At 39.6% G+C, this 57,671-nt stretch carries 48 protein-coding genes (2 of these 48 cut by a window edge); 19 read left to right on the top strand and 29 right to left on the bottom strand.

Annotation, left to right across the window (positions count from 1 at the left end; translation table 11 throughout):
- On the top strand, nt 1–376 hold the end of the coding sequence (locus EMK97_RS18155; RefSeq protein ID WP_130604183.1) for a TonB-dependent hemoglobin/transferrin/lactoferrin family receptor. Its footprint begins 1,805 nt before the window's first position; only the last 376 of its 2,181 coding nucleotides appear in the window; the start codon falls outside the window, past its left edge; the stop codon is at nt 374–376.
- Nucleotides 377–502: 126 nt separating this feature from the next.
- Nucleotides 503–1,867 carry an IS1182 family transposase gene (locus EMK97_RS18150; RefSeq protein ID WP_130598330.1) on the top strand — a complete coding sequence of 455 codons (1,365 nt, stop codon included), beginning with the start codon at nt 503–505 and terminating at the stop codon, nt 1,865–1,867.
- Nucleotides 1,868–2,104: 237 nt separating this feature from the next.
- Here the strand turns inward: EMK97_RS18150 and EMK97_RS18145 are convergent, their stop codons facing one another.
- Nucleotides 2,105–2,905, bottom strand: a complete 801-nt coding sequence (locus tag EMK97_RS18145) for a hypothetical protein (protein ID WP_130604182.1) — start codon at nt 2,903–2,905, stop codon at nt 2,105–2,107.
- Between the two features lie 289 nt (nt 2,906–3,194).
- Here EMK97_RS18145 and ahpC point away from each other — a divergent pair, with 289 nt between their 5' ends.
- Entirely contained in the window at nt 3,195–3,764 is a 570-nt protein-coding gene (gene ahpC, locus EMK97_RS18140; RefSeq protein ID WP_130604181.1) for an alkyl hydroperoxide reductase subunit C, read from the top strand.
- A 79-nt stretch (nt 3,765–3,843) separates the two neighbouring features.
- On the top strand, nt 3,844–5,427 hold the full coding sequence (gene ahpF, locus EMK97_RS18135) for an alkyl hydroperoxide reductase subunit F (RefSeq protein ID WP_130604180.1): 1,584 nt from the start codon (nt 3,844–3,846) through the stop codon (nt 5,425–5,427).
- Between the two features lie 160 nt (nt 5,428–5,587).
- Here ahpF and EMK97_RS18130 read toward each other — a convergent pair whose 3' ends face one another.
- Nucleotides 5,588–7,609 carry an alkyl/aryl-sulfatase gene (locus EMK97_RS18130; RefSeq protein ID WP_130604179.1) on the bottom strand — a complete coding sequence of 674 codons (2,022 nt, stop codon included), beginning with the start codon at nt 7,607–7,609 and terminating at the stop codon, nt 5,588–5,590.
- A gap of 333 nt (nt 7,610–7,942) precedes the next feature.
- On the opposite strand from EMK97_RS18130, the gene EMK97_RS18125 reads away from it, so the two are divergent.
- A complete protein-coding gene (locus EMK97_RS18125) occupies nt 7,943–8,590 on the top strand; it encodes a porin family protein (protein WP_130604178.1) in 648 nt (215 codons plus the stop codon).
- Between the two features lie 51 nt (nt 8,591–8,641).
- Here the strand turns inward: EMK97_RS18125 and oxyR are convergent, their stop codons facing one another.
- A complete protein-coding gene (oxyR, locus tag EMK97_RS18120; RefSeq protein WP_130604177.1) occupies nt 8,642–9,541 on the bottom strand; it encodes a DNA-binding transcriptional regulator OxyR in 900 nt (299 codons plus the stop codon).
- A gap of 133 nt (nt 9,542–9,674) precedes the next feature.
- Between oxyR and EMK97_RS18115 the strand changes: the two genes are divergently transcribed.
- Both EMK97_RS18115 and EMK97_RS18110 read left to right on the top strand, forming a co-directional pair.
- Nucleotides 9,675–10,079: a CBS domain-containing protein gene (locus EMK97_RS18115; RefSeq protein ID WP_130604176.1), complete on the top strand. Its 405-nt coding sequence runs from the start codon at nt 9,675–9,677 to the stop codon at nt 10,077–10,079.
- A 126-nt stretch (nt 10,080–10,205) separates the two neighbouring features.
- Nucleotides 10,206–11,570, top strand: a complete 1,365-nt coding sequence (locus EMK97_RS18110; RefSeq protein WP_130604175.1) for an IS1182 family transposase — start codon at nt 10,206–10,208, stop codon at nt 11,568–11,570.
- Between the two features lie 244 nt (nt 11,571–11,814).
- On the opposite strand, the gene EMK97_RS18105 is transcribed toward EMK97_RS18110, so the two are convergent.
- The 5 genes from EMK97_RS18105 to rppH all read right to left on the bottom strand — a co-directional run bounded on the left by EMK97_RS18105 (nt 11,815) and on the right by rppH (nt 17,467).
- Nucleotides 11,815–12,666 carry a thymidylate synthase gene (locus EMK97_RS18105; protein WP_130604174.1) on the bottom strand — a complete coding sequence of 284 codons (852 nt, stop codon included), beginning with the start codon at nt 12,664–12,666 and terminating at the stop codon, nt 11,815–11,817.
- Entirely contained in the window at nt 12,666–13,526 is an 861-nt protein-coding gene (gene lgt / locus EMK97_RS18100; protein WP_130604173.1) for a prolipoprotein diacylglyceryl transferase, read from the bottom strand. The genes EMK97_RS18105 and lgt overlap by 1 nt, the downstream gene beginning before the upstream one ends.
- 145 nt (nt 13,527–13,671) lie before the next feature.
- Nucleotides 13,672–14,466, bottom strand: a complete 795-nt coding sequence (locus EMK97_RS18095) for a sulfite exporter TauE/SafE family protein (RefSeq protein ID WP_130604172.1) — start codon at nt 14,464–14,466, stop codon at nt 13,672–13,674.
- A 33-nt stretch (nt 14,467–14,499) separates the two neighbouring features.
- Nucleotides 14,500–16,827 (bottom strand): phosphoenolpyruvate--protein phosphotransferase, encoded by a 2,328-nt coding sequence (gene ptsP, locus EMK97_RS18090; RefSeq protein WP_130604171.1) that lies wholly within the window; start codon nt 16,825–16,827, stop codon nt 14,500–14,502.
- A gap of 124 nt (nt 16,828–16,951) precedes the next feature.
- Nucleotides 16,952–17,467 (bottom strand): RNA pyrophosphohydrolase, encoded by a 516-nt coding sequence (rppH, locus tag EMK97_RS18085; RefSeq protein WP_130604170.1) that lies wholly within the window; start codon nt 17,465–17,467, stop codon nt 16,952–16,954.
- A 147-nt stretch (nt 17,468–17,614) separates the two neighbouring features.
- Between rppH and mutH the strand changes: the two genes are divergently transcribed.
- Entirely contained in the window at nt 17,615–18,283 is a 669-nt protein-coding gene (mutH, locus tag EMK97_RS18080; protein ID WP_130604169.1) for a DNA mismatch repair endonuclease MutH, read from the top strand.
- Between the two features lie 4 nt (nt 18,284–18,287).
- Here mutH and EMK97_RS18075 read toward each other — a convergent pair whose 3' ends face one another.
- The 10 genes from EMK97_RS18075 to EMK97_RS18030 form a co-directional block, all read right to left on the bottom strand.
- The gene (locus tag EMK97_RS18075) at nt 18,288–19,175 is read right to left on the bottom strand and encodes a D-hexose-6-phosphate mutarotase (protein WP_130604168.1); all 888 of its coding nucleotides are present in this window, start codon (nt 19,173–19,175) and stop codon (nt 18,288–18,290) included.
- 102 nt (nt 19,176–19,277) lie between these two features.
- Nucleotides 19,278–21,494, bottom strand: a complete 2,217-nt coding sequence (locus tag EMK97_RS18070) for a patatin-like phospholipase family protein (protein ID WP_130604167.1) — start codon at nt 21,492–21,494, stop codon at nt 19,278–19,280.
- Nucleotides 21,495–21,584: 90 nt separating this feature from the next.
- Nucleotides 21,585–22,880 carry an amidohydrolase family protein gene (locus EMK97_RS18065; RefSeq protein WP_130604166.1) on the bottom strand — a complete coding sequence of 432 codons (1,296 nt, stop codon included), beginning with the start codon at nt 22,878–22,880 and terminating at the stop codon, nt 21,585–21,587.
- A 2-nt stretch (nt 22,881–22,882) separates the two neighbouring features.
- The gene (locus EMK97_RS18060; RefSeq protein ID WP_130604165.1) at nt 22,883–24,298 is read right to left on the bottom strand and encodes an amidohydrolase; all 1,416 of its coding nucleotides are present in this window, start codon (nt 24,296–24,298) and stop codon (nt 22,883–22,885) included.
- 349 nt (nt 24,299–24,647) lie between these two features.
- The gene (locus EMK97_RS18055) at nt 24,648–26,861 is read right to left on the bottom strand and encodes a bacteriohemerythrin (protein ID WP_130604164.1); all 2,214 of its coding nucleotides are present in this window, start codon (nt 26,859–26,861) and stop codon (nt 24,648–24,650) included.
- A 268-nt stretch (nt 26,862–27,129) separates the two neighbouring features.
- Nucleotides 27,130–27,792, bottom strand: coding sequence for a protein-methionine-sulfoxide reductase heme-binding subunit MsrQ (msrQ, locus tag EMK97_RS18050; protein ID WP_130604163.1), 663 nt, complete (start codon nt 27,790–27,792; stop codon nt 27,130–27,132).
- Nucleotides 27,793–27,801: 9 nt separating this feature from the next.
- Nucleotides 27,802–28,809 (bottom strand): protein-methionine-sulfoxide reductase catalytic subunit MsrP, encoded by a 1,008-nt coding sequence (gene msrP / locus EMK97_RS18045; RefSeq protein WP_130604162.1) that lies wholly within the window; start codon nt 28,807–28,809, stop codon nt 27,802–27,804.
- Between the two features lie 78 nt (nt 28,810–28,887).
- Nucleotides 28,888–29,256: a glutaredoxin family protein gene (locus tag EMK97_RS18040; protein ID WP_130604538.1), complete on the bottom strand. Its 369-nt coding sequence runs from the start codon at nt 29,254–29,256 to the stop codon at nt 28,888–28,890.
- 138 nt (nt 29,257–29,394) lie between these two features.
- Complete coding sequence (locus tag EMK97_RS18035; RefSeq protein ID WP_130604161.1) at nt 29,395–29,946, bottom strand: DUF2058 domain-containing protein; 552 nt, start codon at nt 29,944–29,946, stop codon at nt 29,395–29,397.
- Between the two features lie 75 nt (nt 29,947–30,021).
- Complete coding sequence (locus EMK97_RS18030) at nt 30,022–31,026, bottom strand: hydrogen peroxide-inducible genes activator (RefSeq protein ID WP_281274939.1); 1,005 nt, start codon at nt 31,024–31,026, stop codon at nt 30,022–30,024.
- Between the two features lie 106 nt (nt 31,027–31,132).
- Between EMK97_RS18030 and EMK97_RS18025 the strand changes: the two genes are divergently transcribed.
- Entirely contained in the window at nt 31,133–31,411 is a 279-nt protein-coding gene (locus EMK97_RS18025; protein WP_130604160.1) for a peptidylprolyl isomerase, read from the top strand.
- Between the two features lie 88 nt (nt 31,412–31,499).
- On the opposite strand, the gene EMK97_RS18020 is transcribed toward EMK97_RS18025, so the two are convergent.
- The 7 genes from EMK97_RS18020 to EMK97_RS17990 all read right to left on the bottom strand — a co-directional run bounded on the left by EMK97_RS18020 (nt 31,500) and on the right by EMK97_RS17990 (nt 40,756).
- Nucleotides 31,500–32,765: an inorganic phosphate transporter gene (locus EMK97_RS18020; RefSeq protein WP_130604159.1), complete on the bottom strand. Its 1,266-nt coding sequence runs from the start codon at nt 32,763–32,765 to the stop codon at nt 31,500–31,502.
- A 10-nt stretch (nt 32,766–32,775) separates the two neighbouring features.
- Nucleotides 32,776–33,456 (bottom strand): TIGR00153 family protein, encoded by a 681-nt coding sequence (locus tag EMK97_RS18015; protein ID WP_130604158.1) that lies wholly within the window; start codon nt 33,454–33,456, stop codon nt 32,776–32,778.
- Nucleotides 33,457–33,645: 189 nt separating this feature from the next.
- Nucleotides 33,646–34,353 carry a phosphate signaling complex protein PhoU gene (phoU, locus tag EMK97_RS18010; RefSeq protein WP_130604157.1) on the bottom strand — a complete coding sequence of 236 codons (708 nt, stop codon included), beginning with the start codon at nt 34,351–34,353 and terminating at the stop codon, nt 33,646–33,648.
- Nucleotides 34,354–34,369: 16 nt separating this feature from the next.
- On the bottom strand, nt 34,370–35,194 hold the full coding sequence (gene pstB, locus EMK97_RS18005; RefSeq protein WP_130604156.1) for a phosphate ABC transporter ATP-binding protein PstB: 825 nt from the start codon (nt 35,192–35,194) through the stop codon (nt 34,370–34,372).
- 66 nt (nt 35,195–35,260) lie between these two features.
- On the bottom strand, nt 35,261–36,898 hold the full coding sequence (pstA, locus tag EMK97_RS18000; protein ID WP_130604155.1) for a phosphate ABC transporter permease PstA: 1,638 nt from the start codon (nt 36,896–36,898) through the stop codon (nt 35,261–35,263).
- Between the two features lie 60 nt (nt 36,899–36,958).
- Nucleotides 36,959–39,094, bottom strand: a complete 2,136-nt coding sequence (locus EMK97_RS17995) for an ABC transporter permease subunit (protein ID WP_246028958.1) — start codon at nt 39,092–39,094, stop codon at nt 36,959–36,961.
- Between the two features lie 213 nt (nt 39,095–39,307).
- Complete coding sequence (locus tag EMK97_RS17990; RefSeq protein ID WP_130604153.1) at nt 39,308–40,756, bottom strand: coniferyl aldehyde dehydrogenase; 1,449 nt, start codon at nt 40,754–40,756, stop codon at nt 39,308–39,310.
- A 159-nt stretch (nt 40,757–40,915) separates the two neighbouring features.
- Here EMK97_RS17990 and EMK97_RS17985 point away from each other — a divergent pair, with 159 nt between their 5' ends.
- Complete coding sequence (locus tag EMK97_RS17985; protein ID WP_130604152.1) at nt 40,916–41,350, top strand: CBS domain-containing protein; 435 nt, start codon at nt 40,916–40,918, stop codon at nt 41,348–41,350.
- 40 nt (nt 41,351–41,390) lie between these two features.
- Here the strand turns inward: EMK97_RS17985 and EMK97_RS17980 are convergent, their stop codons facing one another.
- Together EMK97_RS17980 and EMK97_RS17975 are read right to left on the bottom strand one after the other, a co-directional pair.
- Entirely contained in the window at nt 41,391–42,524 is a 1,134-nt protein-coding gene (locus tag EMK97_RS17980; RefSeq protein ID WP_130604151.1) for a PilT/PilU family type 4a pilus ATPase, read from the bottom strand.
- 97 nt (nt 42,525–42,621) lie between these two features.
- Nucleotides 42,622–43,665: a type IV pilus twitching motility protein PilT gene (locus EMK97_RS17975; protein WP_130604150.1), complete on the bottom strand. Its 1,044-nt coding sequence runs from the start codon at nt 43,663–43,665 to the stop codon at nt 42,622–42,624.
- Nucleotides 43,666–43,723: 58 nt separating this feature from the next.
- On the opposite strand from EMK97_RS17975, the gene EMK97_RS17970 reads away from it, so the two are divergent.
- The 8 genes from EMK97_RS17970 (at nt 43,724) to EMK97_RS17935 (ending at nt 53,369) form a co-directional block, all read left to right on the top strand.
- On the top strand, nt 43,724–44,407 hold the full coding sequence (locus EMK97_RS17970) for a YggS family pyridoxal phosphate-dependent enzyme (protein WP_130604149.1): 684 nt from the start codon (nt 43,724–43,726) through the stop codon (nt 44,405–44,407).
- 3 nt (nt 44,408–44,410) lie between these two features.
- Nucleotides 44,411–45,277 (top strand): pyrroline-5-carboxylate reductase, encoded by an 867-nt coding sequence (proC, locus tag EMK97_RS17965; protein WP_246028830.1) that lies wholly within the window; start codon nt 44,411–44,413, stop codon nt 45,275–45,277.
- Nucleotides 45,278–45,395: 118 nt separating this feature from the next.
- Complete coding sequence (locus tag EMK97_RS17960) at nt 45,396–45,941, top strand: YggT family protein (RefSeq protein ID WP_130604148.1); 546 nt, start codon at nt 45,396–45,398, stop codon at nt 45,939–45,941.
- Between the two features lie 123 nt (nt 45,942–46,064).
- The gene (locus EMK97_RS17955) at nt 46,065–46,502 is read left to right on the top strand and encodes a DUF4426 domain-containing protein (RefSeq protein WP_130604147.1); all 438 of its coding nucleotides are present in this window, start codon (nt 46,065–46,067) and stop codon (nt 46,500–46,502) included.
- 120 nt (nt 46,503–46,622) lie between these two features.
- Complete coding sequence (gene rdgB / locus EMK97_RS17950; protein ID WP_130604146.1) at nt 46,623–47,240, top strand: RdgB/HAM1 family non-canonical purine NTP pyrophosphatase; 618 nt, start codon at nt 46,623–46,625, stop codon at nt 47,238–47,240.
- A 14-nt stretch (nt 47,241–47,254) separates the two neighbouring features.
- The gene (gene hemW / locus EMK97_RS17945) at nt 47,255–48,403 is read left to right on the top strand and encodes a radical SAM family heme chaperone HemW (RefSeq protein WP_130604145.1); all 1,149 of its coding nucleotides are present in this window, start codon (nt 47,255–47,257) and stop codon (nt 48,401–48,403) included.
- Complete coding sequence (gene tadA / locus EMK97_RS17940; RefSeq protein ID WP_130604144.1) at nt 48,400–48,939, top strand: tRNA adenosine(34) deaminase TadA; 540 nt, start codon at nt 48,400–48,402, stop codon at nt 48,937–48,939. The genes hemW and tadA overlap by 4 nt, the downstream gene beginning before the upstream one ends.
- A gap of 140 nt (nt 48,940–49,079) precedes the next feature.
- Nucleotides 49,080–53,369, top strand: a complete 4,290-nt coding sequence (locus EMK97_RS17935; protein WP_130604143.1) for a response regulator — start codon at nt 49,080–49,082, stop codon at nt 53,367–53,369.
- On the opposite strand, the gene EMK97_RS19095 is transcribed toward EMK97_RS17935, so the two are convergent.
- Both EMK97_RS19095 and mltF read right to left on the bottom strand, forming a co-directional pair.
- A complete protein-coding gene (locus EMK97_RS19095; protein WP_170176808.1) occupies nt 53,366–53,512 on the bottom strand; it encodes a hypothetical protein in 147 nt (48 codons plus the stop codon). The two genes, EMK97_RS17935 and EMK97_RS19095, sit on opposite strands and share 4 nt — an antisense overlap.
- 120 nt (nt 53,513–53,632) lie before the next feature.
- Complete coding sequence (mltF, locus tag EMK97_RS17930; RefSeq protein WP_246028829.1) at nt 53,633–55,033, bottom strand: membrane-bound lytic murein transglycosylase MltF; 1,401 nt, start codon at nt 55,031–55,033, stop codon at nt 53,633–53,635.
- A gap of 231 nt (nt 55,034–55,264) precedes the next feature.
- Here mltF and purL point away from each other — a divergent pair, with 231 nt between their 5' ends.
- On the top strand, nt 55,265–57,671 hold the 5' portion of the coding sequence (gene purL / locus EMK97_RS17925; protein WP_425462176.1) for a phosphoribosylformylglycinamidine synthase. It continues 1,526 nt past the right edge of the window; the window shows 2,407 of its 3,933 coding nt (coding positions 1–2,407); it begins with the start codon at nt 55,265–55,267; its stop codon lies beyond the right edge, outside the window.

The raw sequence follows: 57,671 nt of genomic DNA, 5'->3' as shown, positions 1-57,671 counted from the left end.
ATTTGCCAATGCTGCTTATCAAGATGGCGAAGATGATGAAACAGGTGAATACCTAAGTAGTATTTCACCGTTGTCAGGTGTTACAGGTATTAGCTATGAAAATGATGCGCTATCTGCTGAATTAATTCTAAACTGGGCAGATCGCATGGATAAAGTAAACGAAGGTAATTTAGAAATTGCTGGCTACGGCAGTTTAGATTTCTTAGCAAGTTATGAATTTACTGATAACTTAAAAGTTAACTTGGCGGTAACAAACATTACCGATAAAGAGTACGTTCAGTATATTAATGGTGCTAACCATAAAACAGCAGCAACCTTAAATGATGTGACTGAGCCAGGTCGAGGATTCTCAGCTACTATACGTTACGCATTTTAAAAGCTAGCTCCCCGCAAATAAAAAAGCTGAATAGCAAACTATTCAGCTTCAGACTGATGACAAAGTCCTAGACAGTAGTCTAGGACTTTGATCTAATAAAAACATGGAAAATTACAAAAATTAACCATGTTAAGAGAACCTTCCCCGCAACAACATGAACTCGAAATGGTCACGCTAGACCAGTTAGTTCCAGCCAACCATCTAGTTCGTAAACTCGATAAGTATATTGACTTTGAGTTTATTCGAGATGAAGTCAAAGACTTATATTGCACTGATAATGGTCGTCCTCCGGTGGAGCCAGTCCAGCTATTTAAAATTATGCTACTTGGGTACTTATTTGGTATTAAAAGTGAGCGCCAAATCATCAAAGACATCGAAGTAAATGTCGCGTATCGATGGTTTCTCCGCATGGGGCTTACCGAGAAAGTTATCGATGCCTCAACACTTAGTCAAAATCGTATTCGTCGTTTCAATGGCACAGATGTATTTGAACGTATATTTAATCACATCGTCCAACAAGCCATTAAACATGGTCTAGTTGGGGGCAAAGCCTTATTCACCGACAGCACACACTTAAAAGCAAACGCCAATAAACGAAAGTTCACCAACAAGCTCAAACCCGTCTCAACCAGTGCCTATATTAAGCAAATCAACAAAGCTGTGGAGGCAGACCGTAAAGCGGCTGGAAAAAAGCCACTCAAGGATAAAGGCTATTGTGAGATAAAGCGGAATAAGGTAAGTAAAACCGATAGTGATAGCGGTTATATGCACCGAGATGAAAAGCCAAAAGGTTTTTTCTACCTAGACCACAGAACCGTAGATAACGACTATAACATTATTGTAGATACGCATATTACGCCAGGTAATGTCCACGATTCTCAACCATACATTGCTCGCCTTGATGCCATTGAAAATCGCTTTGCACTATCCCCTGAATTTGTTGGTATTGATGCAGGCTACTTCACAGCGCCCGTCTGTTTTAATCTGGAACAACGTAACATCCAAGGGGTGTTTGGTTACCGTCGTCCTTCACGAACGAAGAATGCCATTAAGAAAAAGCACTTCAAATACGACGAGAAAGCAGATACGTATACCTGCCCGCAAGAGCAAACGTTAATCTACTCGACCACCAGTCGAGAGGGTTACCGAGAATATCATTCTGACCCCAAGGTATGCGTTAATTGCCCTCAATTAAAAGATTGCACTAAGAGTAAAAGTCATAAGAAAGTGATAACACGCCACGTAATGGCTGCGAGTCAAGATCGGGCTAATGAATTTCGCTTAACAAGCCTTGGTAAATACCTTTACAAACGACGATGCGAAACCGTTGAAAGAAGTTTTGCTGATGCAAAGCAACACCATGGTCACAGGTATGCAAGATACCGAGGTAAGCATAATGTTCAAATGCAAGCATATATGGCTGCGGCAGCACAAAATATGAAGAAGATAGCAATGACGCTATCAAATATTCCCCAAATAATGGCAATCTAAAAAGGATAGCCCTTTAAAAGCTCAATTCGAGACATTAACACGCCAAATAGGGAAGATAAGCCCCAAACAAGTCCAGAAAAACCAAATAAAATAGAAAAGACGTGGCTAGAAAAATATCGAGATCGCAGCCTACGGCTGCTCATAAAAGACAAACCCCGAACAGAATGACGGGGTTTGTCAGTAATCTGAAGCTGAATAGCAAACTATTCAGCTTTTTCGTAACTTTAACGGTAAAGCTTAATGCTCAAAGGCTATTTGCTGGGCTTTATCATCACTGATTTGTATTTCAGTATACCCTGATGAGTCACGCTGATCCCAAGTAGACTTTTGTTTGCGCTCAAATTGTTTTCGATAATTCACTAACCTATCGTCAACCACTTGATAGAAAAATGTCATTGACTGATTTATCGATAGTTTAAAGAAAATATAAATACTGCCCTTACCATCAAAGCTAAGCTTAGATTGTACCGGAACCCCCGCCTCATCAATCACTACGCTATAATCGCCTTTAAAGTCATCAACATAAGAGCGTACTTCTTTGTCAGTTATTATCGCTTCTAGTGGCAAATCAAAATGTAGCTCTCGCATTTCTTTGCCTTGATAATCAATCACCTCTTCTCGACTAAATTGCGCTTTGTTTAACGAGCGACGCAAATGGGCTGCTGCCGATAACATATTACTCAACTCGCCGGCATCAATATCATCTATAGCATTAAGGGTTGGCGTATTCGCCTCTTCATTATTTTCTTTTTCATTTTCTTCTCTGGCAATATTAGCCAGTGTTTCACTGGAATAAACAACCTGTAAGCCATTGATATCATCAATCAACTTGACACTAGCATAGCCATTGGTTTTCTTTATTTTCTTTTTACGGCCGCGCTCTTGTTGATAAGCGGTTTCCAAGGTACCAACAATGGTACTTTTGCCATTTAGCTTGTCTAAAGCATTATTCAAATCGGTTAAACCGTCTGCCATAACAGGCAAAGATAGCGCTAGCAGCGATGCTGCCACACAGGTAATTAATCTATTTAAACTCATTTTAAATCCATTCTTTTCATTATTATTAAAATACTAGCACGCTCTAAATATTACGGCTTGTGCTAAACCGTTAGTAAATGTGTATAGCGCTTCATATTTTAATTGTAGACCTATATGCACCACAAACATTCAATAGCCAAAACCTATCAAATGAATAAACACTAACGATTATACCTATAACAATTAACTCGCTAATATGAACTCAACTTAAAGCACAGACCAAAAGAAACCAGGCAAGCTTTAAATTAACTTAATCATTTAACTATTTGATAAATAATCGGAGTTCACTATGACACAATCATTAATCAACACTAAATTATTACCATTTAACGCAACTGCTTTTCATAATGGCGATTTCATTGAAGTAAGCGAAAAAGATGTTGCCGGTAAATGGTCGGTATTCTTCTTCTACCCAGCAGACTTTACTTTTGTTTGCCCTACAGAATTAGGTGATATGGCAGACCATTACGCGCAACTTAAAGACATGGGCGTTGAAGTTTACTCGGTATCAACTGATACCCACTTTACCCATAAAGCATGGCACGACAGCTCAGATACCATAGGCAAAATCCAATACCCTATGATTGGTGACCCAACAGGTAAAATTACCCGTAACTTCGGTGTAATGATTGAAGAAGATGGCTTAGCACTTCGCGGCACTTTTGTAGTAAACCCTGAAGGTGAAATCAAGGTTGCTGAAGTACATGACTTAGGTATTGGCCGCAGCGCAGCAGAATTAGTACGCAAAATTCAAGCAGCGCAATATGTTGCCAATCACGACGGTGAAGTATGCCCTGCAGCATGGCAACCAGGTGCTGAAACACTTGCTCCATCACTTGATTTAGTCGGCAAAATCTAAGCCCAAATCAACGCCCTAAAACGCAAGCCTTACCCTTAAGGCTTGCCTTTACAACGCTTTCTTATAAAGGTAATTCAACATGTTAGATACCAACTTAAAAAATCAATTAAACGCTTATTTACAGAATTTAAACTCTGCGGTTGAATTAGCAGTGTTTCTAGATGAAGGCGTAAAATCAAAAGAACTACAAGCATTAGCGCAAGAAATTGCCACCATGTCACCATTAATCACTATGGTAGAAAAACAAGATATTAATGAACGTACTCCGTCTATGTTAGTGCGCTCAGTTGCAAACAACACTGAAATTCGCTTTGCTGGTGTACCTATGGGTCATGAATTTACTTCGCTTGTTATGGCACTGCTACACAGCGGGGGCCACCCAATTAAATTAGATGAAGAAATCATTGAGCAAGTAAGACAGCTTGAAGGCGAATTTAGCTTTGAAACTTACGTATCACTTAGCTGTCAGAACTGCCCTGATGTGGTACAAGCCTTGAATATGATGGCAGCAATCAACCCAAAAATAACCAATGTAATGATTGATGGTTCGGTCTTTTCCGAGGAAGTCTATCAAAAAGATGTCTTATCTGTGCCAGCCGTTTACTTAAATGGTCAAGAATTTAGCCAAGGGCGCATGACGATTACCGAGATTTTAAAGAAAGTTGATACTAATGCTGATGCCCGTCAAGCGAAGAAAATAAATGAAAAAGAAACCTTTGATTTATTAGTAATTGGCGGCGGCCCTGCTGGTGCTTCTTCAGCCATATACAGTGCTCGCAAAGGCATAAAAACCGGCGTGGTTGCTGATAGGTTTGGCGGTCAAGTACAAGATACTATGGCGATTGAAAACTTTATCTCAGTTAAAGCGACTGAAGGCCCTAAATTAGTGCAAAGTTTAGAAGCACACGTTAATGATTATGATGTTGATGTGATGAATGGTCAGCGCGTAAAAAACATTATTGAAGCTGAGGTTAATGGTGGCTTGATCACAGTAGAGCTAGAAAACGGCGCAAGTTTACAAACCCGTTCAGCCATATTAGCAACAGGCGCAAGATGGCGTGAAATGAATGTGCCAGGCGAGCAAGAATACCGTGGTAAAGGCGTGGCCTACTGTCCGCACTGTGATGGCCCTTTATTTAAAGGCAAATCAGTCGCTGTTATTGGTGGTGGCAATTCAGGCATAGAAGCCGCAATTGATTTAGCGGGTATTGTAGAACATGTCACTGTACTAGAGTTTGATAGCAAGCTAAGAGCTGATGCCGTATTACAAGACAAAGCACGTTCAATGGACAACATCTCTATTATAGTGAACGCACAAACCACTGAAGTTCTAGGGAATGGCAAACACGTTACCGGCTTAAACTACTTATGCCGTGAAAGCCAACAAACAAAACAGCTAGCGCTAGCAGGTATATTTGTACAAATTGGCTTAGTACCGAATACCCAGTTTTTACAAGGTACGGTAGCACTAAACCAGCGTGGTGAAATTATTACCACAAGTTCAGGTGAAACCAATATACCTGGAGTTTACGCTGCTGGTGATGCAACTGACAGCCCATATAAACAAATTATTATTGCTATGGGCAGTGGCGCTAGCGCTGCCTTAGGTGCCTTTGATTATTTAATCAGAACGCCTGAAGTTAGTAATACAAAAGTCGCTTAGTCACTAATAGCTATTCTCTTGCATTCCTTAACAATTTAAATGGGCTTTTCATGGTTATGATTAGCCCAATTTCATTAGCTTGGTACATACTAGCCGTCCGCTAAACTACGACCATAAACACTGCATCTAAGACAAAGTCTCTATAAAATAGCTTTAAACGCTATTTATAATAACCTGCATCTACTTGCTTTTTACTAAATGGCACCACTTCAAACGCAGGGTTGAATTCCACCAAAGAGCTTGCCAACTTCTCTACGGCACTTTGATCACCTTTAAAGTCAATTTTCTTTTGCTCAATAAGTTGAGCTAGTGTGGCTTGACCAAACAGAATTTGCTTAAAGGCGGCGTCATCCAATACTAACTCAGCGTCTGCGGCTTTCGCTTTATCTAATTGAATATTACTTAAATTGCCATTAGACATTTCCACATAGTAATAATCACTGGTTCCCTTTAAATTAATACTCATGGTAAACGGTGTATGTTGTGCTTTTAACGAGTCAACTTGAACTGCAATAAAGTCAAGTAACATACCTATATCCATTTCAGAAACAACATCCGCAGATGCAGATTTTGGTGCTCCAGGCGATACTTTGCCTAAGCGCAACTCTTGAGCCCCCGTTAAGTATATGTTGCGCCAACCAGCGCCTTCTGCTTGGTAGCCAAGTTGCTCATAGGTATCAGCGAGCAATTTCCTTGCCAGCATGTTATCTGGCTCTGCCATTACCACCTTATTGAGTGCTGTTGCAACAAAGCGGTATTCTCCATTATTAAAGTCTCTTGTAGCCTTTGATAATACCGCTTTCCCTCCCCCCATATATTCAACAAACTTTTTCGCTTCTGCTTTTATTGGTAACGGATTAAGATTTGCTGGATTCATATCAAAGTAGCCTAGGTACATATTGTACACAGCTCGGGCATTATGGGAATAAGTACCATGATAGCCATTGGTATGCCATGACTTAAAAATACTCTCTGGCATGACTTTATAGATTGCATCCCCCATATCTTGCAGCACATAACCATTATTTGCCAAACGTAATGTTTGGTTATGGGTAAAGCCATAAGCATCACGTTGCATTTTCAAATATTCTTGAATTTCTTGGTTGCCCCAGATAGGCGAAGAATGTGAACCAAAAAGTGTTTCAACATCATCACCGAAATAATGCAACATTTCATTTATCGCTTTTGACCATTTCAATGAATCACGCACTTTAGCACCACGCAATGTATAAACATTGTGCATTCCATGATAAGTAACTTCACCTGTCCATAACGCTTTCATTGAAGGGATATAAGTCACCATTTCCGATGGTGCTTCTGTACCTGATGCATCTAAAAATACCATTTCGATGCCATCAATAGTCAAAGTTTCTATTTTACCTTGATGATTTAATTCATAGTCGGGTTTCACATAGGTTATTTCACCATAAGCAATCCCTTTAGAAAGTGCGGCATCTACTATGCCCTGTTCGCTACGTTCTAATGTTGCTCCATATTGATAAGCAGCACGACGAGACATGGCATTACCTGCTAAGACGTTTTCATCAACCGCTTCTTTAGTGATATTTTTTGAGCCATATACTTTTACCTCAGGAAACGCTTCTTGGATCGCTCGAGCTCCACCAAAGTGATCAGCATGTGAGTGAGAGTAAAGCATAGCAACAATAGGTAACTCTTTACCTGTTGGTACATTTTTAAAGAAAAACTTAAGGACTTGCTCAGCGGCTTCTTTTACCGTCAGTACATCATAAACAATCCAGCCAGATTCACCTTTAATAAAGGTTAACGAAGCTAAATCAGCACCACGAACTTGATAAACCTTACCAGGCAATACTTCATATAGACCTTTAGCTCCTTGATTTAACACGGCTTGACGCCAAAGTGATGGGTTAACGGTTTCTGGAGCAGCATCAGCACTATCTAAGTCAATAAAGTTAAAGCTATTACGAATAATATCACCAGTTTCTTGGTCAAACTCAGCAACTAACCCTTTATTATCATTTTCAAAGGCTCGCATATCATTAAAGTTAAGCTTAGCGGCAAGGTTTTTGTTTGCCTGTATTGTAGCGCTAGTCGCTGGCTTTCCATTAACATTTTTTAGATTTAACGCGTGCTCATCTGCACTTGCGTACGTTGAAGATAGCGCTATTGATATAGCCATTACTGTAATTTTTCTATTCATTCCTTGTCGCCTTATTGTTGTTACACTTCAATAATACTACTAAATTTTCCAAATCAACTTAAGCTATTTCTATACGATAATCATCTGAGTAATGCAATAGTCGCTATATAAAACTCTTCATATAAAACAATGCCAAGGAAGGCACGTTTTCAACTTACACTTTTTAAACAAACTTTGTTGGAATTTGATCAACTTAAAGCCATCTCATATGTAACAATACTTATCACCGAAAGATAAAATTTCCCTATTAAGTTCAAACTATTATAAGAAATTTTCAATGTCAGCTTCAAAGACCCTAACGCCGACTATTCCACTATGGGCAAGGAGAATTAAATGAAAAAAGCTATTTTTTTACCTGTCATATTATTAGCCTCCAGCTATGTACATGCACAAGATGAAATCCAATGGGACAACGCCTCGGTTTCTTATTTATCCTCTGATGAGGGTGGTAGAAATTTCATCCGCTGGGATAACGCATCAATTTCTTATCTATCCTCTGATGAAGATGGTAGAAGCTTCAGTGGTTACGCAATAGCAGGGACAAAACTCTTCAGTGAAAACTTTTTTGTTACAGGTCAATATTCTACTGTTTCAGATAGTGTCGGCCTGCCAGGTGATAAATATGACTTAGATATTAATAGGTTTTCAATTGGACTAGGTTATCGTTATACATTATTTAGCAAGACTGATATGTTTGCGGTGCTATCATACCAAGATAAAGAAGTTAAAGGCTCTGGTTTAATCACAGGTGCTGATGAAAACTATAATGGTCAAGCATTAATGCTGGGGATTCGCTCTTTGGTCACCGATAATATCGAGTTAAGTAGTTCAATAAACTATTCAACGCTGCCTTACACTTCTAAAGGTGGCTTTAATGTCTCAGCCAAGTATTACTTTACTCATAATTTTGCCATTGGTGCAGGCTATGAACAGCTTGATAATATTGATACCTTAAGCATTTCAGCTTCTTACTTTTTCTAATAAATGAGCATGCTAATAGCTCAATTAAAACTAGGGTTAACTCAACAAGGTTTATAGGTTAACCCTTGCTATTGAACTTTTAATAGATTTCACCACTTCTCGAACACAGGCTAAGCGAGAATAACCTGAACGCACTACAAGTGATATTTGCCTAACCGGTTGTGGCTCAGTAAAGCCTATATAATTTATCATATTTGAGTTGGCTAAGTTTAAGGTAGCCAGTTTAGGCAACAAGGTAATACCTCGGTTACTCGCCACCATATAACGTAAGGTTTCTAAGCTGGTGGCGCGAAAGCTTTGATCTTCTTTCACTCCTGCCATAAAGCAATAACCCATCGCCTGCTCTCTTAAGCAATGACCATCTTCTAGGGTAAGCACTTCAAACGCCTTTAGCTTATCAAAACTTAACTGTTTAGTATTTGCCAGAGGGTGTTTTGGCGAGGTTGCCAACACCAGAGGCTCAGCAAATAAGTCATAACGCTCAAATGATGCCATTTCCTCAAGCCAAGGTAATATCAGGACATCAAGCTTGCCTTCTTTTAACTCTGTTAATAAATTCTGGGTTTTATTCTCATGAAGGAAGAAGTCAATATTTGGCAGGTTTTCATTGAGATCAGCCATAATGTGTGGCAATAAATATGGAGCAAGTGTAGGAATTAAACCAATATGAAGATCGCCTGCCAAAGGATCTAACAACGCCTTAGCAGCTAGTTCAAAGTCATCTGCAGCTTGTAATACTTGCCGAGCTTGCCCTAATAATTGCTCGCCTGCTGGCGTTAACATAACCTTGCGAGTTTCGCGCTCCACTAAAGTCAAACCAAGTTGCTCTTCTAGCTTCATTAATTGCCCGCTTAAGGTTGGCTGACTCACAAAACACACTTTTGCCGCTTTACCAAAGTGCTTATGCTCGGCAATAGCGGTTAAGTATTGCAAATCTCGCAGCTTTATCATAGCCAAATCCTATCAGTTAAATACAAACAATCAATTTTATCTATATTAACAAGCCATTTATGATGAATACATAACTTTTTAGCAGATTTAATCCATAACTTGCCTTCAGCAAGCAGCCTAGAGGAATAAGCACATGACCAAGATGAATTTACTAGCACTCGCCCAGCAGCAAAGTACAACAGTGTCAACCAACACACCACTAAGTGACATAGTAGCCACACTCAGCACTATTGCCATAAACTCACTACCCGTGCTTAATGAGCAGAAGCAGTTAGTTGGCCTAGTAAGCGAGCAAGATTGTCACAAGGCGTTATTGATGAGTAGTTATCACTGTGATAAACCCGTAACGGCTATTGATATTATGCAGCAAAATCCATTGACCATCACAGCGCAACAGAGTATCGCTGATATCGCCATACAAACAGTCGAGTTAGCACAAGATAGCTTTCCACTCATTCACAAGGATCATTTTGTTGGTTCAATTAGCCGAACAAACATTTTATCAGCGCTTAACAATAGCCTTTCACTGTGCAGTTAAAGCTATGAGGTTATTCACCGCACAAAAAAACAGGCCTTATAAAAGGCCTCAGACTGATGACAAAGTCCTAGACAGTAGTCTAGGACTTTGATCTAATAAAAACATGGAAAATTACAAAAATTAACCATGTTAAGAGAACCTTCCCCGCAACAACATGAACTCGAAATGGTCACGCTAGACCAGTTAGTTCCAGCCAACCATCTAGTTCGTAAACTCGATAAGTATATTGACTTTGAGTTTATTCGAGATGAAGTCAAAGACTTATATTGCACTGATAATGGTCGTCCTCCGGTGGAGCCAGTCCAGCTATTTAAAATTATGCTACTTGGGTACTTATTTGGTATTAAAAGTGAGCGCCAAATCATCAAAGACATCGAAGTAAATGTCGCGTATCGATGGTTTCTCCGCATGGGGCTTACCGAGAAAGTTATCGATGCCTCAACACTTAGTCAAAATCGTATTCGTCGTTTCAATGGCACAGATGTATTTGAACGTATATTTAATCACATCGTCCAACAAGCCATTAAACATGGTCTAGTTGGGGGCAAAACCTTATTCACCGACAGCACACACTTAAAAGCAAACGCCAATAAACGAAAGTTCACCAACAAGCTCAAACCCGTCTCAACCAGTGCCTATATTAAGCAAATCAACAAAGCTGTGGAGGCAGACCGTAAAGCGGCTGGAAAAAAGCCACTCAAGGATAAAGGCTATTGTGAGATAAAGCGGAATAAGGTAAGTAAAACCGATAGTGATAGCGGTTATATGCACCGAGATGAAAAGCCAAAAGGTTTTTTCTACCTAGACCACAGAACCGTAGATAACGACTATAACATTATTGTAGATACGCATATTACGCCAGGTAATGTCCACGATTCTCAACCATACATTGCTCGCCTTGATGCCATTGAAAATCGCTTTGCACTATCCCCTGAATTTGTTGGTATTGATGCAGGCTACTTCACAGCGCCCGTCTGTTTTAATCTGGAACAACGTAACATCCAAGGGGTGTTTGGTTACCGTCGTCCTTCACGAACGAAGAATGCCATTAAGAAAAAGCACTTCAAATACGACGAGAAAGCAGATACGTATACCTGCCCGCAAGAGCAAACGTTAATCTACTCGACCACCAGTCGAGAGGGTTACCGAGAATATCATTCTGACCCCAAGGTATGCGTTAATTGCCCTCAATTAAAAGATTGCACTAAGAGTAAAAGTCATAAGAAAGTGATAACACGCCACGTAATGGCTGCGAGTCAAGATCGGGCTAATGAATTTCGCTTAACAAGCCTTGGTAAATACCTTTACAAACGACGATGCGAAACCGTTGAAAGAAGTTTTGCTGATGCAAAGCAACACCATGGTCACAGGTATGCAAGATACCGAGGTAAGCATAATGTTCAAATGCAAGCATATATGGCTGCGGCAGCACAAAATATGAAGAAGATGGCAATGACGCTATCAAATATTCCCCAAATAATGGCAATCTAAAAAGGATAGCCCTTTAAAAGCTCAATTCGAGACATTAACACGCCAAATAGGGAAGATAAGCCCCAAACAAGTCCAGAAAAACCAAATAAAATAGAAAAGACGTGGCTAGAAAAATATCGAGATCGCAGCCTACGGCTGCTCATAAAAGACAAACCCCGAACAGAATGACGGGGTTTGTCAGTAATCTGAGGCCTTATAAAAGGCCTGTTTTACGCTATCACTTACTGGGCTTAACTCGGCTGCCCTAAACCGCAAAGGGGTATTTTATAGCTTCATGACACTGATACCCTTCCACTTCAAAATCATCCATAGTCACCCAAGTTTCTAAATCTTTCAGGGTTTTGATATCTGGATTAATATTTAACTTGGGCAAAGGTAAAGGCTCACGTTTTAGCTGCACATCGCGCATCAACTCAAGTTGATCTTCATAAATATGGGCATTAACAATTTTATGATAAGCCATACCGGCTTTTTTACCGGTAATTTGCGCTATCAAAGCTAAGAAAGTAAACACTTGAATTTGATTAAAGTTAAGCCCTAAAGGCACATCACATGAACGCTGAAAGCTCGTCAAATACAGAGTATCACCTAATAAAGAGAAGTTGTGAGTATGCATACATGGGCGCAAACAGCCCATATGAAATTCTCCCGGATTATAAAAGGTCATGATTTCTGCGCGATCATCAATACCATTTGTCAGGTTATCAACAATTTTTTGTAGCTGGTCTATAGTGCCGCCATCTGGTTTAGCCCAAGCTCTACCTTGAATACCATAAACTCGCCCCATATCATCCTCGCCTTTACGATGAGGATTGTTCAGCCATGACTCATTTAAATTAGCATTAGCATCCCATGTTTTCGTACCTAGTTTGCGAAAATCAGCCGCATTATCATAACCACGAATATAACCTAAAAACTCAGCAATCGCTGATTTAAAATAACTCTTACGCGTGGTGATCATCGGAAATTCATTAGCACCAACATTGTACTCCAGATCGGCATTAATTACCGTTAGGCAACGCTTACCTGTGCGCTCATTTTCAACCCAAGTACCTTCATCGATAATTCGTTGGCATAAATCTAAATAAGCACGCATTATTTCGCTCCTTTTAGTGTTTGTTTTTCTTTTTGATTACTTGAACTACTCGAGGCAATATTAGCTTTCTCTTGGTGTAAATAACCAATATAGATAATGGCAATACCGGCAAGTATCATAGGAATACTTAAAATTTGCCCTTTGGATATAAATGAAAAGTACAAACCTAAATGCGCGTCTGGCTCCCTAAAGAACTCAACAAAACTTCTAAAGACACCATAGCCAATTAAAAACGCACCGGATGCTAAACCTAAGGTTCTTGGCTTACGCATAATAATAAAGAGGATAGCGAATAAGACCACACCTTCTAAAAAGAACTCGTATAACTGCGAAGGGTGACGCGGCACTTGCAGCGGATCCGTTGGAAACACCATAGCCCAAGGAACATCGGTTTGACGCCCCCAAAGCTCAGCGTTAATAAAGTTACCTAAGCGTCCCATACCTAAACCAATGGGCACAAGTGGCGCAACAAAATCGCCCACTTGCAAGAATTTTTTCTTAGTCTTACGGGCAAATAAATAAATAGCGAAAATAACACCAAGTAAGCCACCATGAAATGACATGCCTCCTTGCCATATTTTCAATAAATACAGAGGGTCAGCCAAAAAGTAGTCAAACTGATAAAACAGCACATAACCAAAACGACCGCCTAAAATAACCCCTAAAAAGCCATAAAATAATAAATCGCTGACCTGCTCTCTTGTCCATAAGCCATTACTTTTATCGGCCGCTTTATTGGCAATAAACATGGCGGCAATAAAACCGATTAAGTACATAGTACCGTACCAACGCAGCGCAACAGGGCCTATACTGAAAATAACCGGGTCAATAACGGGAAATTGTAAATACTGATCTGACATGTGATTTCCATAAACATACTAAGTTTGAAAACTTAATAAAATGTGAGTATTAATATCGCAAAAACTGCCACTGATTATACCGATTTAGCGACGAATGTCCTTAGCTTTACCTGCTATTTTTGTAAATGTTTACATCGAGCAGTACTTAAGAAGCAATCATTTCAATGGCAACAAAAATCAAGAACACCGCAAAACATTTTTTCAGGGTTTTAACTGGCAATTTACTGGCAAATTTAACCCCTAAAGGCGCAAGCATTGATGAGCTAATAATAACACCTAGCAGTGCCGGCAAATATATATAACCAAGGCTCCATTGTGGTAGCGCATCTTGACTTAACCCGGTAATGATATAACCAAGTGAGCCAAAAAGTGCCACCAGCACACCGCATGCGGTGGCTATACCTATGCTATGCCTTAATGGCATACCAAAATAACTCAATGCAGGCACCAAAATCGCACCGCCAGCCATGCCCATTAAGCTAGCAATAATTCCCGTTAGCCAACTTATGCCTTGTAACACTAACTTTGACGGTAATTCACGCTCTTTTTGACTAGAGATTGATAGCAACATATAAGTTGCTAGTAAAATAACTACAGAGGCAAAAAAGGTTTTTAGAGCTTGCGTTGATAAAGCATCAGCAATAAATGCCCCCATTAACGCGCCAATTGCCACTAGCATCATTAAAGGCTTAGCCAAATGCCATGGAATATTATTATTCTTATGATGCGCCAACGCTGCGCTAGAAGAAGTAATAACGATTGCCGCTAAAGATGTGCCTAATGCTAACGGCATAACTACAGTTTCATTCACCCCTAATTGAGGTAATAAATACACCAAAGCAGGTACAACAATTAAGCCACCACCTATACCTAATAGGCCGGCAAGAAAACCCACCACTGCGCCTAAAGCAATGCAGGATAAAAAAACAATGAATATCATAGAGGTTGTAATTTATATAAGGATCAGAAAATGCTAAAAACCCGCACGAATAAAGCCACCTAAGCCTAGCTGCTCAAGCTGCTCATTCAAATAATCGTGAACTTGCTTAACGGTACTGAGAGTTAGCACGTGAGCTAATATTGCTTGTGCCTGAGAAAACTGCACATGACGAATAATCCACTTTATTCGCGGGACATTGTGAGCGTTCATGCTCAGTTTATCAAAGCCCATTGCCAGCAATAATAACGCCCCAGAGGGGGCTGAAGCAAGCTCACCACATAGACTAATTGGTACTAACAAGCGCGCAGATTCTTGCGCTATGTTATTAAGGGCTCTCAGCACTGCCGGATGAAAGGCATCATATAAATTAGACACTTGGCTGTTATTACGATCAACGGCCAATAAGTACTGAGTTAAGTCATTACTACCGACAGAGAAAAAATCAACACGCTTGGCTAAATCTTCTAATTGAAAAATAACCGACGGCACTTCCAGCATGATACCAATTTTAGGTCGAACTAATTGCTGAGCAATCTTCTCAGCTTTTAACTCTGCTTTCTCATCAGCAATTAACTGTTCTAAAATATCTGCTTTTAATTCCGCTTTAAGTTCAAAGTATGCTTGATTAATCAACCTGATAGCTTCATCAACTTCTTCAACACTGGACACCATAGGCAGCATAATTTCTAAGTTACCTAGCCTTTGGTTGGCTCGCATCATAGCGCGCACTTGCACTAGAAAAATTTCCGGGTGATCCAGTGTAATACGTATACCGCGCCAACCTAAAAAAGGATTATCTTCTTGAATAGGAAAATACGGTAGCGATTTATCTCCGCCAACATCAAGGGTGCGCATAGTAACCGCATGTTTTGGAAAAGCGCTCAGAACATCTTTATAGAGCTTAGTCTGCTCATGCTCAGAGGGAAAACAACTGCGATTCATAAACGGAATTTCAGTACGATATAAGCCAATACCCAGAGCGCCTAACTTAGACGAGTGCTCAACACCTTCTGATAAACCAGCATTAAGTTGTAACTCAACCGCACGGCCATCAGGTGTAATACAAGGCTTATTGGCAACCTGCATCACCTTTTCAGTTAAGGCTTGCTCTTGATTTAATAAATGCTGATATTCGCGGCGTAATACCTCATCAGGATGAATATAAAGCTCACCACTGTAACCATCAATAATGGCAAATTGCTGATGTAATTGCTCTATGGCCACTAAATTAACGCCCATAATGGCAGGAATATTTAATGAGCGTGCTAAAATAGCCGCGTGAGAGTTATTAGAGCCAGATAAAGAAATAATGCCTTGCAAGCCTTTATGCTGATATTCAGCAAGCATAGATGCCGTCACATCTTGCGCAAGCAGTATAAAATTATCAGGTAAATGTAAGGTTTCTTGCTCTTGTTGCCTAAGGTTGAGTAGCACTCGGTTGCCTAAATCTCTAATATCACTGGCACGCTCTTTTAAATAGCTATCTTCAATGGCTTCAAACTGAACAATATAATGCTCTACTACCAGCTTTAAAGCACTACCTGCTCGCCAACCTAAGGTGATTTTCTCTTTTATCTCCTGAACTAAACCTGTTTGTGCAAGCAACTGCAAATAAACATCAAAAATAGCTAAACTATCGTCTTTAATAAACAAGCTTAATTTATCACTTAACTGCTGAAAGTCTTTACGGGTTTTTTCTATAGCTAATTCAATACGTTGATGCTGTTTTACCGTATCTGCGCTTTTCTTTAACGCTACGGTGCTAATATCTGCTTGTGGTTGACACAAAACTATCGAACTCATCGCTATACCAGGCGCACCAGCAATGCCCTGCAATTGAGTCACTCGATTACTTGTTTCTTGCTGACTACTTAAAAGCTGCTTTACTTCGGCATTGGCAATAGCACTGGCTAGCTGTGCTGATAAGGTAACTAAAAAGGCTTCTTCGTTTTCAGAAAAGTGTCGCGCCTGCTTTTGCTGAATAGTCAAAATGCCAAGCACTTTGCGTTGATGAATAATGGGCGTGCCTAAAAAAGCATTAAGATCATCTTCTTGTACTTCGGGTGCGTGAATATAATCATGGTGTTCTTGGGCATTAGCAATATTTAATGGCTCTTCCCTTTGACCAACCAAACCAACTAAGCCTTCAGAAAAACCTATGCAGGTCTGCCCTAGCGAATCCTTTGCTAAGCCATCTGAGGCCATCAATAAAAAATGTTGGTAATGATAATCAGCTAAATAAATAGAGCAGCAATCAGTTTGCATGGCACGTTTAACTTGGCTCACCATACGCTGTAAAGCTTGCTGTAACTCATCTTCTTGGCCAAATTCTAAAACTATTCTACGCAGTGTTGATAACATTTTACTCCTTAAATGCTATTGGGGAATATTTTCCACTTCAGGCAAAAAAATAGCCTACAACTAAATTCTTTCAGAACTAAGTGTAGGCTATTAACTGTTAAACTATCATAGTAATAATGAGTGTTTAGGCGCGACGTTTACGCCTTTCATGACGTCTTTCCTGAGATGATGACATAGCCACATGGGCAAACTCTTTCATCACTTTACGGTAAACATCACGTTTAAAGGAGACAACTTGTCGTACTGGGTACCAATAACTCACCCAGCGCCAATCATCAAACTCAGGATGATTGCTATGCAACAAATTTATAGCTGACTCAGGTGCGGTGAGTTTAAGTAAAAACCATTTCTGTTTTTGCCCAATACACACAGGTTTTGAATCATGCCTTATAAAGCGCTTTGGTAATCTATATTTCAACCAATGTTTTGTTGATGACAGCACTTTTACATGCTCTGGTTTTAAGCCAACCTCTTCATATAACTCTCGATACATGGTTTGCTCGGCTGATTCGCCTTCATCAACGCCACCTTGCGGATACTGCCATGAATGTTGTCCATGACGTCGTGCCCAAAATACTTGTCCCCTGTCATTAATTATTACTATGCCGACATTGGCGCGATAGCCTTCGGCATCGATCACAGGAACTCCTGACAAACTTAAAAATTAGTTACTTAGATTCAACCACATTAACTGGAGTTGAGCAAATGTTAACTTTGATTTTTTTCGTTGTTAACAACATAATACGCCAACGCGCCATAACTATTTAGCATATCAACAACATTCTGTATGAATATCCCGCAATCTGAACAAGAACTTCTCCAACGCGCACAAAACCTAGCAGGGTTAACCTTAGCTGAAATTGCCAAGCAAGCAGACATAGCTATGCCAAAAGATTTAAAGCGCAATAAAGGTTGGATCGGTTTATTACTAGAACATGTGCTTGGCGCAAGTGCAGGTTCAAAGCCTGAGCCAGACTTTCCCCACCTAGGGATAGAATTAAAAACCCTGCCCATCAATGAGCAGGCAAAGCCACTAGAAACCACTTTTGTTAGTGTTGCGCCACTTACTGGCCTAGTAGGGATTAACTGGCAAAATTGCTATGTAAAAAAGAAACTGGCTCGCGTGCTCTGGGTGCCTGTTATCAGTAGTGCCAGTATTCCTTTAGCTGAACGTATGGTGGCTACGCCGTTTTTATGGTCACCTAGCCCAGATGAAGAAGCTTTACTAGCGCAAGACTGGCAAGAGCTTACCGATATGATAGTACTTGGGGATGTGGAAAACATTCACGGCAAACACGGCCAAGTCATGCAGCTTAGGCCAAAGGCTGCAAATAGCAAAGCGAAAACACAAGCATTTGATCGTAATGGTAAGCCCTTTATGACCTTACCTCGTGGTTTTTATTTAAAAATTAACTTCACACAAATGTTACTTCACAAGTATTTACGCGTAAATTAATGCCTTAACGTTTTAATGAATGAACTTTAATATGCTGCTGCATAACCGCTGTCTGTCCTGCCTCAATCTGCTGCCAATTGGTATTAGCCGCTTCTAAACAGACAAACTCGTGCTCACCGCCAGCGTGAATATCAGTCATAGCACTTGCCGTCTCAGTGCCAGGATTCCAAAGCACCCACTGAGAAGTGTTACTGTGTATCTCAATTTCTCTTTGCCACACTTTATCCTGCAAAACCATGGTATTACCACTGTGATAAATTCTATCTATTGGTCCTTGGCAATTTGGCAAAGACGCTTGGCTTTGTTTAAGCCCAGTTAATTTATCATCAAACGCAACGCCATCGAGGCGTTCAATAACAACATGTTCAGGGTGACTAACGTAAAAATAGCTGTGCAAGGCACCAGTATATTCTACTGGCTCATTGGCTAAATTAGTCATGATTAAACTTTGCTTAAAGTCTTTACCTAAAATAAAGTCCTGCTGTAAATGGCATTTATGTGGCCAAAGCGAGTGCTGATTTTCCCCTTGAAAGCTTAAACTAAGATAGACAGCCGTTTCATCAGCAGAAATAGCACTGACCTGCCAAGTAACTTGTCGAGCAAAGCCGTGGTTGCCGGCCTTTTGCTGCGCTGTTTGCTTATTATTTTCACCAAACCAAGGCCAGCATAGCGGAATACCACCACGAATAGCTTTGCCGGGTTCAAACAAAGAATCCTTACTTAACCAAAATAATTCTTGAGTGTTGCTTGGCTTATAGCTAAGTACTTGCCCAGCATATAAGCTTACTTGAGCGCTACAATGCTCATGTTCAATAGATAATAACTCAACGGTCTCATTAAGCACTGTTTTGGTTATTCGTGCATATTCATTGGAAAATAATACTTCACTCATCGCAGACTTCACTTTGCTTGAAATTTAGCTATTACTGATTACCACGCATATTAATGCTAACTTTTAATGATAGAAAGCATAAAAGCTTTCAGCCTTAGCAAACTAAAAATTCTTACCTAGTGATAAAAATACCGTACTTTCACCCTCAGAGGCGTAACCTAAACCTAATACCGCGGGGCCAAAGCTGGTATCGGTTCCCAAATATAAGCTACCCGAGGTAATAAGATCATCAAGCTTGACGCTTTCATTGATTTGCCAAACATTACCCGCTTCTATGCTAGCGCCCAAATAAATTGGCAATCCTGAGCCTCCGGGTACTTCGCGTCCTAAATCATATTGATAAGCTATCGCCGCAAACGCTTTATGAGCACCAATAAGGGCATCTTCTCGATAGCCAGATAAATTTAAAAAACCGCCCAACTCAGAAACGTGCACGGTAAAGTCAGTATCATTTTCAACCGTGGCAAATGAGGCTATCCCTAAAAATGAATGACCACGAACACTGACGGCTCCATGCCAATCAAGGGTAATTTCTACCGAGGTATCATCAACTGCCGAGGTTAATAATGGTGAGTAGCTATCTTCGCGCCACAGTACTTCAGCGGTGAATTTGCCGCCATTGGTAGGAAAGTTAATGCTATTTAATGAGTCATAAGCAAACTTAGCATAGCCACCATAACTGTCGTAGTCATAATCCCCCAAGGTTTCAGTATCTAATGATAAATCACCTTTTTCACCAACCACACCTAACTCAAAAATACCATTAAAAGAGTAATTGAAACCGGTACCAAGTTTAACCAAGCCATACTTATTAGTAATTTTAGTCTGCCGCTTTTTGGTCCTTTCCCACTTTTCTTGAACATACTCGGCACGAGCAATACCATAGTAGCGTTGGGCTTGATCTAGTGGTTGGTAAAACTCAGTAGCAAAAGCCGTTTCCCAGCCTAACATAAGCTCATTTAACCACTGGCCACCATTAGGGGTAACATCCGTAAGTTTATAAGCCATATTCAAGGTGGTAACTGAATGCTCAGAGAAGTCTGTTTGCAAGCTAAAGCCGAAATCAAAATAATTTGGCCCCCATGATTTTTCTTTGGTGTATAACTGTAAAATACGACCTTCATCAGTATCGACAAACTCAACACTAACTTGTTCAAACTTATCAAGGGCATAGACACGATCAATAGCAAGATCTAACGCCTCTTTACTGATAGAATCACCAAGCGCAATATCAAAATGTTGCGCAATAATATTATCAGGTACTTTAGAGGTGTTTTTATACTGAATTTCAACAACTTTTTTCGGCAACGTCTTAAACCAACGTGCCGATTTTTGCTGCTTATCAGTCAAATATTGAGCAAATTCTTGTTTACTTACGCTTAATGAGGTTAATTTCGCTAAATTATTCAGCGCTTCCTTTTCACCTAACTCTAGCGCCACAGGTAAAATAGACCAGTCGGTTGTACTTAAATCATCAATTGCTGGGCGAATTAGAATATCACGCTCAGGCGATAACAGCGCTTTTTGAGCCAAGCTAGTATTATTGGTTAAAATGGTAGATAACTGATTTAAGACCGCCACAGTACTGGTTAATTCGCTTTGCTCTGACAAAGAAGAGCCAATATCAACGGCAATGACAATATCTGCCCCCATTTGCTTGACCACATCAATCGGCATATTGTTGGTAATACCGCCATCCACTAGCATCTTATTATCAATTTCAACCGCGGCAACTATACCCGGCACCGCAGCCGAGGCTCTCATCGCTTGGTTAATACTACCGGATGCTAATATAACAGCTTGTGCGGTTGCAATATCAGAAGCGACAGCGCGATAAGGAATAGCTAAATCATCAAAACTATCAAAATATTCAATGGTATCAGTAGATTGTCTGAGTAACTGGTAGGCACTTTGCCCTAATAATAAGCCATGCGGAACTTTAAACTCACCCTCGCTATAACCTAAACGAATGGCAAGGTTATATTTATCACGCAATTGCTTATCCATAAACTGCAATGACTCTCGAGGAATAGTATCTGAGTAGCCATCATCCCAAGGCAAGTTAAGCATAATATCTTCAATATCTTTTGCTGAATAACCCAGTGCATACATGCCGGCAACATAAGCACCAATACTAGTACCAACAATATAATCAACAGGAATATTGTGCTTTTCTAATACCTTTAAAACACCAACATGAGCAGAGCCTTTGGCACCACCACCACTTAATACTAGCCCTATTTTTTTTCTTTCTTGCGCCTGCAAGTTAGTAGAGCAAATAAAAAAAACGACAATTAAAAGAGAGGAAATGAAACGCATGCTTTATCAACGGCGGTTAATGATAAAGCTATAGTAAAGTTAGGGTATTGATAATTCAAGCCTTATCAATACCCTAAAAAGGTGGAGCTGTTATTTGATATAAGCTCTTGGCATATCGCTTTCACTGGTATAGCGATCTCGCAAAGCATCCTGCCTAGATTTAGTGGAAACTTGCTTACCATTAATCCACATAGTGTCGACCTGAGTACTGATTTCAAATGGATCGTTACTCCACAATACTAAGTCGGCATCTTTGCCTACGCTAATACGACCGCTATTAAGCTTAAAGACATCGGCAACATTTGCGCTAACGGCCGCTAATGCTGAACTATGCTCTAAGCCATTTGCAACAGCAACACCGGCATCAAAACGTAATTGATTAATATTATGACTTTCACCACTGGTGGCAATAATCACCTTAACACCTGCTTTTTCTAGTTCAGCAGCCGTTGTTAGCGAGCCATGCAAAGAATCAAAGCTATTTGGTAAGTTATCAATAGTGCTAATCATCACAGGAACGTTAGCTTTAGCAATATCCTGACTTACTAATAACGCATCTCTAGCGCCTACTAGCACAAGGTCAAGTTGGTAACGCGCTTTTAACTTAAGTAAGGCTAAAATATCTGTTGCTCTGTCCACTTTAGCAAGTAGTGGTTTTTCACCGGCAAGTAATGCATTAACAACAACTTCCGATCGCTTAGGCTCTTTTTTGCTCTTCTTTTTACTGTCCTTAGCCGTTAATTTTTTGTCGGCATCTTCAAGAGTGTTAGCAAGCTTTTGTAAGGTTAATGCTCTAGAGCCTTTTGCTTTAGCGCCTAGCTCAACAATAACGCCATTATTACTAGCAATGACGCTATCAAAATCACCTGATAAATTAACCGCAAAGCTTTGCCCTTTAAACAGAGAATCGCCTCCTTTAGGCATGACAATGTTAGTGGTAATTCCACCTTTGCGCGTATAAGGAATAAGGCTGGACATAGGGTTAAAGGCTAAACTGGCATCAAAGGTAATATCAGCCTTTTTTGCCGCACCATCACGGCTATTAGCAACCGCGCCAACTTCAACTAACCCCAATAAATTATTTGAAGCGATAAAGCCTGGCGTTAACACTTTCCCTTTGGCATCAATGGTTTTATCTACAGATAATTGTTCAGGCAGTTCATCATTAGCATAAACCGCGGTAATTTTACCCTCATCAAATACCACAGTAGCATTCGATAAAATACCTTTGCTGGCAAGTGTATAAACTTCAGCATTGGTAATAGCGACAGATTCAGCCAAGGCATTGGCAGAAAAACATGCTAAAGCGAGTAAGCTAAACTGTGATAATTTTTTTGTCGCCTTGGCTGCGCCCACTAAGTTAGTCAGTGATTTATTATTGTTCATGATTATTTACCTGCCTTAGTTTGGCCTAACAAAAAGTCACTTTGCGCTTGATACTTGTCATCAAACTTATCAAATACCTTAGCACCATCGATATAAACTTGCTCTGCATGAGCATAAACACTAAATGGGTTACTGCTCCAAACAACAATATCGGCTTGTTTACCTTGCGCTATACTGCCAACTGAGTCATTAATACCTAAAGATTTAGCGGCATTGTAGGTTATCCACTTAATGGCATCTTCTTCTTTTAAATCAAAACCGTTTTCATTGGCGCGGTACATCACCTTGGCCGCTTCTTGATTTAAGCGCTGAATGGTAATAGCAGAATCTGAATGTACTACCGCACATGAGTTTTTCACGGCATCAACAATAGCAACATTTTCTTCAACCATATCGTAAGCTTCCATTTTAAAGCCCCACCAATCTGGCCACATCGCAGCACAGTTGCCGTTCTCTGCAAGTAAGTCCGCAATTTTGTATGCTTCAACACCGTGATGGAAGGTACCAGCGTGATAATTAAACTCTTTACTTAAGTCAATCATCACCGCCATTTCTTCTGCTTTATAACAGTGGTTATGGATTAATATTTCGCCCTCTAAAACCCCCATTAGCGTATCGAGTTCTAAATCACGTTTTGGTGCTTGAGGATTTTTACCAGCAGCATAATCTTTTTCATACTTTTCCCAAGCACGTTTATATTCGGTTGCAGCTAACCAAGCACTACGATAGCCAGCAACATTACCCATACGTGTTGACGGCAGCACTTTACGACTACCATAAACACGTTTTGGATTTTCACCACAGGCCATTTTTAAACCGTAAGGCGCATCTGCAAATTTCATCCCTTGCATGGTATGGCTTGGCACATTTCGTAGCGTTACACCACGACCACCAAATAAGTTTGCTGAGCCAGGTAATATTTGTAAGCTGGTAATACCGCCAGCTCGCGCGGTTTGAAAACCTGGATCTTGCGGCCAAATACTGTGCTCTGCCCAAACTTCAGAAGTATTTGGTGCCGTCATTTCATTGCCATCAGAGTGCGACTCTACTTTAGGGCTTGGATAAACCCCCAAATGTGAGTGCACATCAATAATCCCCGGAGTAAGCCACTTGCCTTGTAAATCAATTACAGTAACACCCTGCTCATTAAGATCTTGGCCTACTTTTGACACTTTACCATCGCGCACTAAAACATCAGTATCATTAAGGCGTTCGCCTGTGCCCGTTAATACTGTCGCATTAGTAAATAAAGTATCTTGATGAGCCAATGCCTTATAAGTGCTCGGGTACGGGTTTTTATTAATCGTGACTTTGGCGTCTTGTTTCTCTTGCGGTAAACAAGCAGTTAACGATAAAGAAATAACGCTAACCGACAGTAGGCTTTTGCGAAAACGCAGCCCAGATAGGTTTATTGACATATGGCTTCCTTTGGAATTACTTAAGCGAGTTATGATTATAATTAACCTCAGCTTCACATAAACTATGCGTTTCTAGCAGTTATTTTTACTGACTTCTGGGTTACTTTGAAGTGAAATAGCTGACTATTCCTACTTCAAAAAGCCTTGAACTCAGACAAAAATACCTAGCTAAAAATCAAAAATAGCCATAAATCATTATTGTGCTTGAGTTTTGCACTATTTCTTATGTAAACCTGAGGTTAGGTAGATATTTTTTAGCTTATTATGAAAAAGTCATAACAACAAGCGCTAGGCGATAAAATACCCCTAGCGTGAGATTAGCGGTGGTAACAACTAGTTAACACAGATATTAGGAGGAATATTTTTCAACGCATAAACTATCAGCAACCACAACTTTGTTACGGCCTGATTTTTTTGCCTGATATAAAGACTTATCGGCATGGGCAATAAAGGTTTCCGCATTGATAAACTGCTCAGCATGCCACTGACTTACGCCAATACTTACCGTTAAGGAAACTTGATTACCATCCACCTCAATTTCCAACTCAGCAATACTTTTACGTAACCGTTCAGCAAATTGTTTCGCACTATCTAGCGAGGTATTTGGCATAACAATAACAAACTCTTCACCACCTATACGAGCTACCACATCCGTGTTTCTTACCGCTTGTTTGCAGGTGCGATAAAACATAATAAGCACTTCATCGCCAACAACATGGCCATAGGTATCATTAATTTGCTTAAAATGATCTATATCTAGCACCATAATTGAAAGCGGCCTGCCATGCTCATTAACATTGGTTATTTCTCTGCCTAGTACGTCATTAAAGTGATGCCTGTTAACCGCACCAGTTAAGGCATCCGTTAGGGCAAGTTGTTGGAAATGGTCTTGCTGAGATTTTCGGTACTGAATTTCTTTTTGTTGATCGCTCACCCGAGCCTTGTAGATATCAGCCTGCATTAACTTACGACGTAGCTTCTCGTAAGCCTTTTGCATCGCCGCTATTTCATCATTAGAAATAATATGCGTAAACTGAATATGAGTCTGCCCTGCTGACATATCATTTAATGCATAAGTTAACTTTCTCACAGGGCTGATAATGGAGTAATTAAGTACTAACGCAAATAACGTAGATAAAACAAAAAAGCTCACTAAAGCGACAAGCACCCAAATATAAGTCGTTTCAATACTATCGGCTTCCTGTTGCACTTTTTTGTTAAAATCAGCAATCAATTGCTCTGTGACTAACTTGATATTATCAATTTCGTTTGACATCACAATGAACCACTGATTACTACGTTCATCGCTCGCATAAGAGTGCACTACATTTTGATAAAAGTGATCAACTAATTGTTGTTGTGTTTGTTCATTACAATAATCAATACAGATCTGCTTTTGCTCTTCACTGGCTGAATAGCTAAAGTCTCTTAAGGCGTTAAGTTGCTTACCAACAAGCATGCTAATGGCTGAATTATCATAAATACTGCGGTAATCTTCTTGTAGAAGATCCATGCCTGTAGCCCTAATTTGCCCCATATACTCTTTAAACAGCAAAATGGCATTAATGGCTGAAATATCATTAACTAACTGCGAACCCGCATCAACCCGAATAAGACTTTCAGAAATTGATAACAGCTGGGATATTAAACGGGTATAAACAAAGTTACTTTCTTGAACAGAAACCACGCCCTTATCCAGTAATAATCGGTGCTCATGTAAGGTTTTAATTGCTTCACGGGCATTTTGTGCATACTGGCTAATACTTTGTTTTACTTTGTCATCAACATGTAAGTCCATAAGTAATAAAAACTTAGCCAGTTTTGCGTCGGTAATTATTCGCCGCTTTGCTAATCGCTCAGAGAATTCTTGATAATTTGAACTAGCATAACCACTCGATAGACCACGCTCTGACTGCAATGAATGACTAGTAGTGTTTACTTGCGCAACAACCGTATTTAAGCCGTACAATAAAGAAACATTTTGATAACGCAGATAACTGTCTTTAAGTAACACAAAACACAGTACTAACAGTACAATAACCGGAGATAAAGTGGTTAAAAATACCCGCTGACTAATAGAAATATATTGCGCTAACTTTTTCGAGAAAAAGCGTAAAAATGGATGCTTGCTCTTTTTGTACTCTTGATACTCAAGAATCTTATTGTAGCTATGCAGCGCAGGAACAAAGTCTAGGTCTTCTTGTAATATATGTTCTAACAACCAACGTTGTAGATAGTCGGTAATTTCATTGCTGATTTCATCTGAGTTTTGCGATAGCCATTGTTGCTTCAAGACAGCGATTTTTTCAACAAAGGCAAGGTGGCTACGTCTATGAGCCTCTATCTCTTTATAGCCAATTTTTTCTAGTAGCGCTTCTTCCTTAGTAAAATGTTGAATTACATAATGTTCTAATTCAGAAAACGTTTCCTCAACCACCGAAAGAGAAGCCTGAGTATTTTTACTATCAACCAGTTTTGCAAGGACAGAGATTATCTTTTTATGATCCTCATCGATGGCATCTACGCCAACACTCATCCCTTCATTCCAAACTAACTTCGTCATCTACACTGCTACAAATTACATTCGTGATTACACAACTTTATCTTTTGCTCTTACTCTATAGGGGAGTCTTCAACTAAATAGAGAGCCTTCAACTAAATAGAGAGTCTTCAACTAAATAAAAAGCCTTCAACTAAATAAAAAGCCTTCAACTAAATAAAAAGCCTTCAACTAAATAAAAAGCCTTTAACTACATTAACGCCTGTAAGTTAGAAGATAAAGTCATAAATTATCAGGCAACATTATAAAATACTGGTGAATAAAACAACTATCAGGGCGCGCTTTTACGAGCAAAGACCGATGAGATCAAAGCATTGAGTTTTTTATATCGAAAACTGAGTAAAATTAAGGTAATGGCGAAATAAAAAATAGGTGATGTCAGCTCTGATTTAACCGACCAATAAAAATGCACGGCAACTAAAATGGCAATAAGATAAATGACATTATGTAGCGCTTGCCAACGTTTTCCCATCCGGCGTTTAATGCGCGAAATTGAGGTGACGGCTAAGGCGGTTAAAGCAATAAAAGCCAACATGCCTATAGTGATATAAGGACGCTTCACCACCTCTGCAAAAAATAGCGCTAAATCCAACTGCAGATCAAAAAGCATAAAGTTTAAAACATGTAATAAGCCATAAAAAAAGCTGTATAAGCCTAACAAGCGCTTAACCTGCATTAAGTACCCTTGCTTAAATCGCTTAGCTACTGGTGTTACCGCTAAGGTGATTAACAGTAAATTAAAAGCGCCTATGCCAGTAAAATGTATTAACCGCTGAACAACATCACCTGATATTTGTGCGGTAAAGGCAAGGTAATATATTTGCACCACAGGCAACAAGGCTAATATATGAATAATCACCTTTAACCCTGTTACTTTAGCGCTACTAGAAAGTTTGTTACTAGGCGCGGCTTTGCTTAATTTCACTATGGTCATATCGCTACACTAATAAAACTGACTTAAATTCATCTTTTGATACATATCAGCGACCTGCTCGCCATAGCCATTAAAAGGCAAAGTATCTATGCGCTTAGCGGCAAATAAACCTGCGCCAGTAATGCGACGCTCACTTGCTTGACTCCACCTTGGGTGGTCGTGATTCGGATTGACATTGGCATAAAAGCCATATTCTTGAGGGGCTAAATCATTCCATGTTGTTGCCGGTTGATGCTCAACAAAGCGAATACCAACAATAGATTTAATGCTTTTAAAGCCATATTTCCATGGCACAACTAAACGAATTGGCGCGCCATTTTGCGGCGGCAGCGTTTTTCCATATAAGCCAACACTCATAAGCGTTAATGGATTGCTTGCTTCATCAAGCCTTAAGCCTTCTTTATAAGGGTAGCTAATTCCGCCACCTAAACGCCTATTGGTTTGTCCTGGCATTTGCTCAGGATCATACAAGGTTTCAAAAGCGACATACTTTGCCTTTGACGTTGGCTTTGCTTTGGCAATTAATTTCGCCAAAGGGAAACCTAACCAAGGAATGACCATTGACCATGCTTCAACACAACGTAAGCGATAAATACGCTCCTCAATGGCAAACATTGAAAATAAATCATCGTAATCTAAGGTAATGGGATTTTCGCACTCACCTGTGACCTTTAACTGCCAAGGGTTTACTTTAAATGATTGTGATAACTGCGCTGGCTGCTCTTTCTTTGCGCCAAATTCATAAAAGTTATTATGAGAAATAACTTTTGCTTCATCGGTTAAAATAAGTGAGCTATTTTGACTATCCGCTTTGTACTTTAAAGGCGTGGTTTTAAACTGAGACTGCTTTTCATCACTAAACCAACTGGCATAACTTTGATTGCTGGCACTGGCTAATAAAGCCCCAGCCCCTAAAAAGCCAAACTGTTTTAATAATTGACGACGCTGAAGATATACCTCTTCATCGGTAACGTGTGATTCTTTGATATCACTGCGACGTGTAAGCTTAATAAGCATAGATGTGCCTAATAAAATAATGATAGATTAATTCATTAGACACGAAGTGCTGAGAAAAAATTTCTCAAATAGTGGAATTTAGGCGGCTTTTGTTAATTGCTGCAAATGAGCAACCACATCACTTGACTCATAAAGCCATTGCACCTTGCCGTCTTCATGTTCAATACGTAAACAAGGTACAGTACGCTTACCACCTTCGCGGATTAATTCTTCGCGAAAATCATTGTTGCCATTAATATTACGCAGTTCAATTTTTAAACCTTCACGCTTCATGGCACGGCGCACTTTAACGCAAAATGGGCAACTTGGTAGTTGATATAAGCTCAGGTTTTGCGTTTTCTCATCCAACGTTGCTTGCTCTTGAGCAGGACGCTTTGGTGATCTAGGTGAAAAGATAAAATTAAGTAATAATATCAAACGACCAATGGGCCAACGAATAATAGACATCAACATAGTTATAACTCTACTCAAATAAAAACCGCGCGATTTTAGCATAAAGTCGCGCGGGTGTATAAAAATAATATTCGGCTAAATCCAGTGCTAACAACTCAGTGCTAAAAACTTAATGTTAAAAATGCTTTAGCGCTACCACATTAAATCATCAGGTATTTGGTAATCAGCATACGGATCATCTTCATCTACTGCTTCATCAGTCACTTTATCGTTTTGTACTAACACGACTTTAGCATCTAACTCAGCAAGTTTTGCCGCGGTTTCTGAGGTAACAATATAAGTCACATCATTTAAGCCACATAACGCAAGGCGACCATTTACCAAGGCTTGGTAGGTTTTATCATCCAATGCTAATTTTTTAATTTTATTATCAAAGGTGTAGTTATACTCCTGCTCGCCAGCAACATCACTAAGGTGATGGTGCTCAAGAATTTGTTTAATACGTAAACTTTGCTCTTTAGCTGCAAGTTGCTTTTTCTTTTCATCATTTAAGGCATTATCTTTAGCAAGCTTTTCTGCCTTACTTTGTTCAAGCTCTTGCTTAACCTTTTCTTGCAATGTCGCGTCATGGGCGACACCACTGCGTTTTTGTTTATTTTTCTTGCGTTTATCTGTATTTGCTTGACGTGCTTTTTGCTTGGTTGTTAACCCCGCTTTAAGCAACTGTTCTTGAAGAGATGCCATAAAAAAGACCTTAAATAACTAAATGAGCGTATTTTAACGTTAATAGTAAAGGATACAAGCCTACAATCCTATCTATCAATCTAGCAAAGCTGATACTCTGTCAGACAATAGTTCAAAGGTTGCTTGTCGCTGACTACTTGCTCGCCAAAGCATGCCTATATCTCGATAAACTTCCCCTTCCATAGGTTGAATAGAAAGCCCCTGCCCCATTCCTATACCTTTTTTAACCGCCATACTAGGTAAAAACGTAATACCTTGATGAAATGCCGTCATTTGTACTAAGGTTGCTAAGCTTGACGCAGAGAAGGAATTAATACGGCTAACATCTTTTAATTGGCAGGCTGAAATTGCATGCTCAGTTAAGCAATGCTCTTGATTAAGTAAAAAGACACTTTGCTCTGGTAAAGTAACGTAATCATAGCTTTTCAAAAAACTATCCACTTTATCGCTAGCGCCAGCAATAAAAAATGCGTCTTGACCAAGTACTTTTTCGACAAAGCCATGATTAGCTATAGGTAAAGCAAGAATTGCCGTATCAATATCACCTTGAGATAACTGCACTAGTAAGTTTTCCGTGGTGTCTTCACGTAAATACAGCTTAAGATCAGGTAAATGCTGTTGACACTCATGGACTAAATCAGTCAATAAATACGGTGCTATGGTTGGAATACAGCCAATACGAATACTGCCTGAATGCGGGCAACTTTGCTGTTTCGCATAATCAACTAACTCATTGGCACTAAGTAATAGTTGCTGCGCCATGGCGACAATACGCTTACCTTGAGAGGTGAAAACAAAGCTTTTGTGTTCTCTTTCAATTAATTGACACGCCAGTTGCTCTTCTAGCTTAGCAATCGCACTACTGAGCGTTGATTGGCTAACAAAACAGGCCTTAGCGGCATGATTAAAATGCTGGTGTTTATCCAGAGCCACAAGATATTGCAGGTGTTTAAGGTTAGGTAGCCTACTATGAGTAAGCGATACAGCACTATCCATAGGTACTCTATTAGTAAATAACAAGTTGGCGCTTATAGTAGCAAAGCCAGTACAATTCACCAAAAGTTCTCTTTCTTTCTGCATTTAGATACGTTATGGTGATTATGCTCAAATTATATATAGCTAGGTGGTTACTTAAGAGCAATGACCAAACTATATGCATAATAATATTAATAAATAGGAAAGAAGTATGTCTCAAGCAACCGCACGTCATCTATTAGTTGATACCGAGGAAGAGTGTTTAGCGATTAAAGCTGAAATTGAAGCAGGTAAAGATTTTGCTGAAGCGGCTAAAGATCACTCAACTTGCCCTTCAAATGCTCAAGGTGGTGACTTAGGTAGCTTTGGTCCAGGACAAATGGTGCCAGAGTTTGACAAAGTAGTATTTTCAGCGCCATTAAATGAGGTACAGGGACCTGTACAAACTCAATTTGGCTACCACTTATTGGAAGTAACCTCTCGTAGCTAATCTTAGCTAATCCATTCAAAAACAAAAAAGCCACAACCTAGGTTGTGGCTTTTTTATGCGAGAAATTTAGTAACTTGCTTAAGTTTGCCTAAGCAAACATGCCTTTCATCATCCAGAAGAAGATAATTGATAAGCCAGCACCTACAGGTAAGGTAATTACCCAAGATACAACAATGTTACGAACAACACCTAAGTTAATTGCCGCAATACCACGCGCCATACCAACACCTAATACAGCACCAACTAATGTTTGCGTGGTTGAGATTGGTAAACCAGCACCTGATGCAATAACTACGGTACAAGCAGCAGCAAGCTCAGCGGCAAAACCACGACTTGGCGTTAAATGGGTAATGCCTTTACCTATGGTTGCGATAACTTTATGACCAAAAATAGCCAGACCAGCAACAATACCAAAACCACCTAAAGGTAGAATCCACCAAGCTAATGGTGATTTAGCAACAATCTCACCTTCATTACCAACAATACTAACAACTGCAGCTAGTGGACCAATCGCATTAGCAACATCGTTTGAACCGTGAGCAAACGCCATACAACATGCCGTTACCACCATTAAAATAGCAAATACTTTCTCAACATTAACGTAGTGCGCTTCTTTAGCAACATTTTCGTCAAACTTAAGTTTAGCAATAAATACTTTACCAATAACGGCAACAATAACAGCAGTTAATATTGCGTATATGTAGGCTTCTGTACCATCAATATGTAGATTTAAGTGCTTTAAACCTTTTTTGATGGTCACTAAGGCTAAGACAAAACCTGCTAGGAACATATACAAAGGCACCCAGCGCTTAGCTTGCTCTAGCGGTTTTTCAGTATCAAAAATTAATTTTTGTGCACTATTAAAGATGACAAAAGCAATAACACCTGAGATAAGTGGTGTTATTATCCAACTACCTACGATACCACCTACTTTGCTCCAAGTAACGGCATCAACACTTACGCCCATTGCCGCAAAACCAACAATTGCACCAATAATTGAGTGTGTTGTCGATACCGGCCAACCTAACGCTGAAGCAATAAGTAACCAAGTCGCCGCAGCAAACAAGGCTGAAATCATACCAAAGACAAGTAATTCAGGGGTATCAACGAAATAACTAGCGTCTATAATACCCTTACGAATGGTTGACGTTACTTCACCACCGGCTAAATAAGCACCGGCAAATTCAAACACCATTGCAATAATAATCGCTTGCTTAATGGTTAGTGCTTTTGATCCTACTGAGGTGCCCATAGCATTGGCTACGTCATTTGCACCAATACCCCAAGCCATAAAGAAACCGACAACCGCAGCAATAATGACTAAGGTTGAACCATAGTTAAGTAAAATTTCCATCAGTTAAACCTTATTTTCGAGCTAAAAGAATTTCTAAACGTGCGCCAACACGCTCAGCTAAGTCAGCTAAGTCGCCAACCCAATCAATAATTTGATATAAGAAGATTACATCAACTGGATTTAAATCCTTTTCAATCGCTAATAAGTTTTTACGCAGGCTAATTTGTAGCGTGTCAGTGTCATCTTCAATTAAGTCTAATTGCTCAATCATCTTAGCCACTAACTCTACTTCACGTCCTTTAAAGCCTGTCTCTAGTAAGTCGTCTAATTCATTAATTGCTTCTGCCGCTTTTTCAGTCGCATCAATACAGCGCTGTAAATAAGCAGTAAATTCTGTTTGTAAGCTTTCTGGCACTTGCAATTGGCGACCTAGAACACGGCCAGCAATATCTTTTGCTTTATTAGCAATTTTATCTTGCTGAGTTAATAGCTCTAATAAATCAGCTCTATCAACTGGCATAAATAAACCGCCAGGTAACTCTAAGCGTAACTGACGCTTTAATGCATCGGCTTCTTGCTCATACTTTGACAATTTACGACGAATAGTTGCTGCTTCGTCCCAGTCTTGTTCAACACAAGCAGCAAAAAATGGGATAAGTTGTTTGCTACATTTAACCACTATTTGAATGTGATTTTCTAACGGTTTGATAGGTGATTTTGCAAAAACACCTAAGATTGTATTTCTGGCCATAATAATGTTTCCAGCTGAACGAACTCTCGTTATTGTTATTCGCCGCGGATAGTAACCCATTTAACGAACAAAGTTAAATGCTAATATTAGCTTAATTTGACAATAAAACAGGTGTTCTGAGGCGTAGGTAGAATTTTTTAGCTAGCACCACGATAAGGTACTAGCTAAAGAATTCATATATAAAGTCATTTACTTTATTAAGTCTTCTATAGCTTCTGCGGTAGTGTGCCTTACAACCTTACCTTTGACAAAGTAAATAATGTACTCACAAATGTTTTGACAGCGATCACCAATACGCTCTAACGCTCTAGCTGACCAAATAACTGTCATTACCTGCGGAATAGCGCGCGGGTCTTCCATCATATAAGTCATTAATTGACGCATTAAGGCTTCATATTCACGATTAATTTTATCATCCGTTTGATGAATTTTAATCGCCGCATCAATATCCATGCGTGTAAATGCATCTAACGTTTTTTGTAAAAACTCAATCACATGGCGACCTAAGTTATCTAAATTAACTAATAAGTCTTGTTGTGAAGAAGAAAAACTTTCTAACGCAACTTTTGCGATTTTTTCCGCTTCATCGCCAATACGCTCTAAATCCGCAATCGTTTTAACAATTGCCATAATTAAACGTAAATCACCTGCTGCTGGCTGCCTTTTCGCAATAATACGCGTACATTCATCATCAATACTCACTTCATAGGCATTGATTTGATAATCACCATTAAGCACTTCTTTAGCAAGTTCTTCATCGGCATTATGTACTGCTGATAAGGCATCGGTTAATTGCTTTTCAACTAAACCGCCCATATGCATAACATTATTGATAACGCGCTCTAAATCTTCGTTAAATTGACCTGAAATATGACGGCCTATATGTAAGTTATCCATTATAAATATCCTCTGCTTATCCGTATCGACCGGTAATGTAATCTTCAGTTTTCTTTTTACTCGGCGTAGTAAATAACGTATTGGTATCGCTATATTCTATCAAATCGCCCATGTACATAAAGGCTGTTTGATCTGATACACGAGCAGCCTGCTGCATATTATGAGTAACGATAACTACGGTAAATTGCTTTTTCAGATCATTGATTAGCTCTTCAATCGTTAATGTTGAAATTGGGTCAAGCGCAGAGGTTGGCTCATCAAGTAAAAGTACTTCTGGCTCAATAGCGACAGCGCGAGCAATAACCAAACGTTGCTGCTGACCACCCGATAGACCCAGGGCACTTTCGTGAAGTCTATCTTTCACTTCATTCCACAGCGCAGCACTACGTAATGACTTTTCTACCGCATCATCAAGTACGCGGCGATTGTTTTCGCCAGCGATACGTAAACCATAAACCACATTTTCATAAATCGTTTTTGGGAATGGGTTTGGTCTTTGAAATACCATACCCACTTTACGACGAAGCTCTGCCACATCAACATGCTTGTTATAGATGTTTTCGCCATGCAAATTGATTTCACCCGTGATATTACAACCATCAACCAAATCGTTCATGCGGTTAATACAGCGAAGTAAAGTAGACTTACCACAACCACTTGGTCCGATAAAAGCAGTTACCTGCCCTTTAGGGATTGACATAGTAATGTTTTGCAGCGCCTGCTTTTGGCCGTAGTATAGGTTTAAATCTTTAATATCTAAAGCAATTTGTTCACTAGAAAGTTGCTTTAAATCAACCTTGTTTTCATTGCCTGATAACGCCTTAGGGGTAACAGAAATCATAATTTACTCTTAATGTTTTAATTCTTTAATTCTTTAATTCTTTGTTCATCTACTCAAGCACACTGATTAGTGCTCAAGCATCTTGTATCTTTCACGCAGCTTGTTTCGAATTGATACTGCAGTCATATTGAGCGCAACAATAATAGTCACCAACAATAAGGCGGTTGCATATACTAATGGTCTTGCTGCTTCTACATTCGGGCTTTGGAAACCAACATCGTAAATATGGAAACCTAAGTGCATAAATTTGCGATCTAAATGTAAGAACGGGAAGTTACCATCAAGCGGTAAGTTAGGTGCCATTTTTACTACACCAACTAACATTAATGGCGCAACCTCACCAGCTGCACGAGCAATTGCTAAAATAATACCTGTCATAATCGCAGGACTAGCAATAGGTAAAATAATTCGCCATAAGGTTTCAGCCTTAGTCGCACCTAACGCTAAACTACCATGACGCATCGCTGAAGGAATACGGGCTAAACCTTCTTCAGTTGAAACAATCACAACTGGCAAGGTTAAGATAGCTAAGGTAATGGCAGACCATAATACCCCAGGTGTACCAAATGTTGGGCTTGGTAATGTTTCCGGGTAGAAGATTTGGTCTAACGAGCCACCTACCATATAGACAAAGAAACCTAAACCAAAAACACCGTAAACAATTGAAGGTACACCGGCTAGGTTGATAACCGCAATACGTAATAATCGAGTTAAGGCATTGTTGCCTGCATATTCATGTAAGTAAATTGCCGCAATCACACCAAATGGTGAAACAATTACCGTCATTAACAACACCATAAGCACAGTACCGAAAATAGCAGGGAAAACGCCGCCTTCAGTATTTGCTTCTCTTGGCTCATCAACAATAAAGCCCGCAATTTGTGCAAAGAATAATTGCACTTTTTCAACAAAACCAAGTTTGTTATTAAAGTGAACTTTTAAAATATGCTCAAAGTTAATGGTAACTAATTCACCGCCCATCGCTCTCATGACAATTTGATCACGCGATATTTCTTTACGCAGCGCCATTAAGTTCGCTTCTAACGCTTGATACTCAGCTTTTAAGGCATTCGTTTCTGCGTCAATTTCCTGCTGCACCGCTGCCGTTAATTCATTCTTTAGCTGATACTTTCTAGTTTTTAAGCGTAAGCTTTCTAGTTGATAGTTAATGGCTCCAATATCAACTTTTTGTAGCTCGTCAATTTGTACCTGAAATTCCTCTACTCGCTGTAAAAGCTCAGGTAGGCGGTCAACATTAACTTCCTTACCATCTAAAAATAACTGTTCAATAAAGCCATAGAAATTACCATTAGTTCTACGCTCTACCACAGCCAACTCTTCAGGTTTTGTGGTCTTTTTAATATCAGTACCCAGTAGCCAACGAAAGTCTAAGCTAACTAATTCACGGTTACCTGTTTTCACTAAGATACGTTCAACTGTTTCTTGCTCAGCAGGTATATTTAGCTCTAAGTGTTCCAATTGACTAACGGGTATTTGTTCTCTGTCATAAATTTCACCAATAACAACAGACGCTTTACCTTGACTGTCAACCATATCAAATTGATACAGCTCACTAGGCCAGAAGAATGATAAACCACGCGAAGCGATTAACCATAATAAGCCCACGACTGAGATTAAGCTAAGGCTAACACCACCGGCAGATAGCCATACCCAAGGAGAGCCTGATTTAAACCATGTTTTCATAAAAAACTCATTTACTCTAAAACGATAAAATTATTACGATATTTACTTTAAATTACAGCATTACATTGAGCTGTATTTCTCACGTAACCTTTGGCGAATAAATTCAGCTAAGGTGTTAAATACGAAAGTAAAAACAAATAAAACAAAGGCGGCTAAGAATAGTATTCTATAGTGCGAGCTACCAACCTCAGACTCTGGCATTTCAACAGCAATGTTTGCAGCAAGGGTTCTCATGCCTTGGAAAATACTCCAATCTAAAATAGGGGTGTTACCGGTTGCCATTAACACAATCATAGTTTCACCTACCGCACGACCTAAGCCCATCATAACCGCAGAGAAAATACCTGGACTTGCCGTAAGTAATACCACCTTAACTAAGGTTTGCCATTGCGTAGCACCTAATGCCAATGAACCACTGGTTAAATGACTTGGCACACTAAAGATAGCGTCTTCTGCCATAGAGAAAATGGTAGGAATCACTGCAAAGCCCATAGCAATACCAACAACTAAAGCGTTACGTTGGTCAAAGTTAATGCCTAAATCATTAGTGATGTATTGACGCATATCGCCGCCGAAAAATGCCACCTCAAATAACGGCGATAGAGCAAAAGCAGCATAAATAGCAAGTATCATCACAGGAATTAAAATTAAAGGTGCTAATGTTTCTGGGAGCTTTTCTTTAATTTCTCTTGGTAAATTGTGCCAAACAAACGCAGTTAATATGGTTGCTAGCGGCAAGAAAATAAAGAGTAAGAAAATCGCGGGTAAATATTTTTCCATTAACGGCGCTAACCAAAGACCCGCTAAGAAACCTAAAATAACGGTTGGTAATGCTTCCATTAATTCAATGGTTGGCTTTACTTTTTTACGCAATGTTGGCGTCATAAAATAAGCCGTATAAATTGCTGCCGTTAACGCGATTGGTACCGCAAATAACATGGCGTACAACGCTGCTTTAATCGTACCAAATGAGATAGGTACTAATGAAAATTTTGCTTCAAAATCATCTGAGCCAGAAGTAGATTGCCAAATATAATCTGGCTCTGGGTAGCCTTCATACCAAACTTCTTGCCAAAGAGCTTGCCAAGTTACCTCTGGGTGCTCGTTATGAACATCAAAAATAGTTAAGCTTTGGCCAGATGCTACTGAGTTATCTTGTGCTATAACAACTAAAGCATCAGCTCTTGGTGAAATAGCTAGCGCTTTTGGTTGTGTCGCAGCAATTTTTCCTTGCCATAAGTTTGCTTCACTGGTGGTAAAGAAAGCATTTAAATCACCAGATGCTGTCATGGTATAAAAGCTCTTACGATATTGCTCAGGGTAAATAGCAACTATCGCTTCGCTGCCAGCACTAAAGCTGCGCACATGCTTAAATTCACGTCCTTGCTCTGTTGATATTTCAAACCACTGGCTAATTTGACCTTGCGCATCAGCAAGTAACAGCGAGCTACCACCTGATAATAATGCCATGGTGGTTAATTCTGCATCATGCGCTGTCGTTGCGATAACTTGCGTTTTTAAATCAACACTGTACTCGTCATCTAAATGGTACACATATACCGTTGAGCCACTACGGATGAAAGCCATTGTTAAATCAGGTGTTATGGCAATATCGTCAACGCTAGGCGCATAAAGCTCGATTTGTTGAAATACAGTTTCATACTCATCATCAACCGAGAACTCATCTTCACTAATAAAAGTGGTTTTAATAAGACGATTATCTTGAGTAAAACCAACAAACACCGCTTTTTCTTCTGTCATAGCAAAGCTTAACTTTTTAAAGCCTTGCTCTTCTTCATCTAAAATAAGTGCTTCATTGCTGATGGGGTAATCAATTGCTGGAATAATTTCGCGCGTATTATTGCTATATTTAGCATTAAAACGTGGCGCAACTAAATAGCCTTGACCTTGCTCAGTAACAAGTAGCTTTTTATCTTGATCGCTTGAGGCAATCATAGCTACTTCATTCATTTGAGAAAGCTGCTCAGATAGCATTAATTTGCCTTGGCTAGCGCTATCAGTTTCTTTTATTTGATAAAATTCGATCAGTCCTTGGTCAGATATTTGGTAAGCCAACTCTTTTAATTCATCAACGCCAGTAGTTAACGGTGTTGACTCACTTTGCAGAGCAATGCTTGAAACCGGTTCAACCTCAGCCGATTCAAAGATAGGTTTAATAACGTACAAAAGGTACATAAAAATTAGAACTAAGGTAAAAAGTACACTAATACCACCTAAGGTGATTAGCCACTTAGCTAATGAATTTTTAAATCCTCTAGTACGAGTTGATAGTGAAACGCTTGTCACTCAGCTAGCCTCAATGATAATTAACAACGCGGCAATTATAAGACAGTTATATGACACTTTTGTGACAACCAGAGAAACCCGCCATCATTAGCGGGTAACTCTTTATTTTGAAAGGAATAATTTATAAATAAGCTTATGAATTAGTTTACCATAAGGAGGGAAAGCATTACTGGCGGTATTGAGTTTACCTTTTTTAAATATAGGTTTTGCTTTAGAGAAGGTTAAAAAGCCCTCATGACCATGATATTGCCCCATTCCTGATGGCCCTATACCACCAAAGGGTAAGTCATCTTGAGCTACGTGCATAGCAGCATCATTAATACACACACCGCCAGCATGCGTTTGCTCAAGCACTTTTCGCTGACTTTGTTCTTCATAACTACATAAATATAAAGCAAGTGGCCTTGGTCGAGCATTAACATAGGCTATGGCATCATCTAAGTCATCATAAGGGATTATAGGCAGAATCGGGCCAAATATTTCCTCCTGCATCAATAACATATCATCGCTGGTATCAGTTACTACAGCTAAAGGTAATTTGCCCTTATCTAAGCAAGTTTGCACACTATCTTTGCCTAAATATTCTACCTTAGCCCCCTTAGCAAGTGCATCCTCAATATAGTTTAGCAAGCGTTGCAGCTGAGCACTGTTTATAATGCTGGTATAATCTGGATTACCTGCAACCGATGGATACATACGCACAAAGCTTTTTGCCAGTGCTTGCGCTAACTCTGTTACCTTCTCTTTTGGACACAAAATATAATCAGGCGCAACACAGGTTTGCCCAGCATTAAGCGTTTTACCTAGTAAAAACCGTGATACCGCCGTTTTGATATCAAAATCAGGTGCGATAACTGTAGGCGACTTACCACCAAGCTCTAAGGTGACTGGAGTTAAGCTTTTAGCAGCACAAGCCATGACCTTTTTACCTATATTTGTTGAGCCAGTAAAAAGTAAGTGATCAAATGCTTGCTCAGAAAAATAACCCGCAACACTAGCACCGCCAGTTACCACAGCAACTTCATCATCCAAGAAAACCTCAGACAGTAACTGCTTAATGACCTCGTTAGTGTTTGCTGTAAATTCTGACATCTTGATCATAGCCGTATTTCCCGCTGCAATGGCTGTTGTTAACGGCCCAAGTGATAAAAACACCGGATAGTTCCACGGCGTAATAATGCCAACAACACCTAATGGTTGGTACATAACTGAAGCAGATGCAGGCTGAAACAAAATACCAACATGACGTTTAGCTGGTTTAAGCCATTTGGCTAAATGCTTAATGGTATAGTTAATGCCCATAACCGTTGGCATAATGTCAGCCATTTTACTCTCATCAAAACTGCGATTACCAAAGTCCTGAGATAATGCCTGACAGAGTTGCTCTTGATTAGCCAGTATCGCAGCTTTTAACTTTTTTAGTGCCGCTAAGCGTGTTTCTAATGCTGGGTATGGATTTGCGCAAAAATGTTGCTTTTGCTTGGCAAACACTTGCGTTAGTCTAGCTATTTGCTCGCTATCATGTTGTTGTGAATAAGTATTATCGGCCATATTAACTCGCTAGGGTTGAGAAAGCTGCTGTGATTGTATATCGTTATTTGGCAAATTTTCGTTTAATGAACAATCTGCTCCGATGAGCTATAAAAGCATAATATTTAACAGATGGCGACTACTTTCAAAGCACAACCATACATTTACTCGAGATAAAACATGAAAATTGAAAGCTTAATGTCAACCAAGTTGGTTACGCTACATTTAGATGATGACTTATCCAAGGCAAAGGATGTCTTTAATACGCATAATATTCACCATATTTTAATTCTTGACGATGACAATAAACTTGCCGGTGTCATCACCGATAGAGATTTATTTAAACATCTAAGCCCAACCGTTGGTACTAGCAAAGAAAGTCCGAAAGATATTTCATTAATGCAAAGAAAAATGCATCAAATCATGAGTAGAGAATTAATCAGCGCAAAAAAAGAGCAATCCCTCAATGAAGCGGTATTGCTCTTTCATGATAATCATATTTCTTGTTTGCCTGTTACTAACGAACAAGGCAAAGCAATTGGTATTATTACTTGGCGTGATATTTTAAAGGTAATTGCCCTGCAATATCGAAAGAAAATCAAACAAAGCGGCTAGCTAGAGCTAGCCTTTAGCCGCTATGATGAACTCGGTTTAGCTAAAACTCTTCTTCTTTTGGCTCTAAACCATCTAAGGTCACGCCTGATAAGCCGCCCACGCCGCCTTGCTCATTACTGCGCAATTTAATCATGAGACGTAAGTCATTTGGCGAGTCGGCATGATGTAGCGCATCGGCATAGGTAATAAGCCCTTGCTGATATTGATTAAAGAGTGCTTGGTCAAAGGTCTGCATACCTAGCTCGTTAGATTTTTCCATCACTTCTTTAATACCACCAATTTCACCTTTTTTAATTAATTCAGCAACATAAGGTGAGTTAAGCAATATTTCTATAGCGGCAACACGGCTATTACCATCTTTAGTGGGTACTAACTGCTGAGCAATAACGCCACGTAAGTTCAATGCCAAATCAAATAACAACTTACCATGCTGATCAGCAGGAACTAAATGCATAATACGGTCAATGGCTTGGTTAGCATTGTTAGCATGCAGTGTCGCGATACATAAGTGACCTGTTTCAGCAAAACTTAATGCATGCTCCATAATTTCTTGGCTTCGGATCTCACCAATAAGAATAACATCAGGCGCTTGACGCAATGAACTTTGCAGCGCAGCAGTAAATGACTCGGTATCTAAGCCCACTTCCCGTTGCGTTATCATACTTTTGCCGTGCTCGTGGACAAATTCAACCGGGTCTTCAATGGTTAAAATATGGCCTCTGGAGTTGCGGTTACGATAACCAATCAATGCAGCCATTGAGGTTGATTTACCTGTACCTGTACCACCAACAAACAGTACTAAGCCACGTTTTGACATCACCACATCTTTTAATACCGGCGGTAAACCCAAGGCATCAACATCAGGTATTTCAGTTACAATACGACGAATAACCATACCCGCCATATCCCTTTGCCAAAAAGCTGAAATACGAAAACGACCTATACCTTCAATTTCAATCGCAAAGTTACACTCTTTTTCCTCGGCAAATTGCTGCTTTTGCTTTTCATTCATGGCGTCATGCACCAGACCTAATGATGCTTCAGGTGTTAACACCTCTTCATCAATCGGTTGTAATTCACCATTAATTTTGGCGCTAACCTGCAACTTCGCGGTAACAAACATATCCGACGCATCTGACTGCACCATTTTTTCTAATAACTGATGAAACTTCATTCTACTACCTTCAATTTCCAACAAGCTTAAAACCTTTATCTTCACTTACCTTAGTATAGCCGCTAAGTATCAAAACTTAGCGACACATAACTAAAGCTTAAAAACTGGCAAACTGGTTTTTATCTTGTGCTTTTTCCATGGCATCTTGTTTAGAAATCAAACCTCGGTTAACTAGATTTTGTAAACACTGATCCATGGTTTGCATACCGTGTTGCATACCAGTTTGAATGGCTGAATACATTTGCGCAATTTTATCTTCACGAATCAAGTTACGAATAGCTGGCACGCCAATCATAATTTCATGGGCAGCAACTCGGCCACCACCTATCTTCTTGATTAAGGTTTGTGAAATAACTGCACGCAGTGACTCAGAAAGCATAGAGCGCACCATAGATTTTTCTTCCCCTGGGAATACATCAATAATACGGTCAATGGTTTTTGGTGCAGAGGTAGTATGCAGGGTACCGAAAACTAAGTGACCAGTTTCTGCTGCGGTCATCGCAAGGCGAATCGTTTCCAAGTCACGCATCTCACCAACGAGGATAACGTCGGGATCTTCACGAAGTGCTGAGCGAAGTGCTGCTTCAAAACTTAAGGTATCACGATGAACTTCCCTTTGGTTTAATAAGCACTTTTTATTTTCGTGAACAAATTCAATCGGGTCTTCAATGGTAAGAATATGATCATGCTTGTGGTTATTAATATAATCCACCATAGCGGCGAGGGTCGTCGATTTACCAGAGCCGGTTGGCCCTGTTACCAACACTAAACCGCGTGGTGTGTCCGCAATATCGCGGAAAATATCAGGACAACCTAATTCTTCTAATGACAATATTTTACTGGGAATGGTACGAAATACTGCCGCTGGGCCGCGGTTTTGGTTAAAGGCATTCACCCTGAAACGAGCTAAATTAGGCACTTCAAAAGAGAAATCCACCTCTAAATTTTCTTCATACTCTTTGCGTTGCCTGTCATTCATAATATCATACACTAAAGCATTGACATCTTTGGCATCAAACGCCGGAATATTAAGCTTACGCACGTCACCATCTACACGAATTGAAGGTGGTGTCCCTGTTGATAAATGTAAATCTGATGCGTCATGCTGCACACTAAATGCAAGTAATTCGGTAATATCCATACAAAACCTCAGTATTGTTATTAAGTAGAACGATTATAATAGGTTAAAAAAACTTAACATGATAAACATTAAAGATAATCTTGATAAAATTAAAGCGCAAATTAACCAAGCTTGCCAGCAAAGTGGTCGCAATTCTAACGAGGTGAAATTACTTGCTGTCAGTAAAACCAAGCCCGCCAGTGATGTTGAACAAGCTTACTTAGCCGGGCAAACTGATTTTGGCGAAAACTACCTTCAAGATGCCTTAGAAAAAATCACACAGCTTAGCCATTTACCTCAGATAACCTGGCATTTTATCGGCCCTATTCAATCCAATAAAACTAAGCATATAGCTGAGCACTTTGCTTGGGTTCATAGTATCGATAGAGCCAAAATTGCATTACGCCTTAATGATCATCTAAATGACATCGATAGCCAAGATACTCCGCTAAACATTTGTTTACAAGTGAATATTAGCGAAGAAAATTCGAAATCAGGTTTATCTATCGAGGAAATATTGCCCTTAGCTGAGCAAGTAAACCAGTGTAAAAATCTCTGCTTACGCGGTTTAATGGCCATACCTGAAAAGAATGCTTCAACTGAAACTTACCAAAAAATGCAGCAACTTTTTAATGACTTACAACAGCGCTATCCAAGTGTTGATACCTTATCATTGGGTATGTCAAACGATTTAGCACCAGCAATTGCCGCCGGCTCAACTATGGTAAGAATTGGCACAGCCATTTTTGGCGCCAGAGCTTAAGCAATGAAAACAACAGAAAACAACTTAATTATTGAGAATAACAACATGAACAGTTTAACCAAGGTAGCCTTCATTGGCGCAGGCAACATGGCTAAAGCAATTAGCATAGGTCTTATTAATTCAGGCAGCAAGCCAGAAAGCATTATGGTAGCCAATCCATCAGCAGAAAAGCGACTTGCCCTAGCCAATGAGTTTGGTATTGGGCAAACTGATGATAACGTAAAAGCCGCTGAGTTTGCTGATATTATAGTACTGGCAGTAAAACCACACTTTATTAATACCGTATGTACCCAGCTAAGCCAAGTTAATAATATTCAAAATAAACTCATCATTTCTGTTGCAGCCGGCATTACCGTAGCACAAATTCAACAGGCATTAGCTTGCCAGGCCGGCGTTGTTCGCGTTATGCCAAATACCCCTTCGCAATTAGGCTTAGGTATGAGTGGACTATTTGCTTCCCTTGAAGTGAACGCAGCACAAAAATCAGCAGCCGATAAACTAATGAAAGCTGTAGGTGAAGTTATTTGGTTAACCTCGGAAACAAAAATTGATGCCATAACAGCAGTAGCAGGCTCAGGCCCGGCATACTTTTTCTTATTTATGGAAGCGATGCAAAAACAAGCCTTAGCATTTGGTTTTTCAGGTGAAGAAAGCCGTATGCTAGTACAACAAACAGCGCTTGGTGCTGCACAAATGGTGGCTCACAACAATATTGATATTAGCCAATTACGTGAAAATGTAACCTCAAAAGGCGGCACCACCTTTGCAGCTTTAGAGCAGTTTAGAGAAAATGGTTTAGAGCAAATCGTTTCAGGCGCGATGACGGCAGCATTTAACCGAGCACAAGAGATGGCTAAAAATAATAATTAACTTGAGCTTAGTAACATCAACAGTTACAAACTTTACCATAGCCTTTAATGGTCTTTTTCATTATGCTAGAGCTAACAAATTGTGCTGTTAGCAATTATTTTTCGGAGAAAACAACACTATGGAAGCAATTATTTATTTGCTTAGATTCGCTTTTGATGCCTTATTAATGATTTTAATCATGAGAATATGGCTACAATGGGTAAAAGCTGACTTTTACAACCCACTTAGCCAGTTTATCGTCAAGGTAAGTAATCCTTTAGTTGTGCCATTAAGACGCATTATTCCCGGCTTAGGCGGCTTAGATTTAGCCACACTATTATTGGCTTATGCTGTAGCGACATTAAAGTTTGTTGTTATCGCGGCATTAGCAGGTGAAAACTTAGGTGTATTGGCGCTTTATATCGGTTTACTAGTTTTCGTAAAACAAGCAGGCTTCTTACTGTTCGTCATTATGATCGTTATGGCGATAATGAGTTGGGTTGTACAAGGTTACAATGCTACTTTGATGATTTTCCATCAACTTACTGAGCCATTCTTACGCCCTATTCGCGCGGTGATCCCTAATATAGGCGGTTTAGATTTATCTTTAATTGTTGCATTTTTAATTATGAATGTAATCAATATCTTACTTTCTGGTTCATTGCCTTACTGGGCATCACTTTAATCGATAGCGGCTTAAGTCAACATAAGTGAATTAGGCCGGTATAATTTCATCAATTTTTTTAAGACTGTTCTATACTTAAAAGACGTTGGAATAGTCTGACACCAAGTTAACAAGGAGAGCACCATGAAAGTTTTAATGAAAGCTTGCCTGACCTTATTTGTTAGTCTGTTGCTTCTGAGCACTGTCAACGCTGAAAACATGAAAAAGTTAGGTTCAATGAATGTTCATTATATGGCTATTGGCTCCACTTTTTTCACTCCAGAAATTGCTAAAGTGTATGGCATTACCCGCAGCAGATATAATGGCCTAGTGAATATTTCAGTACTTGATAATAGTAAATCAGGTACGCCAGCTAAATCGGTAAGTATTACAGGTACGGCAAAAAATAACCTTGGTCAAATGAAGCCGCTTGAATTTAAAGAAGTCAAAGAAGGCAGCGCAATTTATTATCTAGCACAAATTAGCTACAACAATGAAGAAACAGTACATTTTAATTTAACCATTAATGATGGCAAAGAGCAGCAGCAACTGAAGTTTTCTCAAACATTCTATGTTGATTAACTGACACCATCGTCTACATTCGTGACACGGAAAAAAGAGCCTTTTGAGCTCTTTTTTCATTTTTACTCAGCTCGAAGTAAGTTATCATTGCGCCAAACTAATCAAGGTAAGTGTAAATTCATGTCCAAAGTCGTCTTAGCCACAGGTAATCAAGGCAAAGTAGCCGAGTTATCTGCTTTGCTTGCAGAGCACAATATCACTATCGTTCCACAAAGTGATTACAATGTTCCTGATGTTGCAGAAACAGGAACGACCTTTGTTGAGAATGCCATAATTAAAGCAAGGCACGCGGCAAAAATAACGGGGTTACCTGCAATCGCGGATGACTCAGGCCTTGAAGTAGATGCCCTTAATGGCGCCCCTGGCGTTTATTCAGCGCGTTATGCCAGTGACATTGTCTCAGGCAAAGTAACAGATGACGATAACACCAATAAGCTACTCTGTGCACTCGCTGAGGTAGAAGAAGCAAAACGCACTGCCCGTTTCCACTGTGTTTTAGTGTATATGAAGCATCATCAAGACCCAACACCTATCATATGTCATGGCATCTGGCATGGCAGCATAACGAAAGAAAAAATGGGTGAACAAGGCTTTGGTTACGACCCGGTATTTTGGCAAGAAGCGCTGCAACAAACTTCTGCACAGTTACCAAGAGAGATAAAAAACAAATTAAGTCATCGTGGTAAAGCATTGGCTCAGCTGGTCGAAGCGTTAAGTAATACCACGTTAGCAGAGTAAGTTAGCCTACAAGCATGCAATTAATTAATCCCCCCCTTTCTCTTTACATCCATATTCCTTGGTGTGTACAAAAATGTCCCTATTGTGACTTTAATTCACATGCCATCAAAAACACTATGGATGAAGTTAATTATGTTAATGAATTAATTAAAGATCTCGATAGTGATATTGAACGTTTTCAATTAAATAACCGTCATCTGCATTCAATTTTTATTGGCGGCGGTACTCCGAGCTTATTTTCTCCTCAAGCAATTGAGAAATTACTCAGCCAAGTTCTACAGCGATTTGAACATCATAGTGATATTGAAATTACCTTAGAAGCAAACCCTGGCACGGTAGAAAGTGATAAGTTTACAGGTTTTGCCCAAGCAGGGATTTCACGTTTATCTATTGGCGTGCAATCATTTGAATCAGACAAGCTCATCAAACTTGGCCGAATTCATGACAGCCAACAAGCCATTAAAGCCGCACAACTTGCTAAAACAGCAGGTATAAAGAGCTTCAACCTTGATTTAATGCATGGCCTGCCAAATCAATCATTAGACAATGCCCTAGATGATTTAAAAACAGCGATTCGCTTAGCGCCCGATCACCTCTCTTGGTATCAATTAACCATTGAACCTAATACTGCATTTCACTCCAAGCCACCAAAGCTGCCACAGGATGAAGTATTATGGGACATTCAAGATAAAGGTTTTCAGCTTCTCAGTGACGCGGGCTATAAACAATACGAGATTTCAGCCTTTAGCAAAGCAGATAAACAATGCCAACATAACTTAAACTATTGGCAATTTGGCGACTACTTAGGCATAGGTTGTGGTGCCCATGGTAAAATTACCGATACACTAAGCAAGGAAATTTATCGCACTGTAAAAGTTAAACATCCCAAGGGCTACCTTGACACCAGTCGCCCTCATTTAGATCATTTAACCACAGTAACAGCTGATGAATTACCGTTTGAATATATGATGAACCGCTTGCGATTGTTTTCACCGTTTACGCTCGATGATTTTGAACAAAGAACAGGCTTAGCAAGTAAAACGGTTTTAAGCCAACTTAAGCAAGCACAAGATAAAAAGCTCATCACAAACAGTAATCAACAGTGGCAAATTACCACCCTAGGTCACAGGTATCTAAACGACTTACTCGAGTTATTTTTATGAGTGAACTAAAGCAGCAAGATATCCACAAGCAATGTCAATTATCAGCAGATAAAGCCTTTATGCAGCGCGCCTTTGAGTTAGCTCAGGTAGCTGAAAGCTATGGTGAAATCCCGGTTGGCGCTGTAGTGGTTTATAACAATAACATTATCGCTGAAGGCTATAACCAATCCATCACCTTAAATGATCCATCTGCTCATGCTGAAATGATTGCCATAAGAGAGGCAGGTAAACAGCTTAACAATTACCGCCTGCTTGATTGCACATTATATGTCACGCTAGAGCCCTGCCCTATGTGTGCAGGCTTACTGGTACACAGCAGAATAAAACGTTTGGTTTACGCCAGCGCTGATTTTAAAACAGGTGCTGCCGGCAGCAGCTTTAATTTAGTAGCTAACTCACAGCTTAATCATCAAATAGATGTGACTAGCGGCGTATTAGCAGATGAATGCAGCCATATGCTATCAGCGTTTTTCAAGCGTAGACGTGAAGAGAAAAAAGCGTTGAAAAAGCAAGCTAAAGATAACTCAACTAGTTAATTCAAGTACTACAGTTAATTGAATAACTGTGAACAATATAGATTAAGTGTTGTTTCACCTCCCTTGTGCTATGTTAAATAATAGTTTCTATGCTGTCAGTTTTATGCTGACAATAAAGTACATCGTCAAGAAGGGATACTATGTCTGATGACTCAGCCAATAACACTAAATCAGCTAGCCAAAGGGAAAGTTCGCATACAAGGCAACAACAAGAGCTAAAAGAAAAGCTCCTCCCTATTGAAAAAACTCAATTTTCTATTGGTTTGCAAATTCCAGTCGCCGCTTTTATTTTATCCATTTCTATCGCGGCTATCGTCAGCTTTTTCTTTTACTTTGAAACGCAAAGAGTATTAGCTAAACAAACCAGTAATGAGCTGGCAGAAGAAGTAAACTTAGTTAAACCCATCATAGACCAGCTATACACCCAAGCATACTCTGATACGCTATTTCTTAGCGGCACACCGCCTATCATGGGCTTACTCAATGCTACGGAGCAAAACGACACCTTAAATTATCAATTATGGAAAAATCGCTTAGAGCAGATTTTTACCAAGTTTGTGCAAAACAAACCGTTTTATTACCAAATTCGTTACATAGGAGTAGAAAATAATGGCCTAGAACTGGTTAATGTCAGAAGTTTTGAAAGTAATCAGCAAGTAAGCGCAGTGCCTAACAGAAAGCTACAAGCAAAGTCTCACCGGCCCTACTTTAGCCAAGCTATTGAAAAAGCTCTTGGTCAGGTATTTTTCTCAAAAATTGAATTAGCTCGAAATTATGGCAAGGTTGAAATACCGCATAAAGCGGTATTAAGAACAGCAACGCCCATCTACCACCCAAGTACAGAGCGAGTCTTTGGTTTTATCATCATTAATATTAATTTTGGCGAGTTTATTGAGCAACTTAATCAACATGAACTAAGAGAACTATCATTTTATTTAGCTAATGAACGAGGCGACTTTGTTTTTCATCCAGAAAAAGATAAACGTTTTGGCTTTGATCTTGGCAAACCTTACTTAATGCAAGATGAGTTCCCTCAACTTGGCGAAGCCATCACAACTAAGCTTACGGATAAAAGCTTATCAGAAGTATCTAAAGGCAATAAGCAATACCTAGGTCACTTTAAACAGCTGACCTTTACTGAATTAGGTAATGAGCACTACTTAAACCTATTAGTATTAAAGCAAACCGATGTTATTGAGCAAACATTATCTTCATTTAAAAATCGCAGTCTACTTTTAGGCAGCGTTATGGCTTTACTGTCTTTGGCGCTTGCTGTTTTTGCCGCAAAACGTATTGCCAAACCACTAAAAACTATCGCTAAGAGCCTGGAAAACTATGAAAGTGGCAAAGCGCTTTCCAAACTGCCGACCAATAGCTGCACAGAAATTGGGGTATTAGCGCGTAGCTTTCATAATTTATTAATTGAAATACAACTGGCTTTGCATGAACAAGAACACTCTGCGCTACTCGCTGAAGAAGCAGCAAATAAGATTACAGCCATCTTTGATAATGCAGCACAAGGCTTTATTACTATTGATGAACAAGGCAAAATAATGTCGTTCAACCGAGCAGCGCAATCTATCTTCGGTTATCAAGAAAAAGAAATCCTAGAGAAAAACATCACCTTATTAATACCTAAAATACACGCGACAACCTACGATAACGCGATTAAAGAAGCTATCATAACAGGCCTTACTGACATTATAGGTACAGGGCAAAAGCTCACAGCGGTTAAAAAATCAGGTGAAGAGTTCCCTATTCATTTAGCGGTATCAAAAGTGCAAACCGATCAAGGTTATATCTTCACAGGGATTATTCGCGACATTTCAAAAGAAATTCAACTAGAAATAGCGCAAGAACAAAACCAAAAGGCATTATTAGAAGTCAATGAGCGGATCAGCCTAGCAACCGATGCCGCAAATATAGGTATTTGGCAGTATGACTTAAAACAAGATAAGCTCACTTGGGATAAATGGATGTTCAAGATTTATGAAGCAAATAAACAAAGTTTTGCCGGTAACATTACTGATTGGCAAAATGCTGTACATCCAGACGATTTAGCCACAGCGACACAAGCCATAGAGCAAGCTATTCAAGAAAAAGGCTTTTTCAACCATGAATTTCGCATTGTAACCCCAAGTGGTCAAACTAAGTTTATTAAAGCCAATGCCAGAGTCAAACTTAATAGCCAAGGTCATGTAGTACAAGTAATTGGCGTCAATTTTAATATCACAAAACTAAAAGAAGTTGAGCAAAAACATATCGCCGCTAAAGAATTAGCAGAAGAAACGGCTCGGGTAAAAGCTGAATTTTTAGCGAGTATGAGTCACGAAATACGCACGCCAATGAATGGCGTGCTTGGCATGCTAGGTTTACTTATGCGTAATGAGCTAAGTGACGAACAAATGCATAGAGTGAAACTTGCAAATTCCAGCGCTCAAGCGCTACTTAATTTAGTTAACGATATCTTAGACTTTTCTAAGGTTGAGGCCGGTAAACTAGAGCTAGAATTTATCGACTTTGACTTAAGAAAGCTACTTGGTGACTTTGCCGAATCAATGGCGCTAAAAAGCCAAGAAAAAAACATTGAGATCATCTTAGACAATAGCCAAATCAAACACAGCCATGTTAAAGGCGATCCTGGTCGCATAAGGCAAATATTAACCAACCTAACAGGTAACGCGATTAAATTTACCGAACGTGGTGAAATAGTCATTACTGCCAAGCTAATAGAAAAACAAGGTTATGGCGCAAAGGGTAACTTAGCGTTTCATTGTGCTATTAGCGATACTGGCATAGGTATTCCTGAAGATAAAATAGCAACCTTGTTTGATTCCTTTACCCAAGTTGATGCTTCTACCACACGCAAATACGGTGGCACAGGCCTGGGCTTAGCCATATCAAAGCAATTATGTCAGCTTATGCATGGTGATATTCAGGTAACTAGTGTCTTAAATCAAGGCTCTACTTTTTCTTTTACAATCGCATTACAAACCAGTGAACAGGCGAAAAAAGTTATCCCTAATATAAATATTGAAAATATCGCCATGTTAGTTGTTGACGACAATGCCACCAACCGCCTGGTATTAAAGCAACAGTTAGAGCATTGGGGTGCGAGCGTAACGGAAGCAGACAGTGGCGTTACCGCGTTAAATATACTTAAACATTCAGCCTCAGCAAACAATCAAAATGCTCAACCATTTAAAGTCGCTTTTTTAGATATGAATATGCCTGGTATGGATGGTGCTGAGCTGGCCAAACGTATTAAAGCAGAACCTGAATTAGCAGAATTAAAACTGGTGATGATGACCTCTATGGCATCTCGAGGCGATGCCAGTTATTTTTCCAGCCTTGGTTTTAGTGCCTATTTTCCAAAACCAACAACCACCGAAGATATATTTAAAGCAATCGCTTTGACACTGGCAGAAAAGAATCAGACTCAAGCTGTACCTATTATCACACAACACTTGTTAAGAGAACTCGAACAAGAAAACACAATAGAGCAAGGTTTTGATTCAACACCAAGCAATGCCAAAGAATTAGCGTCCTGTCGGTTATTATTAGTGGAAGATAATCGTATCAATCAAGAGGTAGCGCGACATGTACTCGCTGAATTTGGCATAACCCCTGATGTCGCAGCCGATGGTGTCGAGGCGATTGAATCACTAAAACTTTCCTGTGCTGATACCCCTTATGACCTTATTTTAATGGATTGCCAAATGCCGCATATGGATGGCTACCAAACAACTAAAGCAATTAGGCAAGGCGATGCAGGAAAGGCGAATCAAGATATTATTATTATCGCTATGACGGCAAATGCCATGAAGGGAGATAAACAAAAATGTCTCAACGCCGGCATGACAGACTATTTGACCAAGCCGATTGAGCCCGAACAGTTAAAAGAAAAGCTTCTTCATTACCTAGTGCATAATGAAAAAACCTCAGTAAGCGAAATGGTAAACAACAAAGCAACTGAAACTATGCCAGAAACGCAAACGCCAACAGTGTTAGCAAAAACAGCCAAAGAGAAGAAAGGGGAAAAAGAAGAAAAATTAAGCGTGTGGAAAAAAGAAGCGTTACTTAAGCGCTTAAACAATAATAAAGTGATTCTTGAACAATTACTCAAATTATTTATTGATGAATTACCTAGTCAGTTAAGCGTACTGAATAATGCGCTTAAGCAGAACAATCTTGAGCAGAGCAATTTAGAACAACTACTGCAAGCAAGTCATAAAATTCAAGGTATGGCAGCAAATATCAGTGCGATTGAATTACACAATTTAAGTAAAACATTTGAGCAGCAAGTAAAAGCGAATAATCTTCAAGCCCTAACGCCTTTATTAATTCAAATAAACGCTAGCTCTAGTTCGCTAACTTGTTTAATTAGCAAAGAATTAACGCAAAATAATGCCGTGGTAGTTGATGACTAGTTAACCGCCGCACCATCAACTTGACGAGCAACAACTGATAAAGTTTGGTTAAAATAAAACTGTCTTCTGTTAATCATTTTTTGTTGTTGGCGGATAAGTTGCTTTCTGCGCTGACTTGTTTGTAATTGTCTTTTTAGTTTCATAATACCTTCTCAAATAATGTGTTAATTGCTTAATTAAGTAGCAAGTTCATCAGTATTATTGAAAACTTTCATGACAGTTTAATGACAAAGTAAAAATCAAAAGGCGATTGAATTTTTTATCTATTCACTGATTTGCTCAGGTACAATCACCTGCTCTGGTATCTCAAGCTCTTTGGCCTTATTATCAAGCCAAGTCAAGGTATCATAGTAACGTCGAATATTCTCTACATAACGAACTGGCTCTTCTCCACGAGCATAGCCGTACTTAGTATTCTTGTAATATTTCTTTTGTTGTAATAACGGTAATCGCGATTTTACTTCCACCCAACGATCAGGATCACCACCTTGGCGCTGGGTAATAATTCTGGCATCATTTAAATGACCAAAACCAACATTATATGAGGCTAAGGCAAACCAGATTCTATCCGGTCTTGGAATACGATCAGGGATCTTATCTATCATACGTTTAAAGTACTTTGCACCACCGCGAATACTTTCTTCAGTATCTAATCGGCTTTTTATACCCATTTGTTTTGCGGTTGCCAAAGTTAACATCATCATACCTCTGACACCGGTATGTGAGCGAGCATGAGGTCGCCAGTGAGATTCTTGGTAACTTATCGCTGCAAGCAAGCGCCAATCAATATCTTGGGCGTATTTCTCAAAGAGGTGCTGGTATTTGGGGAGTTTTTTTTCTACGGCTTTAATAAAAGTTCTGGTATCAACATAATCAAAACTTTCAATATGACCATAATACTTTTCATCTAACGCCAGCAAGGTTCCGTCGTGATGCACCTGACCAAAAAACTCAACTAGGCTAGCTAAAATATCATCTTTAGCATTTTTACTCACCACCCAAGCTAACTGCTCAGGTTTTTTTATGGTAAAACCTATGCTAATTTCAGGAAAATAACGACGATTAACTGCCAAGCTGTTGCTATCAATAATGGTGTAATCAATCTCTTCACTCAATACCTTGCCAAGCAGTTCTTCATTATCAAAATCAGCGGTTTCTTGCCAAGTTAAATGCTGGTTTCTCAGTTTTAATTCTTCAAGATTTTCCACATAACTTGAACCCGCAGTCACCAATAAACTCCCGGTTAAATCAGCTACTTTTCTTGGCCGCTTTTTACCTTGCTTATAAACCAGCTTTTGACTCACCGTTTCATAACTTGGCGCAAAGCGAAATCGTTTTAATCGCTTATCGGTAACCGATAAACCAGCGGCAAGCACATCGACTTCACCTCGGTTTAACTTCACAAATAACTCATCCAAGCTATAACTTGGCACAATACGTAACTCCACATTGATGGAATCAGCATATTTTTTTGCCAATTCATATTCAAAACCGGCATAACCATCAGCTTTTACATAGTAATTAGTGGGACCATATAAGGTGCCAACATGAATCACACCTCTTTCTAATACACGAGATAAACTTGCCGGCTCATCTTTTTGCCCACATGAAAATAAACTAATAAGAACAAGAATAAAAAAGAATAAACGCAAAGTTTTGCTCAAGCTATTTTCCTGTAAGGTGCTGAGCGGGTTATGCATAGTTATGTCAAGTGAATGATATTTCATGACACTAATTGTGTCGTGTATTTGATTTTTAGCCAAGCACTTTTTTCTATTAGGTTTTTGCCATTAACAAAGCGAATATTTTCAACTATAATACGCGCGAAATTTTCGGTTAGACCTAAAATGAGTAAAGGTCTAAGCAACCCCCACATAAAACTTGGTAAATATCCTATGACGATGTTGATTAAAAATCTTCGTGGCGCTCCAGCACTTTCAGAGTTTAGAGTTAAAAAATTATTGACTCAATGTGAACAGTTACAACTACCAGTAACAGACATTTACGCTGAATTTGCACACTTTGCTCAACTAAACGCTGAGCTTTCGTCTCAAGAAGAAGATGTATTAAAGCAATTATTAACTTATGGCCCAACTATTGAGGAACATGAACCTCAAGGTCTATTGCTTTTAGTAACACCTCGCCCTGGCACCATTTCGCCTTGGTCATCTAAATCAACAGACATTGCTCATAATTGTGGCTTAGAAAAAGTTGTTCGTTTAGAGCGTGGCTTAGCTTACTACATTGAAGTAGCAGCAGGCTCAGAATTATCAGAGCAACAACAAGCACAGCTTATCAGCTTAATTCACGATCGCATGATGGAAAGTGTTTTTGCTAGCTTTGAGCAAGCCAGCAGCTTATTTGCTACGGCTGAGCCAAGTGAATTAGTTTCTGTAGATATTGAATCAGGTGGCAAGCAAGCCCTTATTAACGCTAACGTTGAGATGGGTCTTGCCTTAGCCGATGATGAAATCGATTACTTATTCGAAAATTTCACCAAGTTAGGTCGTAACCCTAACGATATTGAATTATATATGTTTGCTCAAGCAAACTCAGAGCATTGTCGCCACAAAATCTTCAATGCTGACTGGACTATTGACGGTGAAAAACAGCCAAAGTCATTATTTAAAATGATCCGCAATACTCACGAAGTAAACTCTGACTTCGTGTTAAGTGCATATAAAGACAATGCCGCGGTTATGGTAGGTAACAAAGGTGGTCGCTTCTTCCCGAATGCCGAAACTAACGTTTATGACTATCATCATGAAGACATTCAAGTCTTGATGAAAGTTGAAACCCATAACCACCCTACAGCTATCTCACCTTACCCAGGTGCAGCAACTGGTAGCGGCGGTGAAATTCGCGATGAAGGTGCTACAGGTATTGGCTCTAAACCTAAAGCAGGTTTGGTTGGTTTTAGTGTATCTAACCTTCGCATTCCTGGCGCAGAACAGCCTTGGGAAACTGATTTTGGCAAACCTGAGCGTATCGTATCAGCATTAGATATCATGCTAGAAGGGCCATTAGGTGGCGCTGCCTTTAACAACGAATTTGGCCGACCAAATATCTTAGGTTACTTCCGTACCTATGAAGAAAAAGTCAATTCATTTAACGGTGAAGAAGTACGCGGTTATCACAAGCCTATTATGATTGCAGGTGGTATGGGTAACATCCGTGATGAGCACGTACAAAAGCGTGAAATTGTCGTTGGCGCCAACCTGATCGCTTTAGGTGGCCCAGCAATGAATATCGGCTTAGGTGGCGGTGCGGCCTCAAGTATGGCTTCTGGTCAATCAAGCGAAAACTTAGACTTTGCTTCTGTGCAACGTGAAAACCCTGAAATGGAACGTCGTTGTCAAGAAGTTATCGATAAGTGTTGGCAGCTAGGTGAAAACAACCCAATTGCCTTCATTCACGATGTTGGTGCTGGTGGCTTATCAAATGCGTTTCCTGAATTAGTCTCTGACGGTGGCCGTGGTGGTCAGTTTGAGTTACGTAACGTACCTAACGATGAGCGCAGCATGTCACCACTAGAAATCTGGTGTAATGAGTCACAAGAGCGCTATGTAATTGCCGTATCAGATGAAAATTTAGAGACATTTAGCAAGATCTGTGAACGTGAAAGAGCACCATTTGCTGTGGTAGGTCGTGCCACTGAAGAGGAGCACTTAACGGTTACTGATGAGCATTTTGACAACAAGCCAATTGATTTATCGCTTGATATTTTATTAGGCAAAACCCCTAAAATGCATAAAGATGTGAAAAGTAAAACCGCTGCTGGCGATGCATTAAACTTAGCAGATGTCAGCTTAGCTGATGCTGCTGACCGTATTTTAAGCTTACCTACCGTTGCAGAAAAAACCTTCTTAATCACCATAGGTGATCGCTCGGTAACAGGTATGGTTAACCGCGATCAAATGGTTGGTCCTTGGCAAGTACCTGTAGCTGACTGTGGTGTTACTGCAAATGCACTTGACAGCTATCATGGTGAAGCCATGGCGATGGGTGAGCGTACACCAGTTGCACTATTAAACTACGGCGCTTCAGCTCGCTTAGCAGTAGCAGAGTCAATTTTAAACATTGCTGGCGCTGATATTGGTAGCTTAAAACGTATTAAACTTTCAGCGAACTGGATGTCTCCAGCAGGTCACCCAGGTGAAGATGCTGGCCTTTACGAAGCAGTTAAAGCCATTGGTGAGGAGTTATGTCCAGCATTAGACTTAACGATTCCCGTTGGTAAAGATTCAATGTCAATGAAAACACAATGGCAAGAAAACGGTGAAGACAAAGCGGTCACCTCAC

Source organism: Litorilituus sediminis (assembly GCF_004295665.1).
Lineage (GTDB): Bacteria > Pseudomonadota > Gammaproteobacteria > Enterobacterales > Alteromonadaceae > Colwellia > Colwellia sediminis.
The sequence above is the reverse complement of the archived record's forward strand: the minus strand, read 5'-3'. Positions and strand labels throughout refer to the sequence as shown.

Coding starts and splice junctions, on each gene's coding strand:
- EMK97_RS17970 (WP_130604149.1), top strand. CDS start 43,724: ATGATAAACATTAAAGATAATCTTGATAAAATTAAAGCGCAAATTAAC.
- EMK97_RS18035 (WP_130604161.1), bottom strand. CDS start 29,946: ATGGCATCTCTTCAAGAACAGTTGCTTAAAGCGGGGTTAACAACCAAG.
- proC (WP_246028830.1), top strand. CDS start 44,411: ATGAAAACAACAGAAAACAACTTAATTATTGAGAATAACAACATGAAC.
- EMK97_RS18040 (WP_130604538.1), bottom strand. CDS start 29,256: ATGTCTATTATTCGTTGGCCCATTGGTCGTTTGATATTATTACTTAAT.
- EMK97_RS18125 (WP_130604178.1), top strand. CDS start 7,943: ATGAAAAAAGCTATTTTTTTACCTGTCATATTATTAGCCTCCAGCTAT.
- EMK97_RS18020 (WP_130604159.1), bottom strand. CDS start 32,765: ATGGAAATTTTACTTAACTATGGTTCAACCTTAGTCATTATTGCTGCG.
- lgt (WP_130604173.1), bottom strand. CDS start 13,526: ATGTCAGATCAGTATTTACAATTTCCCGTTATTGACCCGGTTATTTTC.
- EMK97_RS18015 (WP_130604158.1), bottom strand. CDS start 33,456: ATGGCCAGAAATACAATCTTAGGTGTTTTTGCAAAATCACCTATCAAA.
- ahpC (WP_130604181.1), top strand. CDS start 3,195: ATGACACAATCATTAATCAACACTAAATTATTACCATTTAACGCAACT.
- EMK97_RS17935 (WP_130604143.1), top strand. CDS start 49,080: ATGTCTGATGACTCAGCCAATAACACTAAATCAGCTAGCCAAAGGGAA.
- EMK97_RS18025 (WP_130604160.1), top strand. CDS start 31,133: ATGTCTCAAGCAACCGCACGTCATCTATTAGTTGATACCGAGGAAGAG.
- EMK97_RS17975 (WP_130604150.1), bottom strand. CDS start 43,665: ATGGATATTACCGAATTACTTGCATTTAGTGTGCAGCATGACGCATCA.
- ahpF (WP_130604180.1), top strand. CDS start 3,844: ATGTTAGATACCAACTTAAAAAATCAATTAAACGCTTATTTACAGAAT.
- tadA (WP_130604144.1), top strand. CDS start 48,400: ATGAGTGAACTAAAGCAGCAAGATATCCACAAGCAATGTCAATTATCA.
- msrQ (WP_130604163.1), bottom strand. CDS start 27,792: ATGACCATAGTGAAATTAAGCAAAGCCGCGCCTAGTAACAAACTTTCT.
- EMK97_RS18110 (WP_130604175.1), top strand. CDS start 10,206: ATGTTAAGAGAACCTTCCCCGCAACAACATGAACTCGAAATGGTCACG.
- EMK97_RS18055 (WP_130604164.1), bottom strand. CDS start 26,861: ATGACGAAGTTAGTTTGGAATGAAGGGATGAGTGTTGGCGTAGATGCC.
- EMK97_RS18115 (WP_130604176.1), top strand. CDS start 9,675: ATGACCAAGATGAATTTACTAGCACTCGCCCAGCAGCAAAGTACAACA.
- mutH (WP_130604169.1), top strand. CDS start 17,615: ATGAATATCCCGCAATCTGAACAAGAACTTCTCCAACGCGCACAAAAC.
- EMK97_RS17955 (WP_130604147.1), top strand. CDS start 46,065: ATGAAAGTTTTAATGAAAGCTTGCCTGACCTTATTTGTTAGTCTGTTG.
- EMK97_RS18105 (WP_130604174.1), bottom strand. CDS start 12,666: ATGCGTGCTTATTTAGATTTATGCCAACGAATTATCGATGAAGGTACT.
- EMK97_RS17985 (WP_130604152.1), top strand. CDS start 40,916: ATGAAAATTGAAAGCTTAATGTCAACCAAGTTGGTTACGCTACATTTA.
- phoU (WP_130604157.1), bottom strand. CDS start 34,353: ATGGATAACTTACATATAGGCCGTCATATTTCAGGTCAATTTAACGAA.
- EMK97_RS18065 (WP_130604166.1), bottom strand. CDS start 22,880: ATGAACAATAATAAATCACTGACTAACTTAGTGGGCGCAGCCAAGGCG.
- EMK97_RS17980 (WP_130604151.1), bottom strand. CDS start 42,524: ATGAAGTTTCATCAGTTATTAGAAAAAATGGTGCAGTCAGATGCGTCG.
- EMK97_RS18060 (WP_130604165.1), bottom strand. CDS start 24,298: ATGTCAATAAACCTATCTGGGCTGCGTTTTCGCAAAAGCCTACTGTCG.
- rdgB (WP_130604146.1), top strand. CDS start 46,623: ATGTCCAAAGTCGTCTTAGCCACAGGTAATCAAGGCAAAGTAGCCGAG.
- EMK97_RS17990 (WP_130604153.1), bottom strand. CDS start 40,756: ATGGCCGATAATACTTATTCACAACAACATGATAGCGAGCAAATAGCT.
- EMK97_RS18145 (WP_130604182.1), bottom strand. CDS start 2,905: ATGAGTTTAAATAGATTAATTACCTGTGTGGCAGCATCGCTGCTAGCG.
- EMK97_RS17960 (WP_130604148.1), top strand. CDS start 45,396: ATGGAAGCAATTATTTATTTGCTTAGATTCGCTTTTGATGCCTTATTA.
- EMK97_RS18075 (WP_130604168.1), bottom strand. CDS start 19,175: ATGAGTGAAGTATTATTTTCCAATGAATATGCACGAATAACCAAAACA.
- EMK97_RS18070 (WP_130604167.1), bottom strand. CDS start 21,494: ATGCGTTTCATTTCCTCTCTTTTAATTGTCGTTTTTTTTATTTGCTCT.
- EMK97_RS18130 (WP_130604179.1), bottom strand. CDS start 7,609: ATGAATAGAAAAATTACAGTAATGGCTATATCAATAGCGCTATCTTCA.
- oxyR (WP_130604177.1), bottom strand. CDS start 9,541: ATGATAAAGCTGCGAGATTTGCAATACTTAACCGCTATTGCCGAGCAT.
- EMK97_RS18095 (WP_130604172.1), bottom strand. CDS start 14,466: ATGATATTCATTGTTTTTTTATCCTGCATTGCTTTAGGCGCAGTGGTG.
- hemW (WP_130604145.1), top strand. CDS start 47,255: ATGCAATTAATTAATCCCCCCCTTTCTCTTTACATCCATATTCCTTGG.
- msrP (WP_130604162.1), bottom strand. CDS start 28,809: ATGCTTATTAAGCTTACACGTCGCAGTGATATCAAAGAATCACACGTT.
- pstB (WP_130604156.1), bottom strand. CDS start 35,194: ATGATTTCTGTTACCCCTAAGGCGTTATCAGGCAATGAAAACAAGGTT.
- ptsP (WP_130604171.1), bottom strand. CDS start 16,827: ATGTTATCAACACTGCGTAGAATAGTTTTAGAATTTGGCCAAGAAGAT.
- EMK97_RS18030 (WP_281274939.1), bottom strand. CDS start 31,026: ATGCAGAAAGAAAGAGAACTTTTGGTGAATTGTACTGGCTTTGCTACT.
- EMK97_RS18150 (WP_130598330.1), top strand. CDS start 503: ATGTTAAGAGAACCTTCCCCGCAACAACATGAACTCGAAATGGTCACG.
- EMK97_RS19095 (WP_170176808.1), bottom strand. CDS start 53,512: ATGAAACTAAAAAGACAATTACAAACAAGTCAGCGCAGAAAGCAACTT.
- EMK97_RS17995 (WP_246028958.1), bottom strand. CDS start 39,094: ATGTACCTTTTGTACGTTATTAAACCTATCTTTGAATCGGCTGAGGTT.
- pstA (WP_130604155.1), bottom strand. CDS start 36,898: ATGAAAACATGGTTTAAATCAGGCTCTCCTTGGGTATGGCTATCTGCC.